This window comes from Streptococcus sp. 68, assembly GCF_013277415.1.
Taxonomy (GTDB): Bacteria; Bacillota; Bacilli; order Lactobacillales; family Streptococcaceae; genus Streptococcus.
In genome coordinates, this window is sequence record NZ_VMMX01000001.1 from 1 (window position 1) to 57,671 (window position 57,671).

General features: G+C 37.3%; 53 protein-coding genes and 7 pseudogenes (1 of these 60 running past the window's edge). 42 read left to right on the forward strand and 18 right to left on the reverse strand.

What is annotated here, in order from left to right; all coding sequences use genetic code 11:
* The first annotated feature begins 199 nt into the window (after positions 1 to 199).
* From folP to folB, 4 genes are all read left to right on the forward strand, one after another.
* Positions 200 to 1,174 (forward strand): dihydropteroate synthase, encoded by a 975-nt coding sequence (gene folP / locus HT720_RS00005; RefSeq protein ID WP_173274342.1) that lies wholly within the window; start codon positions 200 to 202, stop codon positions 1,172 to 1,174.
* A 1-nt stretch (position 1,175) separates the two neighbouring features.
* Positions 1,176 to 2,498 (forward strand): folylpolyglutamate synthase/dihydrofolate synthase family protein, encoded by a 1,323-nt coding sequence (locus HT720_RS00010; protein ID WP_173274343.1) that lies wholly within the window; start codon positions 1,176 to 1,178, stop codon positions 2,496 to 2,498.
* Positions 2,479 to 3,033 carry a GTP cyclohydrolase I FolE gene (folE, locus tag HT720_RS00015; RefSeq protein WP_000380916.1) on the forward strand — a complete coding sequence of 185 codons (555 nt, stop codon included), beginning with the start codon at positions 2,479 to 2,481 and terminating at the stop codon, positions 3,031 to 3,033. The genes HT720_RS00010 and folE overlap by 20 nt, the downstream gene beginning before the upstream one ends.
* 142 nt (positions 3,034 to 3,175) lie before the next feature.
* Entirely contained in the window at positions 3,176 to 3,988 is an 813-nt protein-coding gene (folB, locus tag HT720_RS00020; protein WP_173274344.1) for a dihydroneopterin aldolase, read from the forward strand.
* Between the two features lie 160 nt (positions 3,989 to 4,148).
* Here folB and HT720_RS00025 read toward each other — a convergent pair whose 3' ends face one another.
* Positions 4,149 to 4,466 (reverse strand): DUF960 domain-containing protein, encoded by a 318-nt coding sequence (locus HT720_RS00025; RefSeq protein ID WP_000886037.1) that lies wholly within the window; start codon positions 4,464 to 4,466, stop codon positions 4,149 to 4,151.
* Positions 4,467 to 4,824: 358 nt separating this feature from the next.
* Here HT720_RS00025 and rplM point away from each other — a divergent pair, with 358 nt between their 5' ends.
* From rplM to tnpA (HT720_RS00040), 3 genes and pseudogenes are all read left to right on the forward strand, one after another.
* A complete protein-coding gene (gene rplM, locus HT720_RS00030; RefSeq protein ID WP_001044624.1) occupies positions 4,825 to 5,271 on the forward strand; it encodes a 50S ribosomal protein L13 in 447 nt (148 codons plus the stop codon).
* An 18-nt stretch (positions 5,272 to 5,289) separates the two neighbouring features.
* The gene (gene rpsI, locus HT720_RS00035) at positions 5,290 to 5,682 is read left to right on the forward strand and encodes a 30S ribosomal protein S9 (RefSeq protein WP_000075973.1); all 393 of its coding nucleotides are present in this window, start codon (positions 5,290 to 5,292) and stop codon (positions 5,680 to 5,682) included.
* 402 nt (positions 5,683 to 6,084) lie between these two features.
* A pseudogene (gene tnpA / locus HT720_RS00040) lies at positions 6,085 to 6,392 on the forward strand (IS200/IS605 family transposase); the annotation flags it as partial.
* Positions 6,393 to 6,519: 127 nt separating this feature from the next.
* On the opposite strand, the gene HT720_RS00045 reads toward tnpA (HT720_RS00040), so the two are convergent.
* Together HT720_RS00045 and HT720_RS00050 are read right to left on the reverse strand one after the other, a co-directional pair.
* Positions 6,520 to 7,683, reverse strand: a complete 1,164-nt coding sequence (locus HT720_RS00045) for an NADP-dependent malic enzyme (RefSeq protein ID WP_173274345.1) — start codon at positions 7,681 to 7,683, stop codon at positions 6,520 to 6,522.
* A gap of 40 nt (positions 7,684 to 7,723) precedes the next feature.
* Positions 7,724 to 8,989: pseudogene (locus HT720_RS00050) on the reverse strand (2-hydroxycarboxylate transporter family protein); the annotation flags it as partial.
* Positions 8,990 to 9,206: 217 nt separating this feature from the next.
* On the opposite strand from HT720_RS00050, the gene HT720_RS00055 reads away from it, so the two are divergent.
* Together HT720_RS00055 and HT720_RS00060 are read left to right on the forward strand one after the other, a co-directional pair.
* Positions 9,207 to 10,718: a sensor histidine kinase gene (locus HT720_RS00055; protein WP_173274347.1), complete on the forward strand. Its 1,512-nt coding sequence runs from the start codon at positions 9,207 to 9,209 to the stop codon at positions 10,716 to 10,718.
* Positions 10,719 to 10,728: 10 nt separating this feature from the next.
* Positions 10,729 to 11,409, forward strand: coding sequence for a response regulator (locus tag HT720_RS00060; RefSeq protein WP_173274348.1), 681 nt, complete (start codon positions 10,729 to 10,731; stop codon positions 11,407 to 11,409).
* A 192-nt stretch (positions 11,410 to 11,601) separates the two neighbouring features.
* Here HT720_RS00060 and tnpA (HT720_RS00065) read toward each other — a convergent pair.
* The 4 genes and pseudogenes from tnpA (HT720_RS00065) to HT720_RS00080 form a co-directional block, all read right to left on the reverse strand.
* Positions 11,602 to 12,066: pseudogene (gene tnpA, locus HT720_RS00065) on the reverse strand (IS200/IS605 family transposase).
* A 237-nt stretch (positions 12,067 to 12,303) separates the two neighbouring features.
* A pseudogene (locus HT720_RS00070) lies at positions 12,304 to 12,906 on the reverse strand (histidine phosphatase family protein).
* A gap of 9 nt (positions 12,907 to 12,915) precedes the next feature.
* On the reverse strand, positions 12,916 to 13,755 hold the full coding sequence (locus tag HT720_RS00075) for an HAD family hydrolase (RefSeq protein ID WP_173274349.1): 840 nt from the start codon (positions 13,753 to 13,755) through the stop codon (positions 12,916 to 12,918).
* Between the two features lie 96 nt (positions 13,756 to 13,851).
* Positions 13,852 to 14,733, reverse strand: coding sequence for a helix-turn-helix domain-containing protein (locus HT720_RS00080; RefSeq protein ID WP_173274350.1), 882 nt, complete (start codon positions 14,731 to 14,733; stop codon positions 13,852 to 13,854).
* 107 nt (positions 14,734 to 14,840) lie between these two features.
* Here HT720_RS00080 and HT720_RS00085 point away from each other — a divergent pair, with 107 nt between their 5' ends.
* The 14 genes and pseudogenes from HT720_RS00085 to HT720_RS10130 form a co-directional block, all read left to right on the forward strand.
* Positions 14,841 to 16,277 (forward strand): glycoside hydrolase family 1 protein, encoded by a 1,437-nt coding sequence (locus HT720_RS00085; RefSeq protein ID WP_173274351.1) that lies wholly within the window; start codon positions 14,841 to 14,843, stop codon positions 16,275 to 16,277.
* A 75-nt stretch (positions 16,278 to 16,352) separates the two neighbouring features.
* Entirely contained in the window at positions 16,353 to 16,691 is a 339-nt protein-coding gene (locus tag HT720_RS00090) for a putative quinol monooxygenase (RefSeq protein WP_173274352.1), read from the forward strand.
* A gap of 189 nt (positions 16,692 to 16,880) precedes the next feature.
* The gene (locus tag HT720_RS00095; protein ID WP_173274353.1) at positions 16,881 to 18,317 is read left to right on the forward strand and encodes a 6-phospho-beta-glucosidase; all 1,437 of its coding nucleotides are present in this window, start codon (positions 16,881 to 16,883) and stop codon (positions 18,315 to 18,317) included.
* A 51-nt stretch (positions 18,318 to 18,368) separates the two neighbouring features.
* Complete coding sequence (locus HT720_RS00100; RefSeq protein ID WP_000580381.1) at positions 18,369 to 18,608, forward strand: SemiSWEET transporter; 240 nt, start codon at positions 18,369 to 18,371, stop codon at positions 18,606 to 18,608.
* Positions 18,609 to 18,737: 129 nt separating this feature from the next.
* A complete protein-coding gene (locus tag HT720_RS00105) occupies positions 18,738 to 19,052 on the forward strand; it encodes a PTS cellobiose transporter subunit IIB (RefSeq protein WP_173274354.1) in 315 nt (104 codons plus the stop codon).
* Positions 19,053 to 19,175: 123 nt separating this feature from the next.
* Entirely contained in the window at positions 19,176 to 21,149 is a 1,974-nt protein-coding gene (locus HT720_RS00110; RefSeq protein WP_173274355.1) for a PRD domain-containing protein, read from the forward strand.
* Positions 21,150 to 21,158: 9 nt separating this feature from the next.
* Positions 21,159 to 21,473 carry a PTS cellobiose transporter subunit IIA gene (locus HT720_RS00115; RefSeq protein ID WP_001070943.1) on the forward strand — a complete coding sequence of 105 codons (315 nt, stop codon included), beginning with the start codon at positions 21,159 to 21,161 and terminating at the stop codon, positions 21,471 to 21,473.
* Positions 21,474 to 21,491: 18 nt separating this feature from the next.
* Positions 21,492 to 21,998 (forward strand): hypothetical protein, encoded by a 507-nt coding sequence (locus HT720_RS00120; protein WP_173274356.1) that lies wholly within the window; start codon positions 21,492 to 21,494, stop codon positions 21,996 to 21,998.
* Positions 21,999 to 22,077: 79 nt separating this feature from the next.
* Entirely contained in the window at positions 22,078 to 23,424 is a 1,347-nt protein-coding gene (gene celB, locus HT720_RS00125; RefSeq protein WP_173274357.1) for a PTS cellobiose transporter subunit IIC, read from the forward strand.
* Positions 23,425 to 23,806: 382 nt separating this feature from the next.
* Positions 23,807 to 23,983 (forward strand): hypothetical protein, encoded by a 177-nt coding sequence (locus HT720_RS00130; RefSeq protein ID WP_000050754.1) that lies wholly within the window; start codon positions 23,807 to 23,809, stop codon positions 23,981 to 23,983.
* Positions 23,983 to 24,354, forward strand: coding sequence for a Fic family protein (locus tag HT720_RS00135; RefSeq protein ID WP_240156306.1), 372 nt, complete (start codon positions 23,983 to 23,985; stop codon positions 24,352 to 24,354). Before HT720_RS00130 ends, HT720_RS00135 begins: the two co-directional genes overlap by 1 nt.
* Positions 24,355 to 24,380: 26 nt before the next feature.
* The gene (gene pezA / locus HT720_RS00140) at positions 24,381 to 24,857 is read left to right on the forward strand and encodes a type II toxin-antitoxin system antitoxin PezA (RefSeq protein ID WP_173274358.1); all 477 of its coding nucleotides are present in this window, start codon (positions 24,381 to 24,383) and stop codon (positions 24,855 to 24,857) included.
* Positions 24,857 to 25,618: a type II toxin-antitoxin system toxin PezT gene (gene pezT, locus HT720_RS00145; RefSeq protein WP_173274359.1), complete on the forward strand. Its 762-nt coding sequence runs from the start codon at positions 24,857 to 24,859 to the stop codon at positions 25,616 to 25,618. The genes pezA and pezT overlap by 1 nt, the downstream gene beginning before the upstream one ends.
* Before the next feature lie 74 nt (positions 25,619 to 25,692).
* Positions 25,693 to 25,839, forward strand: a pseudogene (locus tag HT720_RS10130) (AAA family ATPase); the annotation flags it as partial.
* Between the two features lie 280 nt (positions 25,840 to 26,119).
* On the opposite strand, the pseudogene HT720_RS00150 reads toward HT720_RS10130, so the two are convergent.
* The 3 genes and pseudogenes from HT720_RS00150 to HT720_RS00160 form a co-directional block, all read right to left on the reverse strand.
* A pseudogene (locus tag HT720_RS00150) lies at positions 26,120 to 26,443 on the reverse strand (site-specific integrase); the annotation flags it as partial.
* A gap of 345 nt (positions 26,444 to 26,788) precedes the next feature.
* A complete protein-coding gene (locus HT720_RS00155; RefSeq protein ID WP_173274360.1) occupies positions 26,789 to 28,327 on the reverse strand; it encodes a response regulator in 1,539 nt (512 codons plus the stop codon).
* Complete coding sequence (locus tag HT720_RS00160; protein WP_173274361.1) at positions 28,308 to 29,978, reverse strand: histidine kinase; 1,671 nt, start codon at positions 29,976 to 29,978, stop codon at positions 28,308 to 28,310. The genes HT720_RS00155 and HT720_RS00160 overlap by 20 nt, the downstream gene beginning before the upstream one ends.
* A gap of 202 nt (positions 29,979 to 30,180) precedes the next feature.
* On the opposite strand from HT720_RS00160, the gene HT720_RS00165 reads away from it, so the two are divergent.
* From HT720_RS00165 to HT720_RS00210, 10 genes are all read left to right on the forward strand, one after another.
* On the forward strand, positions 30,181 to 31,098 hold the full coding sequence (locus HT720_RS00165; protein WP_000861540.1) for an ABC transporter permease subunit: 918 nt from the start codon (positions 30,181 to 30,183) through the stop codon (positions 31,096 to 31,098).
* Between the two features lie 17 nt (positions 31,099 to 31,115).
* Positions 31,116 to 32,012 (forward strand): ABC transporter permease subunit, encoded by an 897-nt coding sequence (locus HT720_RS00170; protein ID WP_173274362.1) that lies wholly within the window; start codon positions 31,116 to 31,118, stop codon positions 32,010 to 32,012.
* A gap of 9 nt (positions 32,013 to 32,021) precedes the next feature.
* The gene (locus tag HT720_RS00175) at positions 32,022 to 33,587 is read left to right on the forward strand and encodes an extracellular solute-binding protein (protein WP_049521062.1); all 1,566 of its coding nucleotides are present in this window, start codon (positions 32,022 to 32,024) and stop codon (positions 33,585 to 33,587) included.
* A 205-nt stretch (positions 33,588 to 33,792) separates the two neighbouring features.
* Positions 33,793 to 34,437: a YesL family protein gene (locus HT720_RS00180; protein WP_173274363.1), complete on the forward strand. Its 645-nt coding sequence runs from the start codon at positions 33,793 to 33,795 to the stop codon at positions 34,435 to 34,437.
* Complete coding sequence (locus tag HT720_RS00185) at positions 34,434 to 36,647, forward strand: TIM-barrel domain-containing protein (RefSeq protein ID WP_173274364.1); 2,214 nt, start codon at positions 34,434 to 34,436, stop codon at positions 36,645 to 36,647. Before HT720_RS00180 ends, HT720_RS00185 begins: the two co-directional genes overlap by 4 nt.
* A gap of 374 nt (positions 36,648 to 37,021) precedes the next feature.
* Positions 37,022 to 38,494, forward strand: a complete 1,473-nt coding sequence (locus HT720_RS00190) for a peptide MFS transporter (protein WP_173274365.1) — start codon at positions 37,022 to 37,024, stop codon at positions 38,492 to 38,494.
* A gap of 371 nt (positions 38,495 to 38,865) precedes the next feature.
* Positions 38,866 to 39,552 carry an XRE family transcriptional regulator gene (locus tag HT720_RS00195; protein WP_173274366.1) on the forward strand — a complete coding sequence of 229 codons (687 nt, stop codon included), beginning with the start codon at positions 38,866 to 38,868 and terminating at the stop codon, positions 39,550 to 39,552.
* Positions 39,553 to 39,555: 3 nt separating this feature from the next.
* Complete coding sequence (locus tag HT720_RS00200; protein ID WP_173274367.1) at positions 39,556 to 40,971, forward strand: Y-family DNA polymerase; 1,416 nt, start codon at positions 39,556 to 39,558, stop codon at positions 40,969 to 40,971.
* Positions 40,968 to 41,330 (forward strand): hypothetical protein, encoded by a 363-nt coding sequence (locus tag HT720_RS00205; RefSeq protein WP_173274368.1) that lies wholly within the window; start codon positions 40,968 to 40,970, stop codon positions 41,328 to 41,330. The genes HT720_RS00200 and HT720_RS00205 overlap by 4 nt, the downstream gene beginning before the upstream one ends.
* Positions 41,323 to 41,613, forward strand: coding sequence for a DUF5960 family protein (locus HT720_RS00210; RefSeq protein WP_173274369.1), 291 nt, complete (start codon positions 41,323 to 41,325; stop codon positions 41,611 to 41,613). Before HT720_RS00205 ends, HT720_RS00210 begins: the two co-directional genes overlap by 8 nt.
* Positions 41,614 to 41,758: 145 nt before the next feature.
* Here the strand turns inward: HT720_RS00210 and HT720_RS00215 are convergent, their stop codons facing one another.
* A complete protein-coding gene (locus tag HT720_RS00215; protein ID WP_173274370.1) occupies positions 41,759 to 42,235 on the reverse strand; it encodes a glutathione peroxidase in 477 nt (158 codons plus the stop codon).
* 181 nt (positions 42,236 to 42,416) lie between these two features.
* Between HT720_RS00215 and HT720_RS00220 the strand changes: the two are divergent.
* Positions 42,417 to 45,616, forward strand: a pseudogene (locus HT720_RS00220) (LPXTG-anchored hyaluronate lyase).
* Between the two features lie 263 nt (positions 45,617 to 45,879).
* Here HT720_RS00220 and HT720_RS00225 read toward each other — a convergent pair.
* From HT720_RS00225 to HT720_RS00240, 4 genes are read right to left on the reverse strand one after another with little or no spacing between them, the layout of a single operon-like run.
* Positions 45,880 to 46,509, reverse strand: coding sequence for a bifunctional 4-hydroxy-2-oxoglutarate aldolase/2-dehydro-3-deoxy-phosphogluconate aldolase (locus tag HT720_RS00225; protein ID WP_049513598.1), 630 nt, complete (start codon positions 46,507 to 46,509; stop codon positions 45,880 to 45,882).
* A gap of 9 nt (positions 46,510 to 46,518) precedes the next feature.
* Complete coding sequence (locus HT720_RS00230) at positions 46,519 to 47,520, reverse strand: sugar kinase (protein WP_173274371.1); 1,002 nt, start codon at positions 47,518 to 47,520, stop codon at positions 46,519 to 46,521.
* A 30-nt stretch (positions 47,521 to 47,550) separates the two neighbouring features.
* Positions 47,551 to 48,192 (reverse strand): RpiB/LacA/LacB family sugar-phosphate isomerase, encoded by a 642-nt coding sequence (locus tag HT720_RS00235; RefSeq protein ID WP_054363060.1) that lies wholly within the window; start codon positions 48,190 to 48,192, stop codon positions 47,551 to 47,553.
* 18 nt (positions 48,193 to 48,210) lie between these two features.
* Positions 48,211 to 49,026 carry a gluconate 5-dehydrogenase gene (locus tag HT720_RS00240; protein ID WP_050313396.1) on the reverse strand — a complete coding sequence of 272 codons (816 nt, stop codon included), beginning with the start codon at positions 49,024 to 49,026 and terminating at the stop codon, positions 48,211 to 48,213.
* 271 nt (positions 49,027 to 49,297) lie between these two features.
* Between HT720_RS00240 and HT720_RS00245 the strand changes: the two genes are divergently transcribed.
* Genes HT720_RS00245 through HT720_RS00280 form a run of 8 tightly spaced genes read left to right on the forward strand, consistent with a single transcriptional unit; the run spans position 49,298 to position 56,312 of the window.
* Complete coding sequence (locus tag HT720_RS00245) at positions 49,298 to 49,732, forward strand: PTS sugar transporter subunit IIA (protein ID WP_000706828.1); 435 nt, start codon at positions 49,298 to 49,300, stop codon at positions 49,730 to 49,732.
* A gap of 11 nt (positions 49,733 to 49,743) precedes the next feature.
* The gene (locus HT720_RS00250) at positions 49,744 to 50,934 is read left to right on the forward strand and encodes a glycoside hydrolase family 88 protein (RefSeq protein WP_000592923.1); all 1,191 of its coding nucleotides are present in this window, start codon (positions 49,744 to 49,746) and stop codon (positions 50,932 to 50,934) included.
* A 10-nt stretch (positions 50,935 to 50,944) separates the two neighbouring features.
* The gene (locus HT720_RS00255; RefSeq protein WP_000178619.1) at positions 50,945 to 51,436 is read left to right on the forward strand and encodes a PTS system mannose/fructose/N-acetylgalactosamine-transporter subunit IIB; all 492 of its coding nucleotides are present in this window, start codon (positions 50,945 to 50,947) and stop codon (positions 51,434 to 51,436) included.
* 14 nt (positions 51,437 to 51,450) lie between these two features.
* Entirely contained in the window at positions 51,451 to 52,230 is a 780-nt protein-coding gene (locus HT720_RS00260) for a PTS mannose/fructose/sorbose/N-acetylgalactosamine transporter subunit IIC (RefSeq protein ID WP_000026611.1), read from the forward strand.
* On the forward strand, positions 52,217 to 53,035 hold the full coding sequence (locus HT720_RS00265; RefSeq protein WP_000148013.1) for a PTS system mannose/fructose/sorbose family transporter subunit IID: 819 nt from the start codon (positions 52,217 to 52,219) through the stop codon (positions 53,033 to 53,035). Before HT720_RS00260 ends, HT720_RS00265 begins: the two co-directional genes overlap by 14 nt.
* A complete protein-coding gene (yajC, locus tag HT720_RS00270; RefSeq protein ID WP_000381733.1) occupies positions 53,035 to 53,328 on the forward strand; it encodes a preprotein translocase subunit YajC in 294 nt (97 codons plus the stop codon). Before HT720_RS00265 ends, yajC begins: the two co-directional genes overlap by 1 nt.
* 21 nt (positions 53,329 to 53,349) lie before the next feature.
* Positions 53,350 to 55,251, forward strand: a complete 1,902-nt coding sequence (locus tag HT720_RS00275) for an alginate lyase family protein (protein WP_173274372.1) — start codon at positions 53,350 to 53,352, stop codon at positions 55,249 to 55,251.
* Positions 55,252 to 55,310: 59 nt separating this feature from the next.
* Positions 55,311 to 56,312 carry a LacI family DNA-binding transcriptional regulator gene (locus HT720_RS00280; RefSeq protein WP_000412461.1) on the forward strand — a complete coding sequence of 334 codons (1,002 nt, stop codon included), beginning with the start codon at positions 55,311 to 55,313 and terminating at the stop codon, positions 56,310 to 56,312.
* A 270-nt stretch (positions 56,313 to 56,582) separates the two neighbouring features.
* On the opposite strand, the gene HT720_RS00285 is transcribed toward HT720_RS00280, so the two are convergent.
* The 3 genes in view from HT720_RS00285 to HT720_RS00295 are tightly spaced (at most 26 nt apart) and all read right to left on the reverse strand, a layout consistent with a single transcriptional unit that may run on beyond the window.
* Positions 56,583 to 57,161, reverse strand: coding sequence for a DUF3278 domain-containing protein (locus tag HT720_RS00285; RefSeq protein ID WP_050167213.1), 579 nt, complete (start codon positions 57,159 to 57,161; stop codon positions 56,583 to 56,585).
* Positions 57,162 to 57,187: 26 nt separating this feature from the next.
* Positions 57,188 to 57,514, reverse strand: coding sequence for a hypothetical protein (locus HT720_RS00290; RefSeq protein ID WP_000838783.1), 327 nt, complete (start codon positions 57,512 to 57,514; stop codon positions 57,188 to 57,190).
* 10 nt (positions 57,515 to 57,524) lie between these two features.
* Positions 57,525 to 57,671 carry the 3' portion of a hypothetical protein gene (locus HT720_RS00295; RefSeq protein ID WP_000712157.1) on the reverse strand. The gene runs 96 nt beyond the window's last position, so only the last 147 of its 243 coding nucleotides appear in the window; its start codon lies beyond the right edge, outside the window — the gene reads right to left on this strand; its stop codon occupies positions 57,525 to 57,527.

Below are 57,671 nucleotides of genomic sequence, written 5' to 3' on the forward strand. Positions count from 1 at the left end.
TGCTCAAAACACTGTTTTGAGGTTGTAGATAAGACTGACGAAGTCAGTCACATATATACGGCAAGGCGACGTTGACGCGGTTTGAAGAGATTTTCGAAGAGTATAAGATTATTGACAATTGCTTACTTGTTTCTACTGGGAAAAAGATGAATGCAATCGTGTCCATCTTTTTCTTTTTATGGTAAAATAGAGAAATAATATGGTGAAAAGCCTTGAGGGAGTGACCGATATGTCAAGTAAAGCCAATCATGCAAAGACAGCTATTTGCGGAATTATCAATGTAACCCCAGACTCTTTTTCGGACGGTGGTCAATTTTTTGCTCTTGAGCAAGCGCTCCAGCAGGCTCGTAAATTGATAGCCGAAGGGGCTAGTATGCTAGATATCGGCGGAGAATCGACTCGGCCGGGAAGTAGCTATGTTGAGATAGAAGAGGAAATCCAGCGTGTTGTTCCAGTGATTAAAGCGATTCGCAAGGAAAGTGATGTCCTCATTTCTATTGATACTTGGAAGAGTCAGGTGGCAGAGGCTGCTTTGGCTGCTGGTGCCAATCTAGTCAATGATATTACTGGTCTCATGGGTGATGAAAAAATGGCCCATGTGGTAGCTAAAGCGAGAGCGAAAGTGGTCATCATGTTTAATCCAGTCATGGCACGACCTCAGCACCCTAGCTCGCTCATCTTTCCTCATTTTGGTTTTGGTCAAACCTTTACAGAAAAAGAGTTAGCTGACTTTGAAACAAGGTCAATCGAAGGCTTGATGGAGGCTTTCTTTGAACGAGCACTAGCGAGAGCGGACGAAGCTGGTATTGCACAAGAAAATATCCTGTTGGATCCGGGAATCGGCTTTGGTCTGACCAAGAAAGAAAATCTGCTTCTTTTACGGGAACTGGATAAACTACATCAGAAAGGCTATCCAATCTTTCTTGGAGTGTCGCGCAAGCGATTTGTCATCAATATCCTTGAAGAAAGTGGGTTTGAAGTCAATCCTGAGACAGAGCTTGGTTTCCGAAATCGGGACACGGCTTCTGCTCATGTAACCAGTATCGCTGCGAGGCAGGGAGTAGAAGTGGTGCGCGTGCATGACGTAGTTAGTCACAGGATGGCAGTTGAAATTGCCTCCGCTATTCGTCTGGCTGATGAAGCGGAAAATTTAGATTTAAAACAATATAAATAAGATGAAAGAATTTGAAAATAATCAGTGGATTGCTAATTATCGGACGGACCAACCGCATTTTGGCTTGGAACGAATGGTGGAACTGTTAGCATTGCGTGGCAATCCCCATCTCAAACTCAAGGTCATCCATATCGGAGGAACCAATGGCAAGGGTTCGACCATTGCTTTTTTGAAAAATCTGCTGGAAAAGCTAGGGCTGAGAGTTGGCGTTTTCAGCTCTCCCTATCTCATTCATTACACAGACCAGATTAGCATCAATGGGGAATCTATCCCGGAAGCGAGACTAGAAACCCTCATGGCAGACTATCAGTCTTTGCTGGAGGGGGGAGCGGCCGCCAATTTACAGGGCACAACTGAGTTTGAAATTATCACAGCCATAGCCTATGACTACTTTGCCTCAGAGCAAGTAGATGTGGCTATCATGGAAGTGGGCATGGGTGGACTCTTGGATAGTACCAATGTCTGCCAGCCTATTCTAACAGGCATCACGACTATTGGACTGGACCATGTAGCCCTACTTGGTGATACCTTGGAAGCCATAGCAGAGCAGAAAGCTGGTATTATCAAACAAGGTATTCCCTTGGTAACAGGTCGTATCACTCCAGAAGCTTTGGCTGTGATTGACCGCATTGCGGAAGGGAAAGATGTGCCGAGACTTGCCTACGGAACAGATTATCAGGTCAGCTATCAAAAGAGTGTGGTTACAGGGGAAGTCTTTGACTATACCAGTTCTGTCAGACAAGGTCGCTTCCAGACTGGCCTGCTTGGTTTGCACCAGATAGAGAATGCTGGGATGGCCATAGCTTTACTTGATACTTTTTGTCAAGAAGATGGGCGAGAACTAGCAAGCAATGACCTGCTTGCTCAAGCTTTGGAAGAAACAAGTTGGCCGGGACGTTTGGAAATCGTGTCAAGAGATCCCTTGATGATTTTGGATGGAGCCCACAATCCCCATGCTATCAAGGCTTTATTAGCAACCTTGCAAGAACGCTTTGCGGATTATCATAAGGAAATCCTCTTTACTTGTATCAAAACCAAGGCCTTGGAGGATATGTTGGATTTGTTGGAGCAAATCCCAGATACCGAGCTTACTCTGACACATTTTGACGATAGTCGGGCGACTGATGAAAGTGTGCTGGAAGAGGCAGCTAAGTCTAGAAATCTCAGCTACAGAGATTGGCAGGATTTTCTAGAGAAAAAATTAACAGATAAAAAAGAAGAGAAAAAAACAGTTAGGATTGTCACAGGTTCCTTGTATTTCTTGAGCCAAGTGAGAGCCTATCTGATGGAGAGGAAGAATGAGAATGGATACACAAAAGATTGAAGCAGCTGTGAAAATGATTATCGAGGCTGTCGGAGAGGACGCTAACCGCGAAGGCTTGCAGGAAACACCTGCTCGTGTAGCCCGTATGTACCAAGAGATTTTTTCAGGTCTTGGTCAAACAGCGGAGGAGCATTTGTCAAAATCCTTTGAGATTATTGATGACAACATGGTGGTAGAAAAGGATATTTTTTTCCATACCATGTGTGAACACCACTTTCTACCATTTTATGGGAGAGCACATATTGCCTACATTCCAGATGGTCGTGTGGCAGGTTTGTCTAAGCTAGCCCGTACGGTTGAAGTTTATTCGAAAAAACCACAAATTCAAGAACGTTTGAATATCGAAGTGGCCGATGCCTTGATGGACTATCTAGGTGCTAAGGGAGCCTTTGTTGTCATTGAGGCAGAACATATGTGTATGAGTATGCGTGGTGTCAGAAAACCAGGCACTGCAACCTTGACGACAGTAGCTCGTGGTCTATTTGAAACAGATAAGGACCTTAGAGATCAGGCTTATCGTTTAATGGGACTATAATACTCTTCGAAAATCAAATTCAAACCACGTCAGCTTCTATCTGCAACCTCAAANNTGCGGCTAGCTTCTTAGTTTGCACTTTGATTTTCATTGAGTATAAAAAGAATCCGCTTTGGGCGGATTTTTCTAGAAAGGAATCATTATGGATCAACTGCAGATTAAGGATTTGGAAATTTTTGCCTATCATGGTCTTTTTCCTAGTGAGAAGGAATTGGGGCAGAAGTTTGTCGTTTCAGCCATCCTATCCTATGATATGACCAAGGCGGCTACAGACTTGGATTTGACAGCCTCTGTCCATTATGGAGAACTGTGTCAGCAGTGGACGGCTTGGTTTCAGGAAACAACTGAGGACTTGATTGAAACGGTAGCCTACAAACTGGTAGAACGTACTTTTGAGGTCTATCCTCTTGTCCAAGAAATAAAGCTAGAACTCAAAAAACCTTGGGCACCGGTTCATTTGCCATTAGACACTTGCTCAGTGACTATTCATCGCCGCAAGCAACGGGCCTTTATCGCCCTAGGAAGCAATATGGGAGACAAACAAGCGAATTTGGAGCAAGCCATTGAGAACATGCGAAATCGAGGTATCCATATTCTCAAAGAGTCCAGTGTATTGACGACGGAGCCTTGGGGTGGTGTTGAGCAGGATATCTTTGCTAATCAAGTGGTTGAAGTAGAAACCTGGTTGCCTGCCCCAGTGCTATTAGAAACCTTGTTAACCATTGAAGTAGAGATGGGACGGGTGAGAGAAGTGCATTGGGGACCTCGTTTGATTGATTTGGACTTGCTCTTTGTGGAGGACCAGGTCCTTTATACAGACGACCTCATCCTGCCTCATCCTTACATAGCGGAACGCCTTTTTGTCCTTGAGTCCTTACAGGAAATTGCGCCTCATTTTATCCATCCGACATTAAAGCAACCGATCCGTAACTTGTATAATGCTTTGAAAAAATAGAAAAAACTCTAGTTTTCAGTCGTTTGCAACTGAAGGCTAGAGTTTTTATACTCTTCGAAAATCTCTTCAAACCACGTCAGCTTCCATCTGCAACCTCAAAACAGTGTTTTGGGCAGCCTGCGGCTAGCTTCCTAGTTTGCTCTTTGATTTTCATTGAGTATTAAAATAGGTCATTTTCTTCTGGGAGGAGGATAGTTTCTCTACCGTCCATGTCTAAAACCAGTACTCTAGGGGGATAAAGAGGGTCGAAAGGGTGGTTAAAGTCAAAATCAATGGCTGTAGGGAGGTGTTGACTTGAGAAGTGGAAGGTAATTTTTCCTTGGTTATTAAGCAATTGAAACTCGAGTTCCTCCTCTAATTCAAAGACATTTTTTAAGAAGTGGTCGATGATATACCAAAAAGAGTCAATAACGTCATCAGGCAAGCTGGTAACAATGCCAAAACTAGCAGACCGCATCTGGGTATTGGTAAAAGCCATATTTCTGCCCCCTTTCTTTTCCCTTATCATACAGCAAATAGGATTAAAAATCAAGAAAAGGTGATTTTTTGAAAAGGATTTTAGCTACATGGAAAAATAAGGAAAAAATCCCAAAAATCTACCGAAGTTAATAGGTAAATTCTCAAATTAACTTGATTATATAACTTTCAGTTACTTTGAGAAGTTACGTTTAGAAAAATATTTTTCATATCTATTGACTTTTAGGGGTGAAATTTGGTATTATAGTAGGCGGTATTGTTTACCCCATTTGAAAGGCCCCGGAACCTTCCAAATACTTTTCGATGGGAAGGAACACCCATCACCGTAAACAAAAATCGAACTATATATAGGAGAAATCATGAACAAAACAACATTTATGGCTAAACCAGGCCAAGTTGAACGTAAATGGTACGTAGTTGACGCAACTGATGTACCACTTGGACGTCTTTCTGCAGTAGTTGCTAGCGTACTTCGCGGAAAAAACAAACCAACATTTACACCACACACTGATACAGGTGACTTTGTGATTGTTATCAATGCTGAAAAAGTTAAATTGACTGGTAAAAAAGCAACTGATAAAATCTACTACACTCACTCAAACCACCCAGGTGGATTGAAACAAATCTCTGCAGGTGAACTTCGTTCTAAAAATGCAGTACGTTTGATTGAGAAATCAGTTAAAGGTATGCTTCCACACAATACACTTGGACGCGCTCAAGGTATGAAGTTGAAAGTATTTGTTGGAGCTGAGCACACTCACGCTGCACAACAACCAGAAGTTCTTGACATTTCAGGACTTATCTAAGGAAAGGAACAATAAAGTATGTCACAAGCACAATATGCAGGTACTGGACGTCGTAAAAACGCTGTTGCACGCGTTCGCCTTGTTCCAGGAACTGGTAAAATCACTGTTAACAAAAAAGATGTTGAAGAGTACATCCCACACGCTGACCTTCGTCTTGTCATCAACCAACCATTTGCAGTTACTTCAACTGTAGGTTCATACGACGTTTTCGTTAACGTTGTAGGTGGTGGATACGCTGGTCAATCAGGAGCTATCCGTCACGGTATCGCTCGTGCCCTTCTTCAAGTAGACCCAGACTTCCGCGATTCATTGAAACGCGCAGGACTTCTTACACGTGACTCACGTAAAGTTGAACGTAAGAAACCAGGTCTTAAGAAAGCTCGTAAAGCATCACAATTTAGTAAACGTTAATTCGAAAGAATTACTATACTTATACAGAGCACCTTTCGGGGTGTTCTTTTTTTATACTTTCTTACTAAATTGGTGCAATTGACACAGTTGTTGCGACTTTAGTCGCTTACAAATGTGGCTACAACCTGACAAGGTCAGTTGCCTCAAAACGTTAATCAATACGATTATATCAACGTTTCAAAGCACTCAAAAGTTTATCTTATGGGTGCTTTTTTCGTGTTTTTTTGAAAAGTTTACCTTAAAGTTTACATTATTATGTGACTTTCAGTCCGTCTCGCTCCGTTAGGTGCGAGACAAAAAAACCACCCGCTATGCGGGTGCGCGTCGAAGGTTATACCAAAAAACTCCAAACGCGATACAATAAAGGTGTTCAAGCCAATTGTAAAGCGAAAGGAGAAAAATATGGCACAAAAGGCACATAGTTTATCACACACAAAGTGGATGTGTTCTATCACATTGTGCTCACTCCTAAGTATAGATGAAAAGTCATTTATAATCACTATCGAAGCAGTTTGGGAGAAATATTCCGCCACTTATGTAGTTATAAAGGTGTTGAAATTATCGAGGGTCACTTAATGCCTGATCATGTACATATGTTAGTAAGTATTCCGTCGAGGATAAGTGTTTCAAGTTTTATGGGGTATTTAAAAGGTAAAAGTGCACTCATGATATTTGACAAACATGCCAATCTCAAATACAAGTTTGGGAATCTGAGATGCAAGACTATTATACACCAAGATGATTTTTCTATGGCTGTCCCTGCTTTTTGCGTTTTATCTCTTGAACTTTTTCTTAAAAAAATCCCTTATCAGGAATTGGACAAGGGATAGGATTCTTTTAGGCTTTAACAGCAGCGCTGACACTCTTTGCGACGACTTTTGCGACACCTTCTTGGAATGGGTCTGGAATGACATTGGTAGGACTTAATTCTGAATCAGGAATGAGGCTGGCTATACCTTTAGCAGCGGCAATCTGCATTTCTACTGTAATCTTCTTCGCACGCGCATCTAAAGCACCACGGAAGATACCAGGGAAGGCTAATACATTATTGATTTGATTCGGAAAATCGCTTCGTCCTGTCCCGACAATATAGGCACCTGCGGCCAGAGCCTCATCAGGGAAAATTTCAGGAATTGGATTTGCCATAGCAAAAATAATGGGCTTGTCATTCATCTTGGCAATCCACTCAGGATGGAGGGCGCCTGGGGCAGAAACACCGATAAAGACATCTGCTCCCACTAAAGCATCTGCCAAGCTACCACTAGCTAAGCGTCGATTGGTCACCTTGGCAATATCTTGGTGATGTGGAGCTAGCTTGTCATGGTCTCCTTCGCTGATGATACCAAAGCGATCGACAACTGTCACATCTGTAGCGCCTGCAGCTAAGAGTTTGCGAGTGATAGATAAGCCGGCTGAACCACCACCATTTACTACAATTTTTGCCTTGTCCAACTCTTTTTGAGATAGCTTCAGACTGTTGAAGAGGGCAGCCAAAACAACGATTGCTGTTCCATGCTGATCATCATGGAAAATTGGAATGTCGCATTCTTCAATGAGTCGCTGCTCAATTTCAAAACAACGCGGTGCAGAAATATCTTCCAAGTTTACCCCACCAAAGGTAGGTGCCATTGCTTTGACGATACGAATAATCTCTTCTGGATCTTTTGTATCCAAAACAATCGGCACTGCATCAACATCCGCAAATCGTTTAAAGAGCGCAGCTTTTCCCTCCATAACAGGCATGGCTGCAGCTGGACCTATATCACCCAAGCCTAATACAGCTGTCCCGTCGCTGACTACAGCCACTGTGTTTTTCTTTGTAGTCAGCGTATAAGCTAAATCTGCATTTTCTGCGATTGCAGAAGATACGGAAGCAACACCGGGTGTATAGGCAATACTCAGATCATGGCGATTATCAACCGTAACTTTTGAGACTACTTCTAGTTTTCCGCCATTCGCTTTTGCTTGTTCAATGGCCAATTGACCTACATTTTCTACCATTTTGATAACTCCTTTTTATTATTTTATTCTTATTTTATTCTTATTTAAAAATCATTCGTAAGATAGCGGTCATGATAATGACTGTAATTGCCCCACCTAGTCGAGTAGCAACTTGGGCAAATGGCATCAAGTTCATCCGATTTGCTGTACTCAGGATGGCAACATCTCCTGTCCCTCCCATGCCACTTTGACAAGATGAAATAATAGCAGCTTCGACAGGATGCATGTTCAAGAAACGGGAGACAAAGAAACCGACTGAAACGACAGTAAAGACAACACTGATGACCACAATAAAGTACGGTAAGCTTAAGGTGGCTACTACATCCTTCAAAGGAATATAGAGCAAGCCAAGTCCTGCCATAAGCGGGAAGGTAAAGTTTCCTGAAATAAATTTATAGAGTTGCTTTGCACCGTTTTGTGTTTCTTGTGGGATGACATTGACATACTTCATCAAGGCTGCAATGACAATCATAAGGACTGGTCCTGGGAATCCAGTCAGGTGCTGCATGAGGTGGCCTGAGATAAAAAGGGTACATGCGGTTAAGACCCCTGCTCCCATCATTTTGACATCAAGCGGACCAGACTTATCTTCTAAAATATCTGATAAATCTTCCTTGTCGCTAACCTTAACCAACTGCCCCTGTCCTGACAGTTCAGGCTTTTTCTCACCAAGTCGGCTGAGGAGAGCTGTACAAAGAATGGCAAAGAAGTTTCCGATGATAGTAGCCGGAATCAGCTGAGCAACCAATTGTTCACTCGATACACCCGTAATAGCACTGTAGCCAATGGAAAGCGGAAGGATTCCTTCACCAATTCCTCCAGCAAGGACTGGGGTTACAATGTAGAAGAGGGTATGTTGCCAATCCAGCCCCAGAAGGACACCAACAAGGGTTCCAACTGCCATAGCACAAATCATTCCTAGAAGCATCGGAATAATCATACGAAAAAGACCCTGAATGAGCATTTTACGGTTCATCCCAAGGATACTACCAGAGACCAAACAAGCAATATAGAAATACAGAAAATTCGCTTGTTTCATCAATACATTCGTAGCTTCCAAAACATTGGGGTTAATCAAATTGAAAAAGACGAGAATAGAAGGCACCAAAAGCGAGAGAATCGCTGGGCCACCAAAGTTTTTCAAGCCAGGAATACTAGCTCCTATTGTCCCTAGCAACCAACCTATGGTAAGGATTACTGCGAATCCGCCTAACATATTGACAGGTAGCTGCTGTAAAAGCCCTGCCGCTAAGATAAGGGCTGACAGACAAAGGTATACCGGCAAGGGAACGGACCCGACCTTAACATCTGAAATGGATTGTTTTGTTGCATCCAAAGTTGGCTGCTGTTTTGCTTTCATGCTAGCCATGAAAGTACCTCCTTTTAAGTTCTTGGTTTTAGTATAAAAGAAGTCTGTTGTTCTGTGAAGATTATTTAATTAATTGAAGTATTTCAATTTATTTAATTAATTTAAGCTAGATTCTCTAAAAAAATATGTGGTATACTAAAAGTGGAGGCATTATATGAAGAAAAATTTATCCCTTTGGGCCTTTCTTTCCTTGTTTTTAATCGGGGTGTTAACCCTGATACTATCTATCTTTTACTATGAAACAACTCATGAATCCTATCAGATTATTCGCACTCAGGAAGAGCGTTTTTTAAAAACAGCTGGTCGGATGATTGCTAAGAATCAGCAGATTATCGCTATGCTAAAGCAGGGCGAATCAGATCAACAGGTGCAGGACTACACCCTTGCATTGGCCGAGGATTCTCATCTGGATTATATTGTAGTGATGGACTTATCTGGGACGCGATTAACTCATCCGAATCCTTCAAAAATTGGAGAATCCTTTCAAGGAGGAGACGAAAAAGCTGTCCTCAATGGGCAGGAAATCCTTTCTGTCGCTGAAGGAAGCTTAGGGGAGTCTCTACGCTACATTGTTCCTGTCTATGATGGTAAGCAGCAGATAGGTGCCGTTGCTGTTGGGTTAAAATTGACGACATTAAGCGATATTTCCCAGCAGAATATCCAACAGTATACACGTGCATTGGTCATTAGCATTCTCCTTAGTTTACTGGTAACCAGTAGCATTTCCTATTTTCTTAAAAAACGGCTCCATAATCTAGAGCCAAATGAGATTTTTCAAAATCTTGAAGAGCGCAATGCCATGTTGGAGCAGACTCATGCCGCTGTCTTTGTCCTTGACCAACAACACTATATCCAGCGTCACAATCCGGCTGCCACCCGTTTATTAGGAGCTTATTCTGATAATAAAAAGTTAATCGGGGAACGCTTGGATGATCTCCTTCCTATGCTCAATGAGAAGCATTTTGCAACCCAGAACGAACAAATTGTTTCATTCAGAAACCAGGATTATCTCTTGTCTATATCTCCAATAGTTGTGCAAAATCAAAATCGTGGCTATGTTGTCTTTATGCGCAACGCAACAGAGACCCTATTGCAGATGGAACAACTGGCTTATACCACCACATATGCCTCCGCCCTGCAAGCCCAGACCCACTCTTTTATGAATCAATTGCATGTTATCTATGGTCTCGTTGACATTGCATATTATGATGAGCTTAAAGTCTATTTAAAGGAGCTCTTGGAGCCACGGAATGAATTTTTGACCAGTCTATCCATGTTGATCAAAGACCCCCAGCTGGCTAGTTTTCTTGTCGGAGAAAAAGAAAAGTTTTCTGAAAAACACACCCAACTGCAGTTTGAAATACGAGAAGAAGTCGGACTGCCACAGATGGCAGATCAGCTTCATCACTACATTTTTATTCATCGGTATATCAACACCTCATTGCTCCATTTTACATTGCCAGAGACCATCCAAATACAGTTGTCTTATCAGGATAAACTGTTGCAGACAGAATATCGATTTTCTGCTCCAACATTTTTGAGCGATAATTTTCTAGCTTCTCTTCAAGAACCCTATTTTCAGCAACTACTTGCAGATGCAGATGGAGAGTATGAGTTTAATACGCAAGAAGATATGATTGTTATTTCTACACGCATTGCCTATTAAGGAGACGGAAATGAACGTTTTAATTATCGAAGATGATCCAATGGTGGAATTTATTCACCGTAACTACTTAGAAAAAATGGCTATTTTTCGTGAAATCTACTCTACCAACAGTCAGATCGAAACACATCACTTTCTTGAAAAATACCCGATTGACCTCATCCTGCTAGATATCCATATCAAGGATGGCAATGGTCTGACTCTGCTCGAGGAGTTACGAGCCAATCATATTAATGTAGAGGTTATTGCCATAACTGCTGCTAGTGAGGCTCAAATAGTCAAATCTAGTTTTCACCTTGGAGTGATTGACTACCTCATCAAACCCTTTACGTTTGACCGTTTTGAAGTAGCTATTCAGAGATTTTTACAACACTATAAGGCCTTTGATAAAGCTACCGTGGGACAAGAAACCATTGACCACTACCATCATAAATTTTCCGTTGCCAACCCTGCTAGCCATCAAGAATTGGATGAAAAAGGTTTGTCAGAAGCCACTTACCAACATATCCTTCAAGCAATTTCTCGTCTAAAGCAACCTTTTACCATTCAAGAATTGGCTGATGCTAGTCAATTCTCCCATGTGTCTGTCCGAAAATACGTCGCCTACATGGAAGAGCAGGGGAAGCTGATAAGTGAACAAATTTATACGAAAGTTGGGCGCCCCTTCAAGGCCTATCGTAAAGCTATTCAATAGCTTGAATCAATTAGATAAGTATATACATATTCCGCAAAATCATGACCACCCGTCTAACGGGTGGTTTGTCCCAGGGCTATAAGCCCAAATTATCAGCCAGCTTACCAGCCAGCGCCTAAAGACGCTGGCTTTCACTTTGTTTAAGCCTTATTGCTCTTGACTCGTCACTTGCCTCTCAAAAAGGCTTGGGTATTACTTACCACTATCCCTAAAGGAATCCTCATATTCTTTTACACTTAATTTATCTAGTGCTATATCATGCTTTTCTTGTTCTTGAATATATTTCTTAATTGTGGCTTCATTGAGTTCTACTGTACTCACATAATAACCTTCCGCCCAGAAATGCCGATTCCCAAACTTATATTTGAGATTGGCGTGTTTGTCAAACATCATGAGTGCACTTTTCCCTTTTAAATACCCCATGAAGTTTGAAACACTTATCCTTGGTGGAATACTGACTAACATATGTACATGGTCTGGCATCAAGTGTCCTTCGATAATTTCAACTCCTTTATAACTACACAATCGATGAAATATCTCGCCTAAACTACTTCAATATTGATTATAGATGACTTTTCGTCTATACTTAGGGGTGAACACAATGTGATACTTACAGTGCCACTTTGTGTGCGATAAACTACGAGCCTTTTGTGCCATATTTTTCTCCTTTCGCTTTACAATTGGCTTGAACACCTTTATTGTACCGTTTAGTATAACCTTCGACGCACACCCGCATAGCGGGTGGTTTATTTGTCTCGTACCTAACGGAGCGAGACGGACTAATAGTCACATAATAAAAAAAGTCATGGAGATTTTTAAATTTCCATGGCTTTTTGTTATTGCAGATGATAATTGTTAAAACTAACGGTTCTAATAAATTAATTTATCTAATTTTTATTGATTAGAATTATTATTCCAATTGCTAAAATCATGATTGATAACTTCTTCTAAATAAAAAATATCGTTAGAGTATGTGAACTTGAGAATTCAACAATTTGTCATTCTATTTTGAATAGTTGTTTGTTCTTACTTTTCCCAGACTCTGGCAAAATTTCGAATAGCTGCTCCATGGGACACAATAAGAATAGAGTTTCCTGTATCTTCCTTCATAAGTGAACAAATAGTGTTATTTATGCGCTCTTGTAAATCTAATTGAGATTCTCCACCATAATAGACGAAGAAATCGTTATAAGGGATAGAGGGATTTAGATTTTCGCTTTCTCCTTCAAAAATACCAAAATTCCATTCTTTGAGACCTTTAATTCGTGTATAAGGTATTTTTCCATCAGTTACAATTTCCAAAGTATCGCACGCGCGCTCAGATTTTGAACTAAAAGCACTGTCAAAGATAATTCCATGTTCTTTGAAATATTCACTTGCTACTTGAGCTTGGTATATCCCAAAGTCTGTTAGCGGAGAATCACACCAACCTTGTATAAGATGACGTTTGTTGAAAAGAGTTTGTCCATGACGCATTAAATAGAGAGTTTTTTTCATTTTACTATCCTACAGTAGATTAAATTTTTTAAAGGCATTATAAAGTCCATCTTGTCGAACATCATCTGTTATAATATCAGCCATAGCTAGTATTTCAGGACCGCCATTACCCATAGCAACACCAATATGGCAGGTTTCGAGCATTGGAATATCAACTTTAGCATCACCAAAAGCAATTGTATCAATATGATTTGCTCCTAAATGCTTAAGAATGATGTTAACAGCGTGTGCTTTATTAATATCCTTTACCCCTAAATCACCAAATAGAGCTGATTCTCCTCGACCTCCCCAAGTACCAGCTTTTAGGTGTGGGAAAGCTTTTTTAGAATCTAAGTGATCTTGGTAGGAATTGAGAATAAAACTAATTTTATTAAGATCGTCTCGGTACAGTTCTCCACCATAAACTAATCCATGTAGCGCATCTTCTGGCTCCATGTTTAAAATTTGGTCTTCACTAGCTCCTTTACCTAAGGCATAGATGCAGAGTATCTGTCTTGCAGCATCACGAAAATTACGGCTCGCAAATAATCCGTTATTACTTTCAAGATAGAACTCTAATCCTCTTGATTCAAGCCAATCAACAACTTGTTTGGCAGTCTCATACGGAATCAGTTGATGCATGAGAACTTGATTTTTGTACTCAATGTAGGAACCATTTCCTCCAATGATACCATCGAAGCCAATATCTAAAATTTTGTTTGGCATCTCAGCTTTACTTCGTCCAGTGCAAAGGAATACTAAGTGTCCATTTTTTCGGGATTGTTGGATAGCTATTTTAGCTGAATCGGGTATGTGGTTATCGTAGTCAACAATGGTCCCGTCAACATCAAGGAAGATAATTTTTTTCATACTTTTACTCCATTCTTTAGCTTGATTTTACAGTATGATAATAAATGTTTCTACTGATATTCTAGCCAATTGTAATACTTTTCTAAGGTAAAATATCTATTTATCTATTTCTTCTCTATATTTTCGGGGAGTAGTTTTGTAAACTTTTTTGAATTGGCGATTAAAGTTTGATAAGTTTTTAAAACCTACCTCTGAGGAAATTTCTAGAACAGATAGAGTAGAGTGTTGAAGAAGTTCAGTAGCTTTACGTAAACGATAGTGGATAAGATAGTCCATACAACTAACTCCTAAATTTTTTTTAAAGAAATTCATAAAGTGTGTTGGACTATAGCCACATAGTTTTGCTAGAAGATTAATTGATAAATCTTCCTGATAGTGTTCGCTTATATAATCGATAATTGTTCTAATTTTTTCTTCTCTACGATAACCATCTATTGATTGTTTACTTGAATACACATAATTATATTGAAAGAGAAGGTGAAGCAGTTTTAGTAACTCACTTTTTAATTCTAGTTCAAAAAATGTTTTTCTATGGTATCCTATTTCCATTGAATTGATTAGTGTTTGTCGAATTTTTGTATAACCAGGTTGATTGGGCTTAATCACACGTTTAAAGTCTAGTTGTCCATTATATAGGGGGTGTAAGTAATGAATTGATGCAAAATCCTTTGTAGAATAACCAATTAAGTCTAATTGAAAGTTTATTGCATCCATGCAGTGATAAGTATCTTCAATTGGGTGTATAGAATGTAAAGCGTTAGGACGTATTAAAATAATATCTCCTTTTTCACTGTTAAAATAGTCTGTATCTATATGGAATCTTGCTTGTCCTTCATGTACGTATATGATTTCCATATCTGTATGCCAGTGAAACAGGATATCAGGTAGGCCATCTTCCATAATAGTCCGGGTAAGAGAATAGGGAATTAATTCATTTTTATAAGGCGTGTTTTTATGTAGTTGTCCAAGATCAATCATAGGTTTCCTCTTAATAGGATAGTATCGTTTTTTGCTATTATTGTGCAAGATTTGTCACTTTTATTTAATTATAATATAAGTATAGAAAAAAACAAAGGAGAAAATAAATGAGTAAATTTTCTGAAGAATTTTTATGGGGTGGAGCTACAGCAGCTAATCAGTATGAGGGTGCTTATAATGTAGGTGGTAAAGGTTTATCTGTTCAGGATGTGACACCTAGGGGTGGAATTCCAGTAAGTGATAATGATCTAAATCCATTCATTACAGAACTACCTACAGAAGATAATCTTAAATTGGAAGGAATCGATTTTTATCACCGTTATAAAGAAGATGTTGCTTTATTTGCAGAAATGGGATTTAAGGTATTTAGAACATCGATTGCATGGTCACGCATTTTTCCAAATGGTGACGAATTGGAACCAAATGAAGAAGGATTACAGTTTTATGATAATCTTTTTGACGAACTAGCTAAATACGGAATAGAACCTTTAGTAACATTATCCCATTATGAAACCCCACTGCACTTGGCTAGAAAATATAATGGATGGGTTAATCGTGATTTGATTGGTTTTTATGAGCGTTATGTTAGAACTGTTTTCAATCGTTATAAAAATAAAGTCAAATATTGGTTGACTTTTAACGAAATCAACTCTGTTTTACATGTTCCTTTTATGAGTGGCGGTATTGCAACTCCAGTCGAGAAATTATCTAAACAAGATCTTTATCAAGCGGTTCATCATGAGTTAGTTGCATCCGCTTTGGCAACGAAAGTTGGACATGAAATTAATCCAGAATTTAAAATTGGATGTATGGTTTTGGCTATGCCAACATATCCTATGACACCGAAGCCAGAAGATGTGTTGGCTGCGCGTGAATTTGAGAATCAGAATTATCTATTTTCAGATATTCATGCTCGCGGTAAATATCCTAAATATATTCAAAGATTCTTTAAAGAAAATGATATCAATATCAAATTTGAATCAGGGGATAAGGAGTTATTAGCTGAAAATACTGTGGATTTTATTTCTTTCTCTTATTATATGAGTTCGGTTCAAGCACATGATCCTGAAAATTATCAATCAGGCATTGGAAATTTATTGGGAGGAATTGCTAATCCTTATTTGGAAAGTTCAGAATGGGGTTGGCAAGTTGACCCTATTGGTTTACGTATAGTGTTGAATAATCTTTATGATCGTTATCAGTTGCCGTTGTTTATTGTTGAAAATGGTTTGGGTGCTAAAGACGTTCTAATTGAAGGTGCGGATGGACCTACTGTTGATGATGACTATAGAATCGATTATCTCAAAAAACATCTACAACAAGTAGGTGAAGCTATTGAGGATGGAGTAGAATTGTTAGGTTATACTACATGGGGATGTATTGATTTAGTATCAGCTTCAACGGCCCAGATGAGTAAGCGTTATGGCTTTATTTACGTAGACAGAAATGATGATGGATCTGGAACATTAAATCGCCATAAGAAAAAATCATTTTATTGGTATAAAGAAGTGATTGAAAGTAATGGCGAAACGTTAGATAATTAGTTCATAAAAAACAAGTTTAGATTCTCATCTAAGCTTGTTTTTGAAAATTTGAAGGATAATTTTGGAGGATATGAGATGACATTGATTATTCATGTATATTATAAGGGTGATGGAGATAGTGCAATAAAGTTTGCAAGAGAAATGCTTGATAGGGGCCTTGTTGAAGAAATTAGAAATCAAAAAGGTAACTTGAAATACGAATATTTTTTACCAATTGAAAAAGAGGGAACTATTCTCCTTATTGATCAGTGGACAAATCAAGAAGCTTTAGATAAACATCATCAATCAAAGACAATGCAGAAAATCTTAGATTTAAGAAAAAAATATCACTTGCAGATGCAAGTTGAACGTTATATAGAAGATGATTCTGGGATACCAGAAAGCGATAAGTCGTTTATAGACACAGGAAATTAGAATTATTGTGAGAGTTTTTGTAGTTTAAAAGTATTGAAAATCGTAAAGATATCATTACGAGAATACAAGAAGATATTGTTCTATTTCCGTTAAAAATTACTTCTTTCCTTAACAATAAGGAAAAAGAATGCGTTTTCATATTTTGGTTTGAGGTTTATAATAAGAGTATCAAAGTCAGGAGGAAAAAAGATGACTACTTTTAAAGATAGATTTTTATGGGGTGGAGCTGTTGCTGCTCATCAACTTGAAGGCGGATGGCAAGAAGGTGGCAAGGGAATTAGTGTTGCTGATGTTATGACTGCTGGTCGCCATGGAGTAGCTCGTGAAATTACTTCGGGAGTTTTAGAGGGTAAATATTATCCAAATCATGAGGCGATAGATTTTTATCATCGTTATAAAGAAGACATAGCACTTTTTGCTGAAATGGGATTTAAGTGCTTCCGTACCTCTATTGCATGGACACGTATCTTTCCAAAAGGTGATGAGTTAGAACCTAATGAAGAGGGATTACAGTTTTATGATAATCTTTTTGATGAATGCTTAAAGAATGGTATTGAACCTGTCATCACTCTATCTCATTTTGAAATGCCTTATCACTTAGTGACCGAATATGGCGGTTGGAAAAATAGGAAATTGATTGATTTCTTTGTTCGTTTTGCAGAAGTCGTATTTAAACGTTACAAAGATAAGGTTAAATATTGGATGACTTTCAATGAAATCAATAATCAAGCGAATTATCAGGAAGATTTTGCACCATTTACTAACTCAGGTATTGTATATGAGGAAGGTGATAATAGAGAAGCAATTATGTATCAAGCAGCACATTACGAATTAGTTGCTTCTGCACGAGCTGTAAAAATTGGTCATGAGATTAATCCAGATTTTCAAATAGGTTGTATGATTGCGATGTGTCCAATTTATCCAGCTACTTGCAATCCTAAGGATATCTTAATGGCAATGAAAGCTATGCAGAAACGTTATTATTTTGCTGATGTGCATGTTTTAGGTAAATATCCTGAACATATTTTTAAGTATTGGGAACGAAAAGGTATTTCAGTTGATTTTACAGAGCAGGATAAAGAAGATTTACTTGGTGGGACTGTAGATTACATTGGTTTCAGTTACTACATGTCCTTTGCTATCGATTCTCATCGTGAAAATAATCCTTATTTTGATTATCTTGAAACAGAGGATTTAGTAAAAAATAATTATGTTAAGGCTTCTGAATGGGAGTGGCAAATTGATCCAGAAGGTTTGCGTTATGCGTTAAATTGGTTTACAGACCACTATCACTTACCACTCTTTATTGTTGAAAATGGTTTTGGAGCTATAGATCAAGTTGCAGCAGATGGTATGGTACATGATGATTATAGAATTGAATATCTAGGTGCCCATATTCGTGAAATGAAAAAGGCTGTAGTTGAAGATGGTGTTGATTTAATGGGTTATACTCCATGGGGATGTATTGATTTGGTTTCAGCTGGTACCGGTGAAATGCGGAAACGTTATGGCTTTATTTATGTAGATAAAGATGATAATGGGAAGGGAAGTTATAATCGTTCCCCGAAAAAATCTTTTGGCTGGTATAAGGAAGTTATTTCATCTAATGGCGAATCAGTAGAATAGTGTAAACAAACTGAGGTTATTCTCAGTTTGTTTAGTAAATTGGGGTAACATATGATTGGAAGTATTGCAGCAATTTTAACAACATTTGCATTTTTACCACAAGTTTTTCGTGTAGTTAAGACAAAGGATACGGAATCTATTGCTCTAGGTATGTATGTTATGCAAGTTATTGGTATTGCATTGTGGCTTGCTCATGGTATTCGTATAGGTGACTTACCTTTGATTTTAGCAAATAGTGTTTCATTTCTATTTTCAGGAATAATTTTATTTTATAAATTGAAGTATAAATAATTTTTTTCCATATCATTTAGGAAAATGAGGGAATTGTCATTGAAAACGCTTTATCTTATAATGAGATTAGATAACAAATAAGCCAACTTAGCACAGCTTTGATTGGATTTAAGAAAAGGAGAAAATATTATGGCAAAAGCTTTAATTATTTGTGCAGCAGGAATGTCTTCATCACTTATGGCAAAGAAAACAACAGAGTTTCTAAAAGGAAAAGGGAAAGATATTGTAGTTGATGCTGTTAGTGCTACTGAAGGAGGGAAAGCTATCGCAGCAGCAGATTTTGATTTATATCTCGTCAGTCCTCAAACAAAAATGTACTTTAAGCAATTTGAAGAGGCTGGTTCTAAAGCAGGAAAACCAGTTGTACAAATACCTCCTCAAGCATATATTCCTATTCCAATGGGTATTGAAAAAATGGCCAATTTGATTCTTGAGAATATTTAATAAACATATAAAATGCCATTAAATATTTAAGTTAAGCTAAATTGTTTTGAGTTTGATATAAACTGATTTAAGTGTATAATATGCTTTAATATATGAAAACCTACGTTTTAGGAGGGAATAAATGTGTTAAACATTAAAGAGAAAGATATCCTTCAATTTTTAATAAAAAATAAGGAACGTTTTGTTACAAGCAAAGAACTGGCAGAATATTTATCCTGTTCAGATAGAACTGTTCGTAATGCACTGAAACTAATTGAGAAGACCATGATAATTCAAGGCGTCCAGTTGATTTCAAAACAAGGTCAAGGGTATCAAATATTTTTTGAAAATCAAGGTGCTTACCAGGAGTTTAGACAAACTTATGAACTGGAAGAAGACTATACGAAAACTGCGGTTTCAAAAGGTGATGATCGTTTAGTATTTATCTTAAATAAATTATTATTTGAGCAAGTTCCAGTTCTTTTTGATGATTTAGCTGATGAACTTTACGTTAGTCGTTCAACATTATCTCATGATTTCAAAAAGATACGAGTGATGTTATCAGAGTATAATTTGTCTATTGAGAGTAGGGCGAATAAAGGAGTCTATGTCTCAGGTGAGGAACGTGATAAACGACGTTTTATCATGCATTATTTCCTAGAGAATCAATTTTTAAAAACATTACATTGTTATGTGAAATTTAACTTTTTTGATCAAACTGTACCATTAGAAGAATTTGCTAGAATTGTTTTGGATGAATGCCAAGAGGCCAACCTAAAACTATCTGATTTTGTACTACAGAACTTAGTAGTTCACATAGCATTGTCTATGATTCGTTTAAAATCCGGATTTGAAATAAAAAATATAGACTGTCAGATGACTGATGATGCAATAGAGAGAAAGGTTGCCCAAAGAATTCTTTCTAAAGTAAGTCAAGTAACAAATCAGGAATTTCCAGTTCAGGAAATAGACTACATTACTTTGCATTTGTTAGCTAAGAGTCAACAATGTCAAAAAAATCAGAAGAATATTTCTGAAGAAGTTTTAAAAAAATCTTTATTTAAAACATTTCAGGATTTAGGATTAGATGATATGTATCACTTTTCTTCAGATTTCCAACTAATTGAAGGATTGATAACTCATCTAATGACACTACAAGTACGTTTAGAAAGTCGGATTACCTTAAATAACCCTTTGGTAGAGGAAATTAAACAGAATTATAGTGATATTTTCTTTATGACTAGAGAAATTCTTGCAAATATGGATATGTTCATGGAGTGGTCAATATCAGATGATGAAATAGCATATGTAAGTCTTCACTTTTTAGCTGCTATGGAACGTAGCAAAGAGAGTACTAAGTTTAATATTCTTGCTATTTGTGCAACGGGATTTGGTGCAGCCCAAATGTTAAGAAATCGTTTGGAAACGGAGTTTGGGAAGCGAGTAGAAGTTGTTGACGTAATAGGCTATTATGAATTGAATCAAGAAAAACTTAAAGGAATAGATTTTATAGTATCAGCTGTTGATTTATCGAATCTATATTTTCAAATTCCAGTTTTTAAAGTTAGTGTATTTCTTAAGAGTGATGAGATGGAAATGATTCGAAAAGCTATGGATCAGATGCAAGTTTCTAGTCATGTACAATCATCAAAGATTAGCAAATTTGAAAACAACAGCTTCAGACAGTATTTCAGTAAAGAAAATTTTTTAATAAGTACTGAATCAGACAAGGTAAATTTACTTGAAAAGATGATTGAGGGTTTATCTATTGGCGAATCAAATGAGTTTGAACAATCTTTACTTTATGGAATTAAACAGCGCGAAGAATTAAGTTCAGTTGTTTTTTCTGAAAAAATTGCAGTTCCGCATCCTATTCAGCCCTTTGGTACAGAGGGAAAGGTTTCGGTTGCAATTTGTAAAGATTCGTTATTCTGGGATAATCAAAGCTCACATGTTCAGCTAGTATTTCTTCTATCTCCATCAATATATGGGAACGAAGGTTTGGCAACTGTGACTAAAAAGATAGTCTCTCTGACAGAGAATGCTGAATTGCAAAATCAGCTAATATCTTGCAATAACTTTGAAGATTTTATTAACATATTTGAGAAGATAAAATAGGAGGTTCATATGAATCAAGAGGAACTGCAGGTTGCAGCATTTGAAATTATCCTGCATTCGGGAAATGCAAGGTCAGAAATACATGAAGCATTTGCAAAAATGAGAGAAGGTAGTTTTGATGATGCAGAAAGTAAATTAAATCAATCAAATGAGATAATTCTTGAAGCGCATCATGCACAAACCAAACTCTTGCAAGAATACGCAAGTGGAGTGGAAATTAAAATTGAAATTATCATGGTACATGCTCAAGATCATTTAATGACCACTATGACATTATTAGAAGTAGCAAAGGAAATGTTAGCTCTTTATAAGAAAGTTAACTAAATATAAGGAGGGAATGATATGGATAGAAAAGAACGACAAAAAATTGAACAACAACGTCGAGAGATGGCTCTAACTAATACTTTTTTCAATCGATATCTTCTTCTACGTTATTCAATAGCACTCTTCTTTTTTGGAAATGTTTATTGGCTTTTGAATCAGTTTATTAGTCCCTCGCTTATTATTATTTTCCCCATTATGCTCATAGTATTTTCTATTTTGGCAACTGTTGAACAATTTAAACTTTATGGAGATAGGAAAGAAAAGTTGGGAATAACACTAATGTTTGTTAGAATACAAATGCTTATTTCAATAGGATTACTTGTTTTAACTTGGACAAGTTGGTTTACGAATCTTTTTCCGATTTTTGAAAATAACCAAGTAGCACGTTTATTTGTTTTTGTAGTTCTTCTATTAGGTTTAGTTCTGAGTTTGTTAGACATTAGAAGAATTAAAAAAATTTATAAACGAACAGATAAGGCTTATCAACAATTTGTCCAATTGGAAAAGAACTCACTTAGTTTATAATCCTGATCTAGTATCATTTGTATTTGAAACTAGTCTTTAAAAAGTAAAAATTATTATGTTTTATTAAGGAGGTCTATTTATGGATCAACAAAACGGGTTGTTTGGTTTCCTTGAAAACCATGTTATGGGACCAATGGGCAAACTTGCTCAGTTTAAAGTAGTGCGTGCTATCACGGCTGCAGGTATGGCTGCTGTACCATTTACTATTGTAGGATCAATGTTTTTGGTATTCAGTATTTTGCCACAAGCTTTCTCATTTTGGCCAATTGTGGCAGATATTTTCTCTGCTTCATTTGATAAATTCACATCACTTTACATGGTTGCAAACTATGCGACTATGGGTTCTCTATCTCTTTATTTCGTTCTATCACTTGCATATGAATTGACAAAAATTTATGCAGAGGAAGAAGAACTCAATATGAATCCTCTTAATGGTGCCTTGCTTGCCTTGATGGCTTTTGTCATGACAGTACCGCAAATCATTTTTGATGGTGGAATGATGAAGGCTGTGACAAGTCTAAAAGAAGGCGCAGTAATTGCAGATGGATGGGCAATGGGAAATGGAGTCGCACGTTTTGGGACAACGGGGATTTTTACCGCAATCATTATGGCAATTGTGACAGTTCTTATTTATCGTATGTGTGTTAAAAATAATTGGGTTATTAAAATGCCTGAAGCTGTTCCAGAAGGAGTTTCTCGTGGATTTACCGCTTTGATTCCAGGATTTGTTGTTGCATTCGTTGTTATCTTTATCAACGGTCTTCTTGTAGCAATGGGAACAGATATTTTTAAAGTCATTGCAATTCCATTTGGTTTTGTATCCAATCTGACTAATTCATGGATTGGTTTAATGATTATTTATCTGTTGACTCAATTACTTTGGATTGTAGGTATCCACGGTGCTAACATTGTTTTTGCATTTGTTAATCCGATTGCTCTTGCTAATATGGCTGAAAATGCTGCTGGCGGGCACTTCGCTGTTGCAGGTGAATTTTCTAATATGTTTGTAATTGCAGGTGGTTCTGGTGCAACTTTAGGCCTATGTTTATATATTGCTTTTGCCTCTAAATCTGAACAGCTTAAAGCAATAGGACGAGCATCTGTAGTTCCAGCCTTATTTAATATTAATGAACCATTAATTTTTGGATTACCTATTATCTATAATCCAGCCTTGGCTATACCATTTATTTTAGCACCAATGGTTACTGCTACTATTTATTACGTAGCGAATTCTCTAAACTTTATTAAGCCAATTATCGCACAGGTTCCATGGCCAACTCCAGTAGGGATTGGAGCTTTCTTAGGGACAGCAGATCTTCGAGCTGTATTAGTTGCTCTCGTTTGTGCATTTGCAGCATTCTTAGTTTATCTCCCATTCATCCGTGTATATGATCAAAAACTAGTGAAAGAAGAGCAAGGCATTTAATAAGAAAAAAAGTATATTCGATGATAGAATCCATATAGTTTAAATAATGAATGTTAACATTAGCAGTGAAGAGATCTTTTTAAGTTATTCTTCTCTGCTTTTTCATTTTATTTTTTTGCTATGTAGGGTATGAAGCAAAATAGAAAGTAGTTCGAATAGTTGATAAACAGGGAACTGCTGTTACTTTAAAAAAACAATACAGTAAAGTATGTTATCGTAGAATACGATACAATAGTAAAAAAGCAAAAAGAACGCGTTTTCATCTTTGAGTTTGAAGTTTATAAAATAGGCTAAATGTGCTGAAATTTAGAGATTACAGACAAAATAAAATATTTAAAAGCTACAGAGAAACATGGTATAATGTAACTATAGGAGGTAGTATATGTCCTTAGATATAGATAAAGAAAAGATGACAATCATGGGAGTAGCTTTTGAAAACCGCTCCGTTTTTAAGAGTGTTTGGTATGCTTTAAGTACAAATATGATTGAAGGATGGCGACCTACGGTTAGTGATGTTGAAAAATTACGAGATGAAGCTCTTGCTCTGGGGATGGCTTAATGAAGCGTAAATGTTATGATTCTTATGACTATATTGATCCGAATAATTTATATACCTATCCAGATTCTTCAGTTCTAAGAAATAAGCAGGAAGAACGAGATGAGCAAAAAGCACGCGATCTTGAATATCGTATGGTTGCTAGTAAGAGTTTGAAATTATTTATCAATTCTATCCCAGTTTATAGTGTAGAAGATATATTGAAAATTCATCAATTTTTGTTTGAAGATATGTATCATTGGGCAGGTGAATTTAGAAAAGTCAATATTTCAAAAAGTGGTAATGCTTTTATGCCGATTCAGTCTTTCGATACAGCAATAAAGTTTGTGTTTTTTGACGCATCAAAAATGGTGCGTTTCTTTTTTGTGCTATAATAGAAATAAATAGAAGGAGGGATCTTATGATTGGAGAAAATATAAAAACATTACGTAAAACACATGATCTCACCCAACCTGAATTCGCAAAGATTATTGGTATCTCTCGAAATAGCCTCAGCCGTTATGAGAATGGGACAAGTTCAGTTTCGACAGAATTAGTAGATCGTATCTGCAAAAAATTTAATGTTTCCTATCTCGATATTGTAGGGGAGGAAAAAATGCTCACACCAGTAGAAGATTATCACTTAACATTAAAAATAGAATTGATAAAGGAACGAGGAGCGAATATCTTAGCGCAACTTTATCGTTTTCAAGATGAACAAGGAATTGAATTTGATGATAGTTCTAATCCTTGGGTTCTAATGAGCGATGATCTTTCTGATTTGATTAACACGAAGATTTATCTTGTTGCTACTTTTGAGGAAGTAGAGCGATATAATGGCTATTTGGATGGCATTGAACGTGTGCTAGAACAAGCTAGTCATCTGGTGGTGGTTTAATGAAATTAGATAAATTTAGCCAGGATGACTTTATTAAAGTCTCTAATCGACTCGTTCGTTCTTTAACTCGTGGAAAAACAACTTCATCTCAGCCCAAGGCTATTTTGCTTGGTGGACAGAGTGGTGCTGGTAAAACAACGATTCATCGAATTAAACAAAGGGAATTTCAAGGAAATATTATTATCATTGATGGAGATAGTTATCGCTCTTTTCATCCGAACTACCTTGGTCTACAGGAAAAGTATGGTAAAGATAATGTGGATTATACCAAAGTATTCGCGGGACAAATGGTTGAATATCTTGTAGATGAGTTGAGTAAGCAAGGTTATCATTTATTAATCGAGGGTACCTTGAGAACAACCGAAGTTCCTCGAAAAACAGCACAATTATTGACAACTAGAGGCTATCAAGTCTCACTTGTACTAATTGCGACTAAGCCAGAATTGTCCTATCTCAGTACTTTGATACGTTATGAGGAGCTCTACGCCATAGATCCTAGTCAGGCTAGAGCGACTCCTAAAGCACACCATGATGGAATTGTAGAACATTTGGTTGATAACTTACGGGAGTTAGAAAAGGATGAATTTTTTAAACAGATTCAAATTTATCAAAGAGATCAATCGTGTGTTTATGATTCGCAAGTAGACGAAACCTCAGCAGCAGAAGTTTTACACGAATGCCTATTTGGAAAATGGAACACGGTGGAAGAAGAGATGTTGAAGATAGGACAGGAAAGGTTGAGGGAGTTAGGTGATAATTGATAAGTGACGCAGGGGTAATTTATGAGTACACTAAAAAGTAATTTATTTCCATAAATCTACAGCAATAGTTTTTTACAGAAGCTAATGATTTATTGTCTAGAAAAATCAAAATTGTATTAATTGATGAATGTGATAAAGTAAATGCTGCCTTATAAAATGTTTTTTATCAAATGTTTGATGAGGGAGAGTTGGAAGATATAAATTACTTGGTAGATGTTTCTATAGGGCAAAATTCACACCATTTAACTGAAACTTATTCAAATTAGTTGTAAATTTATTTTCAGGAAACACGGGAAAACGTTGATTTTAAAGGAATGACGAAATTTGTTGAAATAAAAATGTATCAAACCAGGCTTGAAAAAGGCTCGTAAAGCATCACAGTTCTCAAAACGTTAATCAATCCGATTATATCAACGTTTCAACGCACTCAAGAGTTTACCTTATGGGTGCTTTTTTATGCTTTTTGAAAAAGTTCACCTCAAAATTTACCTTATTTTCACCTCATTGTTTTAGAGACTTTAAAGCAAATTCACCAACTGCCATAGGAACTACATGAGAAGTATTGACATAAATCTGAGTTGTACCTGTATCGCGTAATTTATGAGGTGTAGCATGTGTCAGCTCTTTATGTCGCTTTCTAATACTTTTCATTTTGTTGTTTAGATAGTCAGCATGTAAAGGCTTATTGATGTTTCCTTTTGTGTCGATATATGTAAAAACAAATTGTTCTGGATTACTGATGATGCCAAACTTTGCCAGTTCATATTTTTGTTGTTCTTTCTAAGAGGTAAGAAGCTGAAGTAAGTCATTAGAAATAGAGAAAATGAAGCAAATATTTCCATAATAAAACGCATATTATCAGGTTTCTTTGAACTGCATCCCAAAAGTTAGATTTTTTCTGTCTAACTTTTGGGGTGCAGTTCAGTAAAAGCTTGATAGTATACGTTTTATCCTAGAAATATTTGCTGGCTGTTTTTCTCAAACTGACTTTTTAAGAAGTTGCCTTATCAACAATTTTAAAGAAATTTTTGGAGATATGTTAGACTGAAAGATATTGTCCTGATGATAATCTAAAAAATTATCATTTAACTTATCTTTGGAAAAACTGTAGAATGTCAAAAATTACTACAGACCTTGAATTTTACTTATCATTTCAATGATTTAGATTGCTTACATTTTGTTTTGATAAGTTTTACGGTAATCTCCAGGAGAAAGTCCAGTCCTTTGTTTAAAAATTTTAGTAAAGTAAGAATAATTATCATACCCTACTTGACAAGATACTTGTGATATCGAGATATTTGTTTGAGATAGGAGAGATTTAGCAGCATTAATGCGTTTATCCGTTATATATTTAACAAGAGTTTCTCCAGTTTCTTTTTTAAAAATTCTAGCTAAATGATCTGCGCTGAGATAAACCATATCTGCTAATATAGAACGATTTATATCTTCATAGTAGTGATGATCTATGTATTCGACGATGCGTTGAATACTATTTTTTTGGTTTTCAATGTTTGTTGCAAATTTCTTAGCATGTGACCAGTAATAATCAAAGTAATCCTGAAAAGATTCAATTGAATGAAAGCGTCGTTGGAATAAGAAATCATGAGTGCTGTTTTGGAATAATTTATGAGCTGAAATTCCATTTTGATCTAGATATATTCCTATTTGTTGAGTCCAATCTAGTAAAATTTGTTGTAGCGTGAAAGTAGGAATTTGAGAATTATAGGCAAGTGAATTAATTTTTTCTCTTAATTCGTATTCACTTAGGGTATCTAAAAAAGTAATTGAAAGAGTTTCTGTTTTAAAGGAAGTTGGAAAACTATGTGGAACACATGTAATAGTATTCCAATAAGAAACATATTGTTCATTATAAGTGTAGAGTTCTTTGGTATGAAATAAAATATCGGATATTTTATGGCAACTCTTATATATAATGTTGGAGTATTTACTAAAGTTATTAGAAATTTGAGAATGAATCTCATATGCCAATTTGTCACTACGTTTTGATGAGTCTACTCTAAAAAGACAAACATATTGATCAACCTGGCTTTCCATCTTGAATAGACTTATCAGCTTATAAGAAGGTTGTGAAATTCTTTGAAGTTCTCTTTTTAGTTGAGAAGTCCATGATGGAGTTTCTGCAGAATAATCTTCTTCATTAAGATTGATTGTTAAAACTGCAAGAAAAAAATACTGGTGTTTTTGAAGAATAAAATCTTGTTTGCTTGCTATATTTTCTAGCTCATCAATGCGAGAAATTTGAGGTTTTCTAAGGTAATCATACCAGAAGTTATCTTCTATTTGTAAAAGTACATCATTTTTTCCATTTAAGTTATGATTCTCAATTTTACTAATGGCTTTTTGAATAATAAATTCTAATTTTTCAAAGTTAATGGGTTTTAGATAGTATTCAAAGCTTTGCAATTCAATTGCTTTTTGAGCATAGTTGAAGTCGGCGTAATTGGTTAAAAAAATTGTTTTTATATCATATTTTTCATTTCTAATCCACGATAAGAGTTCGAGACCGCTACCTTGAGGCATTTCTATATCACTTATCATGAGATCAATAGGATGCTCTCTAATAATATTTTGAGCTTGAGTGAGGCTATAGGCAACATAAACAATGTCAATGTGTAGTTTAGCCCAATTTATTTTCTCTCGTAAAGCTTCAATGATAAAACGATCGTCATCAACCAATAAGATGTTCATTATAACCTCCGTCTATAATCTTGTATGGAATAAGTAAAAGAATTTTAGCCCCACCTTCTTCATTATTTTCAAATGTAATAGTATAGTCGTTGGGATAGAGAAGATTTAAACGTTCGATGGTGTTTGTGATCCCAATATGATGTCCATCTTCTGTTATTAGAGACTGTTTCTGATTTAGTTTTGATAAAATTTCTTCAGAGAAACCTGGACCATTATCCTCGATACAAATCTGAATATAATCTGAGTTCTCAGTTTTTACTTTTTTTATTGATAGTAAAATTGTAAATAAATCCTGAAATGAAAAACCGTGTTTGATTGTGTTTTCAATAAATGTTTGTAAAAGTAACGATGGGACAAGAGTATTTTGTAGATCAGAATTGTAGTCTAGTGAAAAGTGGATATTATTTCCATATCGAATTCGTTGTATTTCTAAATAATCTTTAATATGCTGAACTTCATCTTTAAGTTCGGAAAAATCTTGATTAGCCATAAATAAATGACGGAGATAATTTGAAGTTAGTATAGTTAAGTCTTCAATTTCCTTGTAGTTTTTTGTTTGAAGCATACTATGAATCATTGATAACATATTTAAGTAGAAATGCGGCCGGATTTGATTCTTAAGATAATTAAGTTCGATCTTCTTAAGTTCTAGTTGTGAATGGTATTCCCGTATTTTTAATTCTTGCATGTCAAATATTACTTTATTAAGTTTATCATTTGCCTTATCAATTTCTAGTATACTTTCAGATATAAAAAATTCAGAGGGGGGGATGGAGTCCCCGAGTTGAGAGAGTCGTTCAGTGAGTCTTGTTATTGGTTTAATCATCCACTGACGAATATACAGGATAATGATGATTGATAAAATGGTGATAATGATAGGAACAGCTGATAAAAATACTTCTAAGAGTGTGATATTTCTAAAGACTTCGGCATAATCGACTAAAACATAAATATCGAAAGGTAAATGCGTTTTTTCATTTTGAGCATGAATTAGGTAGTTTTCGGAGGGTATATTGTTAGGCTCTTTTAGGGAAAGTTTACCATTATTTCCAATATTGAGTTTTCTTAGAGGTTTTAGGATATCTTCTGAAGATATGACGGCATAAATGATTTTTCCTTCGTAATGAACAGATTTAACTAAGTATTCGCTGTTTTTAGTAGTTACATTTTTCCATTTACGGTCACTTATATCACTACGCAATGATTTTAGATTTGATTTTAATAGTAGATAATCTTCATATGGAATATAAAGATTGGAGACGTTTATAAAATGTTCAGTACTATCGGTTTCTAATAAGAATGTCATATGAGTTTCATTTTGATATTCAAACTCTATAAAGCTAGTTTGAACTTTTTTAAGATTTTCTTGATACTCAAGAAACGTTTGTACATGATTTAAGTTCTCTAAAGATTCATTATGTGTTATTGTTGAGTACATAAAGCGTTCTACAGAATGCAATTTCTCATTAACAGAATCAGCATAAATTTCAATTGAACTACGTAGGTGTACTATATTTTGGTTTTTAATAAAATTTCTGGTTATGTTACTCATAGCAATATTGATTAAAATATTTATCAATAGTAGTACAAGTAGGAGTTTAAAGAAAAAATGAATGGAATGTTTTTTTGATAAGTCGTGATTTAATTTCATATACTATTCTCCTCTTAAAATTATAGCACTTTGAAAATACGATATCATGTAACAAAACAGATATGTTTTATCAAGATGTCGGAAAAGTAATAGTTTTTAAAATTAAAAAACTGAAAAATTGATAAACCTAGTCCAAAAAGTTCTATTAAGGGAATTCTATATGGTATAAAATAATCGTAGAAAATCAGATGGGAGGAAAAACATGAAAGTAGCATCTCAACTTCATAAAATAAAATTAAAGCATAGTATTCCGTTATATATATTACTTTTTCCTTCAATATTGCTATTAATTTTATTTTCCTATATTCCCATGTTGGGACTTATTATTGCATTTAAAGACTATTCACCAGCCAATGGTATATTTGCTAGTCAGTGGGTAGGATTTAAGTACTTTACTCAATTTTTCTCATCATTCCAATTCGGGACAACTATGTTCAATACATTAAAAATTTCACTTTATAGTATTGTAGTAGGATTCCCCTTACCTATTATACTAGCTATCATTAGTAATCAGTTAAGAGTTGGGAAATTTAGAAAAATATTTCAAGTGACAACTTACTTACCCCATTTTATCTCTACAATGGTTATGTGTGGGATGATTATCTTATTTTTATCTCCTACTAGTGGTTTGTTAGCGAATGTATTTAAGTCTGTTGGAATTACTATTCCAGATTTTTTATCAAAACCTAGTCATTTTGCAGGTGTTTATGTTTGGAGTGATGTATGGCAACATATTGGTTGGGATAGTATTATTTATCTGGCGGCGCTTTCTGCAATTGATCCTACATATTATGAGGCTGCAACTATGGATGGCGCTTCTAGGTTACAAAAAATTAGGCATATAGAATTACCATTACTTTTGCCAACTGCTATGATTTTGCTAATATTAAGAGCAGGTAGTTTATTAAGTGTAGGTTTTGAGAAAGTGTTACTATTACAGAATCCTCTTAATTTAGCAGGAAGTGAGATAATTTCGACCTATGTTTATAAAGTTGGTATGGTGAATTTTCAGTATAGTTATTCGACAGCTATAGGGTTATTTAACACCGTAGTCAATCTAATAATTTTGTTATCTGTTAACTGGTTCTCAAAAAGATATACTAGAACGGGTCTTTTTTAAAGGAAGGAGTGCTTCAAGTGAGATGGTTTCATAAATCAAGAAAAACAAACTCTGAATTATTATTTGATATAGTTACCTATGGTTTAGCAATTTTCCTTATCCTGTTAATTGTTTATCCGTTATGGTTTGTAGTGATTGCATCTTTTAGTAATCCTTCAGATGTTGCAAACGGGAAGGTATGGTTTATTCCAAGAGAATGGAAATTAGATGGATATTTACGTCTTATTCAACAACCTTTATTCTTACGTAGCTATCTAAATACCATTTTATATACTGTTGTTGGTACCTTAGTTGCTTTAGTAGTCAATATTCCAGCTGGTTATGCTTTATCTAGAAAAGAATTAGTTGGTAGAAAATGGATGAGTATTCTATACATAATCCCTATGTTCGTATCAGGTGGCTTGATTCCTACCTACTTAACAGTAAAGAATGTTGTCCTAATTGATACATTTTGGGTAATGGTAATACCTTTTGCGGTTTCATCATACAATATTATTGTTGCTAGAACTTTCTTTAATAATAGTATTCCAGACGGGATGTGGGAGGCTGCGCAAATTGATGGATGTGGTACAATTCGTTATTTTATTAAAATAGTTGTTCCGTTATCAAAAGCTATTATAGCAGTTATTGGACTTTGGACTGCAGTTGGTATTTGGAATTCGTGGTTTAATGCTTTAATTTATTTAACGAATGAAAATTTACAGCCATTGCAATTAATTTTACGACGTTTACTAATTAGTAATCAAATGTTACAATCGCAAGCAACAGGAGAAGTTGCATCAGATCTTCGTATTAAAGCCGATATGATGAAATATGCAGCAATTGTTATTTCAACCGCTCCGATTATGTTGCTATATCCCTTTGTTCAAAAATATTTTAATCAAGGCGTAATGATTGGCGCCTTGAAAGAATAGGAGAAAAACATGAAAAATAAATCATTTACATATTTGTTCTTAGGAACAGTTACACTTGCTGGCTTAACAGCCTGTGCAAATTCTAATAATGCGAATAAGGACGATAAGTCTGGAGAAGATTCTTATAAAATCACAACTGTTCGTTGGTCTGACTGGGGAGAAGATTATCATAAAGGTTTTCTAACTGATTCTGCCAAAGAATCAGGTATCGATGTTAAATGGGACACACTTGTAGCTGCAGATTGGGCAGATAAGAAATCTGTGTTGGTTGCTAGTGGAGATTTACCAGATGCATTTTTAGGTTCAAATGCTTTTACAGATTCAGAAATTGCTCAGAACCAATCTTTATTTATTCCATTGGAAGATTTAATCAAAGAAAACATGCCAAATTTAACTAAGGCTATGGAGAAAGAACCTAAGATTAAAGCTATGATTACTTCACCAGATGGTCATATCTACAGTCTACCTAAAAAATTACCGATGCGTCCTACTGTAGCTAATCAGCTATTTATTAATAAAAAGTGGCTGGATAATTTAGGATTAAAGGTTCCAGAAACTTATGATGATTTAGTAAAAGTACTACAAGAATTTAAGGATAAAGATGCGAACGGAAATGGAGACGCTTCTGATGAAATCCCATTTGGAGCAGGAAACTTTGATCCAACATTCTCATATATTCTTCCGTTCAATAATCGTTTAGGGGCAGATAATACATATGAAATGTCTGTAAAAGATGGGAAACCAGTCTACCTTCGTACAGAGGAAAGTTATAAACAAGGGATTGCAGCAATGCACGAATCTTATAAAAAAGGTTTGATTGATCCGGAAATCTTTACAGAAGATACCTCTATGAGTGTAGCAAAACGTATGGATAAGGGAGTATCTAGAGTAGGTGTTTCTAGTGGTTGGACAGCAGATGCAACGTTTGGCTTACATTCAAGTGAGTATATTGCTCTACCTGCTTTAAAAGGTATGGATGGTAAACAATATGTCTTTTCTGATCCAGATCATTACAACTACGGTCGAAATGAAATTTTGATTACAAATAAGAGCAAAAATCCTGCTAAATTATTGAAATGGTTGGATAAATTATATACAGATGAAGCAAGTATTCAGAATTTCTATGGATCATTTGGAATAGCTACTGAAAAGAATGGTGATAAGTTTAAAGTGTTACCTCCTAAAGATGGTAAATCAGCCGATGAGTATGCATGGATTAATTCACTTCGAGATTTTGGTCCTAAATACGTAAGCGATGATATCAATAGTCGCGTAGAAATCGATCAAACACAAGGTGATGGATTGAAATTGAAGATGGACCAAGATTTGAAACAATTTGCGTTGCCAGCTTACCCTAATGTGATTTATTCACAAGAAGAGCTTAACAAATTATCATCAATCTATGTGAGTATTGAATCTTATGTCAAACAACAAGCATCTAAATGGGTAGTTGAAGGTGGCATAGAAAAAGAATGGGACTCATACAAAGAAACTCTTAAGAATATGGGATTGGACGAATTTATGAAGATTCAACAGGAAGCATATAATCGTTACCAAAAAGAAGTCAAAGAGTAATACTTTATATGAACTCTTGGTTGTATAAACAAGGGACTAGCTAATTACAGGAAGCGAGACTGATAACATCAAATTATCTCGCTTCCTTTATTCTAATTTTTAAAGAAATTTGGAAATGTTTTTTAAATAATTTAGGTAATATTTTTGTGCAACTGACATTCTAAAATATAGAGTTAAGGCAATCGATTTTATGGAGATATCTATTATGCAAAAATTATTTTCATTAGATGGAAAAGTGGTTAGAATTTTAACTTTTTTGACAGATTTAATTATTTTAAATACTCTATTTATTGTTAGTTGTATTCCAATAGTTACAATTGGGGCATCACTAACTTCTCTTACGACAATGTGGTATCGTATTTTAAAAGGTAAAGATACCGATATTGCTTATCATTATTTTCGGATCTTTAGACAAAATTTTAAACAATCAACTTTTATTTGGTTGTTTATCCTCCTAATAGAATTACTTTTATATGTGAACTATTGTCTTTGGGGCTATTCAAGTTTACTTTCAGAGTATAGTTTATTGTTAGTGTTGCCCTTTTTATTTGTTATAATACTTTTGATGAGTGTTATTTTTCCCTATATTGGTCTATTTAAAGATAATCTAAAAAATAGTATTGTAAATAGCGTATTAATTTGTATGTTAAATCCAATACAAGCTATCATGTTGGTTTTATTTAATATTTCTGTACTATATATGAGTTTTAGTAGTCCAGAACGCGTTTTAACAGCTATTTACGTATTTACATTTGGGGGATTTGCTTTTTGTGGATTGATGAATGTAACGATAACAAATAAAATGTTTGATAAGGTAAAGAAATTTACTAAAAGGAGGACAACAAATTGAAAATTTTTAAGGGAGAGTTTTATCGAATCTCTGTATTAACAGACAAGCTAGTAAGGTTAGAATACTCTCAAACTGGAAGTTTTGAGGATAGGACTACACAACTTATCTATAATAGAGATTTTGGCCAAGTTTCGTTAGATTATATCGAGACATCAAACGTACTAGATATTATGACGGACTATTTTCATCTGCACTTTAATAAAGGAGAATTTAACGCCGAAAATTTATTTATAGAATTAAAAGGAAATTTTGCCGTATATGGTAGTCGCTGGTATTTTGGTGAATCTATTGAAACGTTAAAAGGAACAGCTCGGACTCTGGATGAGGCAGATGGAGCAATCTCGTTAGAAGATGGAATTATTAGCAGAAATGGTATAGCCTTATTGGATGATTCTCAAGGATTTATTTGGGATGAACAGTCTGGTTATATTGAGAGAGAAAATCAAATTGACCTCTATTTCTTTGCCTATGGGCATGATTATAGAGGAGCAATCAGAGACTTTTACCATTTGACTGGTTCAACACCCTTGTTGCCAAGATATGCTTTAGGCAATTGGTGGAGTAGATATTGGCCTTATACGTCGGATGAATACTTGGATTTAATAGACAGATTTGAAACAGAGAACATTCCATTATCTATCGGTGTTTTAGATATGGATTGGCATATAACTGAAATTCCAACCCGTTTTGGAAGTGGCTGGACAGGATATAGTTGGAATAGAAACTTAATACCTAATCCAGAACAGTTATTGCAACAACTTCATGATAGAAAGTTAAAACTCTCCTTAAATGTCCATCCTGCTGATGGTATACGGGCTTATGAAGAAGCTTATCCTCAAGTCGCAAAACGATTGGGGTTAAATGTAGAATTAGAAGAACCTGCTATTTTTGATTTTTTTAATCCCTCTTTTAGGGAAGCCTACTTTAAAGATGTTCATTATAAGCTAGAAAAGCAGGGAGTAGATTTTTGGTGGATTGACTGGCAACAGGGGACTCAAGGCATGTTGGATCCACTGTGGCTTTTAAACCATTATCATTATCAGGATAGTTGTAAAAATGCAGAAGGTGGCTTAATTTTATCAAGGTATGCAGGTCCTGGTAGCCACCGCTACCCTGTTGGTTTTTCAGGAGATACCATTATTAGTTGGAATTCCTTAAGATTTCAACCTTATTTTACAGCGACAGCATCAAATATCGGTTATAGTTGGTGGAGCCATGATATCGGTGGGCACATGCTGGGGGATTATGACGAGGAGCTACAAACTAGATGGCTACAGTTTGGTGTTTTTAGTCCGATCACTCGATTACATAGTTCTAGAAGTCCCTTCAATAGTAAAGAACCTTGGTTTTTTTCAGAAACAACATCTAAGATTATGAAGAAATACCTTCGTTTGAGACATCAGATGATTCCATATCTATATACCATGAATGTAAAGACACACGAGGAAGGTGCCCCATTAATTAGCCCAATGTATTATTTCTACCCAGAGAATGATGAGAGTTATAATGTCCCAAACCAATACTTTTTTGGAACAGAACTGATGGTGGCTCCCATTGTAGAAAAGATGGATTTGGAATTCCAATCTGCAAAAGTAGATGTATGGTTCCCTGAAGGTGAATGGTATGACTTCTTTTCAGAGAAAAAATATACAGGTGGTGTGAAGTTGAGTGTTTATAGAGACATTTCGACGATGCCTGTGTTTGCAAAAAGTGGTGCAATCATTCCCTTGGTTGGTTCTGAGATAGATATGGGTGTTGATTTACCTGAAGTTGTAGATTGGTATGTATTCCCAGGAAAACAACATTCTTTTGAAATGATTGAAGATCAAAATGGTCAAAGATATAAAACAAGATTATCAATCGATTGGGAAATGGGGATGGTAGAGTTAACATTACAAGGAGATTCTAGTATCGTTCCAAGTAATAGAAGGCATAGAATTCATTTTAAAGGAACGAATGTGTCTATCATTGAATTGCCAAATAAGAATGATACAGCTAGATTTGAATTGAAAGATAATAAAACGACATCTCTAAATGATGAAGTTTTTAGACTACTAAAGACGGCTTCTCTTCCATATGAATTAAAAGATAGATTGTTAAATCAATTCATCAATGCCAAAAATTCTCATGAGTTAATGAATATCTTACATCATCAGGATAAGGAATTGAGAGGGCGTTTGTTGGAAATGATATTTACTAATGAAAACTAATTGAGAAATTTCGTACACAATTTCTATTATTTAATGTGTAATAGTTTTACATCTCTATGCTTATTGACTTGTATTTTAGTAATTACAAGTTTTGCATAGGGATGTTTTTGTTTACTGAAGAGGAAAAGATAAGTATGTTTCAAGGTTTGGAACATTTTTAAACGAAACAAGAGCAAATTTTTAAAGGTGATTTTTCAAAGTAACTTCCATTTGCCTGACCGAAGTGGAAGTTAGTCTGAAATGGATTTTTATGGTGGAATTAAGTATGAGACGTTAGATTTTTTCAGAAAATTTTCTAAAACAAACAGGATTTGTTTGACATTTATTTGAAAATTCTGTAAAATGAATTATTATATCGTTCAAGGAGAATATATATGGAAAAACAGAAAACATTTTTTGGACATCCTATGGGCTTGTCCACCCTCTTCTTTACAGAGATGTGGGAACGCTTTTCTTACTATGGGATGCGAGCTATCCTACTTTACTATATGTACTATAGTGTGCAAGATGGTGGGTTGGGGATGGATAAGACCACGGCTGCATCGGTTATGGCGATTTATGGCTCACTGGTATTTTTGTCCTCGGTTGTCGGTGGTTTTGTCAGTGACCGTATTTTAGGAAGCCGTAAGACTGTCTTTTACGGTGGGATTCTGATTATGCTAGGGCATATTGCTTTGGCAACACCTTTTGGACAAGTGGCTCTCTATCTTTCTATTGCCTTGATTATCTTTGGAACTGGATTTTTAAAACCCAATATCTCAGATATGGTTGGGGGAATTTATGAGAAAGAGGATGATAGACGGGATGCAGGTTTTAGTATCTTTGTCTTTGGTATTAACTTAGGTGCCTTCGTTGCCCCTTATTTAGTAGGTTATCTAGGTCAGGAAGTCAATTTCCATCTAGGTTTCTCATTAGCTGCCATTGGGATGTTCTTTGGTCTGGTGAAGTATGTTTTAGATGGGAAGAAATATCTTCCTGAATCAAGTCTTTACCCCACTGATCCACTTTCACAGAAGGACCAGCAGACCTTGATTAAACGCTTGCTACTTACACTTGTCATGGTTATTCTGGTGATTATAGGCTTAGTCTTTACTCACCAATTTAACGTGGATATGATTGTTAATATCTTTACAGTGATTGCGGTAATCATTCCAATCTACTATTTCTTCAAAATTTTATCTAGTCAGAAAATAACTGCTACTGAGAGATCCCGAGTATTTGCCTACATTCCTTTATTTATCGCTGGAGTACTCTTCTGGTCTATTGAGGAGCAGGGGTCTGTTGTTCTCGCTCTATTTGCGGATGATCAAACTCGACTTTACTTTAATGTATTTGGGAATCAGATTCATTTCCCATCTAGCTTTTTCCAAAGTATCAATCCACTTTTCATTATGATTTATGTGCCGATTTTTGCATGGTTGTGGGGGAAAATGGGTAAAAAGCAACCGTCCTCTTCTAAGAAATTTGCTTACGGTTTATTAGCAGCAGGTTTATCCTTCTTGTGGATGATGTTACCAGGGATGCTCTTTGGGACAGATGTTAAGGTCAGTCCTTTCTGGTTGATTATGAGTTGGGCTATTGTGATTGTGGGGGAGATGTTGATTTCGCCTATTGGTCTATCAGTCACTACTAAGCTAGCACCAAAATCCTTCCAAGCACAAATGATGTCTATCTGGTTCTTGAGTAACGCTGCTGCCCAAGCTATCAATGCTCAAATTGTAAAATTTTATACAAGCGAAACTGAAGTGGCTTACTATGGAATTGTTGGAGGAATTACGATTGTATTCGGTATTATCTTACTCTTCTACGTTCCACGTATTGAAAAACTAATGTCTGGTATCAAATAGAGAAAAACTGGAATTTCTGTAAGAATTCTAAAAGTTAGAGCAATTATTCATTCAAAGGATTTAGTTCTGTATTGTATAGGGCTAGGTCCTTTTAGTTTGATTAATACTCTTCGAAAATCAAATTCAAACCGCGTCAACGTCGCCTTGCCGTACTCAAGTACAGCCTGCGGCTAGTTTCCTAGTTTGCTCTTTGATTTTCATTGAGTATAAAACTCACGATGTTTCTGCTTTTCCTAGTGGACATTTGTCTACTTTTTTTATACAATAAAACTAAACCATGTTGGTTGAGTCCTAAAAATCTGGATTCAAGCATCGATTAGTCTTTCTAAGGGAGATAATGTCCATTAAATCATCATAATAGGAGGTGAAGTATGTATCAGCCAGAAAAATTAAAGGCTCGGAGGAAAGAGTTAAAACTAACACAAAAGGAAATTGCAGAGCAACTTGGGATTAGCTTTCAGGCTTACTCAGCTTGGGAACGTGGAGTCAAGGAACCGTCCAAGGAGAAGGTATTCCAGCTAGAGAATATTTTAAAAGTACCAAAAGGATATTTTACTCAGATCGAGATTGTCCGTCTCTACCATAGCCTCTCCAAGCAAGGGCAGGAGAAGGTTGTTCTCTATGCTCGCAACCTATCTCAAGAGGAGCAAGCCCAAAAAGTAACAGCTATTCCAGAGCGTCTCTACGAGTACCGTGTTTATGAACGCATGTCAGCAGGGATTGGGGCTTCGGTCTACGATGATCAGAATTTTGATACGGTTTACTTTAATGAGGAGTTGGCCCATGATTTTGCGTCATGGGTGTCTGGGGACTCCATGGAACCTAAATACCAAAATGGTTCAGTAGCTCTGATTCGAGAGACAGGATTTGACTATGACGGGGCGGTTTATGCAGTGGTTTGCAACAACCAGACCTATATCAAACGGGTCTATCGAGAGGAGAATGGATTGCGTCTGGTCTCTATCAATCCTAAATACAAGGATATTTTCATCTCCTATGAGGAAGATCATCGGATTGTGGGGATTATCGTTGGGAACTTTGTGCCGATGGAGGGCTAGCCAATGGGCTACTTTGATTATTCTAGAGAGCCCAAAAGTGATATTGCCTTTGTCGATATGAAATCCTTTTATGCCAGTGTTGAGTGCGTGAAAAGGGGCTTACATCCGCTGAAAACCTCGCTTTGTGTCATGAGTCGCGCGGATAATTCAACTGGTCTTATTCTAGCCTCCTCTCCCCTGTTTAAGAAGATTTTTGGCAAGTCAAATGTTGGTCGGGCCTATGATCTGCCCTTTGATATCAAAACGCGAAAATTTTCTTATTACAATGCTCGAAAGCAAGGGTTACCGACCGACTCAGACTATGTTCGCTACATCGAAGATTGGGCTCAAGTGACCTTGATTGTGCCACCTAGGATGGATGAATATATAGCAGTCAATATGGAAATCCAGCGAATCTTTCAAAACTATGGCAGTCCAGATGATATTTATCCCTACTCTATCGATGAGGGCTTTATTGACCTGACTAGTTCGCTAAACTATTTCATCCCAGATAAGAGTCTCTCTCGTAAAGACAAGTTGGATTTGCTATCTGCTCGTATTCAGAGGGATATTTGGAGGCAGACAGGGATCTACTCTACAGTGGGCATGTCAAATGCCAATCCTTTAATGGCCAAGTTGGCTCTGGATAATGAGGCCAAGCACACTCCGACCATGAGGGCCAACTGGTCTTACCAGGATGTGGAAGAGAAGGTCTGGGCAATCCCTAAGATGACGGATTTTTGGGGGATTGGCAGGCGGATGGAGAAACGCTTGCATGCTCTGGGGATTTTTTCCATCAAGGAATTGGCAACCAGCAATCCTGACCAGCTAAAGAAAGTTCTGGGTCAGTCTGGCTTGCGTTTGTGGTTTCATGCTAACGGGATTGATGAGAGCAATGTTCATAAGCCCTATAAAGCCAAATCCAAGGGCTTGGGGAATTCTCAAATCTTGCCGAGAGACTACGTGAAGCTACGGGATATTGAAATTATTCTCCGAGAAATGGCAGAGCAGGTAGCTATTAGACTGAGAAGGTCTGGCAAGAAAACAACCCTTGTCTCTATCTATGTCGGTTTCTCTAAACAGGAAGTTAGGCCGTCTATTCACACACAAATAAAGATCGAACCGACCAATAATACAGCTGTCTTAACGAATTATGTTTTGAAGTTATTTCATAACAAATACACTTCTGGAGCAGTCAGAAGTGTCGGAGTTAACTATTCAGGCTTTGTAGACGAGTCCTTTGGATTGATTTCCCTCTTTAATGATGTTGACAAGTTAGAAAAAGAAGAAAGGCTCCAGACGGCCATTGACTCGATTCGGGAACAATTTGGTTTCACTTCCCTTTTAAGAGCCAATGCACTGGAAGAAGCCTCTAGGAGTCTTGCCAGAAGCAAGCTGATTGGGGGACATTCTGCTGGAGGATTAGATGGATTAAAATGATTGATCGTTTTTACTTACCCTTTCAATCCGCGCGAGATTATCAAGATCCAGGTATGCAGAAGTGGATGGGATTTTACCTTTCAGAACACACCGGTTCGCTCAGTGAAGAAAAAAATCGGGTTGATTTTTCGACGGATTTGAACCCAGTTGAGAAGTTGCACTTGCTGTCTCAGCTTTATGTTGGCCAACTGAAGGGAAGTTTTGTAGTCAAGGAAAAGAGGCAGAAGGCGACTATCATCGGTGAGGTGAGGGAGTTATCACATCAGACTCTATCTATTAGGACAAATGAGGGATATAGATCGATAGAGCTAGAAGATATCCTAGAAATTCGGCTGTGGGAGGAGGGAGTTTATGACTAGAAAAGAGCTGTATGAAAACAAACTACAGATGGATTATTTTTCAGATGACTATATTCGTTTTGAAGAGGATTTTCAAAAATACTCCGCCATGAACGTGCCCTTGACTTTTTTGATTGATGACATCCTACGAACCATGGCGATGAATCAGAAAAACTACTTTGTCTTAAATAAGGAAAATGCCAAGGATGGTCGGGAGCATAGCTTTTATTTTAGGGTGGTAACGGAAAAAGAGTGTCCTAGAAATAGGACCTATGTATATGCTGGGGTTAAAAATAGTGTTTAGTAGTGAATTGTCTGCTATGAATGTATCATTTTTACAACACTTCATGTTTCATATCATGGAGTGTTTTTCTATTTAAGTCAAAGCCAATCAAAAAATCCCACTATTCTTAGGCTAAAAGAAACCTAATCATAGTGAAATTGTGAAATTATAGTAGGGTTTGTATGGCCTCTTCAATTTGTTTTGGGTTTGTTTTTGAAGAGAAGCGTTCAAAGACCTGCCCATCACGACCGATGAGAAATTTAGTGAAATTCCATTCGATTCGTTTACCTAGTGGGCCAGATTTCTGGTCTTTCAACCAAACATAGAGGGGATCTGCCTCCTTACCGTTGACCTTGATCTTGGCAAAACGTGGGAAGGTGGTCTGATAATGTAGGCTACAGAAGGTGTTGATTTCCTCTGCGCTGCCTGGTGCTTGTCCCATAAACTGATTGCAAGGGAAGTCTAAAATCTCAAAACCTTGTTCTTGATAGCGATCATAGAGTTCTTGGAGACCTTGGTACTGGGGCGTTAAACCGCATCCAGTAGCAGTGTTGACAACCAAGAGAACTTTCTCACTATAGCTCTCCAAGGGAGTTGATTGGTTGTTTTGGTCTAAAACGGAAAAATCATAAAGTGAAGTCATGAGGGTCTCTTTTCTTTTTCTACATTGTAACAGTTTTTACTTTTTTCGTCGAGTCGGATGGAAGATGTTGTTGAAAAATAGGTTCTTGATATAATAGAAACCGTTTACAAATAGCTTAAAAAATGGTGTGGTTTAATTAAACCGATTTACTTAGTTCCTATTGATTTATTGGAGTGTATACATGCAAACAAAAACAAAGAAACTCATTGTGAGTTTGTCTTCACTTGTTTTATCAGGATTTTTATTATACCATTATCTGACAGTTGGAGCGGAAGAAACGACTACGAATACCATTCAGAAAAGCCAGAAGTTCAGTATCAGCAAAGGGATACAAAAAATTTAGTTGAAAATGGTGATTTTGGTCAGACGGAGGACGGAAGCAGTCCGTGGACAGGAAGCAAAGCTAAGGGGTGGTCAGCTTGGGTAGACCAGAAGAATAGTTCTGCAGATGCCTCAACTCGAGTTATTGAGGCTAAGGATGGGGCTATCACTATCTCAAGCCATGAGAAATTAAGGGCAGTGATTCACCGTATGGTCCCTATTGAAGCTAAGAAAAAGTACAAACTGCGTTTCAAGATTAAAACAGATAATAAAGTCGGGATTGCTAAGGTTCGTATCATTGAGGAAAGTGGTAAGGACAAGCAATTGTGGAATTTTGCAACGACGTCAGGAACAAAGGACTGGCAGACCATTGAAGCAGACTATAGCCCGACTTTAGATGTTGATAAAATCAAGCTGGAGTTATTCTATGAAACGGGAACTGGGACTATTTCTTTTAAGGATATTGAGCTGGTAGAGGTAGCAGACCAGCCTTCTGAGGATTCTCAAACAGATAAACAGCTCGAGGAAAAGATTGATTTACCAATTGGGAAAAAACATGTCTTCGCTCTTGCAGACTATACTTATAAGGTAGAAAATCCTGATTTTGCTTCAGTCAAAAATGGAATTTTAGAACCTCTTAAGGAAGGGACAACCAATGTCATTGTCAGTAAAGATGGCAAGGAGGTGAAAAAGATTCCTTTGAAGATTCTAGCCTCTGTTAAGGATGCATACACAGCCCGTTTGGATGACTGGAATGGTATCATCGCTGGGAATCAATACTATGATTCTAAAAATGAACAGATGGCCAAATTAAACCAGGAACTGGAAGGAAAGGTGGCTGATAGCCTATCCAGTATTTCAAGTCAGGCGGGCTGCACCTATTTGTGGGAAAAATTTTCAAATTATAAAACGTCTGCGAATCTAACTGCTACTTATCGGAAATTGGAGGAGATGGCCAAGCAAGTGACCAATCCTTCTTCTCGTTATTATCAGGATGAAACCGTTATTCGAACAGTTAGGGATTCCATGGAATGGATGCATAAACATGTCTACAGTAGTGAAAAAAGCATTGTTGGAAATTGGTGGGATTATGAAATCGGTACACCTCGTGCCATCAACAATACCTTGTCTCTGATGAAAGAATACTTCTCTGATGAGGACATTAAAAAATATACAGATGTGATTGAAAAATTTGCGCCAGATCCCGAACATTTCCGAAAGACGATTGATAACCCATTTAAGGCCCTAGGTGGAAACTTAGTGGATATGGGAAGGGTAAAAGTAATAGCTGGTTTACTGCGTAAGGATGACCAAGAAATTTCTTCTACCATTCGTTCGATTGAGCAAGTGTTCAAGTTGGTAGACCAAGGTGAAGGTTTTTATCAAGATGGATTCTATATTGACCACACCAATGTTGCCTATACGGGTGCTTATGGGGATGTCTTGATTGATGGCCTGTCTCAACTGTTGCCAGTCATTCAAAAGACCAAGAGCCCAATCAATAAAGATAAAATGCAAACTATGTACCACTGGATTGATAAATCGTTTGCCCCTTTGCTGGTGAATGGAGAGCTGATGGATATGAGTCGTGGACGCTCGATCAGTCGTGCAAATTGCGAGGGGCACGTGGCCGTAGTAGAAGTGCTAAGAGGGATTCACCGGATAGCGGATATGTCTGAAGGAGAAACCAAACAACGTTTGCAGAGTTTTGTGAAGACCATTGTCCAATCGGATAGTTATTATGATGTCTTTAAGAATTTGAAGACTTATAAGGATATCAGTTTGATGCAATCTTTGTTAAGCGATGCTGGAGTCGCAAGTGTTCCAAGAACCAGTTACCTATCTGCCTTTAATAAGATGGATAAAACAGCTATGTACAATGCGGAGAAAGGGTTTGGATTTGGCTTGTCACTCTTTTCCAGTCGTATCTTGAATTACGAACACATGAACAAGGAAAACAAACGTGGTTGGTATACGAGTGATGGGATGTTCTATCTTTACAATGGCGATTTGAGTCACTATAGCGATGGCTACTGGCCAACAGTTAATTCATATAAGATGCCTGGTGCGACAGGAACAGATGCTAAGAGATCGGATAGTGATACAGGTAAAGTTCTACCGTCTGCTTTCGTTGGAACGAGCAAACTAGATGAGGCCAATGCGACAGCAACCATGGATCTCACTAACTGGAATCAAACACTGACTGCTCATAAGAGCTGGTTTATGCTGAAGGATAAGATCGCCTTTTTAGGAAGCAATATCCAAAACACTTCAACAGATACTGCTGCAACTACAATTGACCAGAGAAAACTGGAATCAAGTGATCCATATAAAGTCTATGTCAATGATAAAGAAGCCTCCCTCACGGAACAAGAAAAGGATTATCCTGAAACCCAAAGTGTCTTCTTAGAATCGTCCGATTCGAAAAAGAATATTGGTTACTTTTTCTTTAAGAAGAGTTCAATCAGTATGAGTAAGGCTGTCCAAAAGGGATCTTGGAAGGATATCAATGAAGGACAGTCAGACAAGGAAGTTGAAAATGAATTTCTTACGATTAGTCAGGCTCATAAGTAAAATGGGGATTCTTATGGCTATATGCTCATCCCTAACGTGGATCGTGCCACCTTCAATCAAATGGTAAAAGAGTTAGAAAGTAGTCTCATCGATAACAATGAGATCCTTCAGTCTGTTTATGATGCCAAACAAGGAGTTTGGGGCATTGTGAAATATGATGATTCTGTCTCTACTATTTCCAACCAATTCCAAGTCTTGAAACGTGGGGTCTATACGATTCGAAAAGAAGGGGATGACTATAAGGTTGCCTACTACAATCCTGAAACCCAGGAATCAGCTCCAGATCAGGAAGTCTTTAAAAAGTTAGAACAAGCAGCTCAACCACAAACTCAGGATTCAAAAGAAAAGGAAAAATCTGAAGAAGAAAAGAACCATTCGGATCAAAAGAATTTCCCTCAGACAGGAGAAGGTCAGTCAATCTTGGCAAGTCTAGGGCTCTTGCTACTTGGGGCGACTTATCTATTCCGTAGAGGAAAGAATAACTGATTTGTTCATCATCTAAGATGAATCACATGAAACTGTGGAAAATAGAAAAAATCCGAAGAAAGTCAAACATCTTCGGATTTTTCTTTTAAAAAGAGTTTGGAACAAAAAGATTTTGATTTTAGAAATTCTTTATTATAAATTTTAAAAATCGATAGATTAGACAAAAAAGCGAACAATACAGAATTCTGAGTGTCAGATAACTCGTTTTGTTCGCTTTTTATATTTAAGGTTAGACTTTTGTCCCAGACTATTTTCACTTCATTTTATCTGAGTGTAACATACTGTTGGGCAATCTCGCTAATGCGGTCAAAGTCGCCTTGGGAAGCGAGTTTATTGAGTTCGCCACCAATTCCAACGGCGTCTGCACCAGCAGCGAACCATTGAGGAATGTTGTTTAGGCCGACTCCTCCGGTTACCATTACGGAAACTTGTGGGATCGGTGCCTTGACTGCAGAGATATATGCTGGACTGAGAGCACTACCTGGGAAGAGTTTAATGATTTCACTACCGGCTTCAAGTGCAGTCGTTATCTCTGTGAGAGTAATACAGCCTGGAATGTACGGAGTGCTATAGAGATTGCACATTTTTGCAGTTTCAGCATGGAAAGATGGAGAAACAACGTAATTTGCTCCGGCTAGAATAGCATCTCTAGCAGTTACGGCATCAATCACAGTACCTGCACCGATACAAACACTTTGATCGTCCTGATACAAGTCTACAAGTTCCTTGATGATTTGCCCTGCATACTGATTGGTATAGGCGATTTCAATAGCTTTGATACCTCCCTTGATACAAGCAATCGAGGCTTGCAGTCCTTCTTCCTTTGTATTTCCTCGAATAACAGCGACAATTTTTTGTTTTTTTAGTTCAATAATCGTATCTGATTTGGTCATGTAATTCTCCTAACGAATGATATCTTGTGCATTTGCCAGTAATTTTTCAATACTAGTTTCGGAAGTGGAGAGATGGTCTCCTGGAAGAGTACATTTGAGAGTTGCGCTCGCAACTGCAAAGTCAATGGTAGTTTTTAAGGAGGAATGATGGAGTAGTTGATAAAGGGCACCAGATATAAAGGCATCCCCGCTACCAACTCGTTGATAGACTGCAGTTTTTAGTTGGACAGACTCTTCAAATCGTTCTCCCAGAGCATAGGCCTGATAGACATTTTTGTCTTGTTCATCACTAGAGCGGAGGGTATGGAAAATGGCCTTGAAACCATAGGCTTCTTTTAATTGTCGCATGCGATTTTCCACCTCTTTTAGGCTGGCTCTGTCTCTTGGGAACATCTCTAGATTTTGGTCATCAATCATGAGAGGATCAATACCAAAGCAATAGTCAGCGAAACGTGCAAACTTAGAAAATTCATACTTGGCTTCTAGGACTGAAATCATCTTTGTTCTCAGATTGAGATCCATTGAAACGATAATCCCTCGGCGCTTGGCTTCTTCCAAGAGTAGGAGAAGGAGCGTACGAACCTCTTGACCGATAGCTACAGTGATTCCACTAAAATGAAAATGGCTAATCCCCTGAAAGAGAGAATCCATATCTAGCATGTTTGGCCGAATCTGGCTGATACTCGTATGCTTACGATCGTAGAAAACTTCACTTTGACGACAACCAAAGCCGTTCTCCAAAAAGTAGAGGCCGATTCGATTGCCAAGCCGACAGATTGAACTGGTATCGATTTGGTGCTGTTTCAAGAATGTGAGAAAACGATCTCCAATCTCGTTGTCAGGTAGTGCGGTAAAGACTTTCGTTGAGATACCCAGGGCCTGCAAATTACAAGCGATGTTAATTTCTGATCCGCCAAAATAAGTCGAACTGGCAACATGATCGCCGATACTGGTGGCATCTAATGGTGAGATTCGAATTAATGGTTCGCCAAACAGTAATATTTTCATCATCCATTAGTTCCTTTCTGGTTTAGAATAGCTTTACTTGGCTAATACTTCTTTTAAATAAGCAGCGACTTCATCATCTTGGCAGTTTTCAAAGAAGTATTCTTGGAAGTATTTGCCAGAGATGGTGTCTTTGAGGAAGTCTTGGTCGATTGTTTTAAGGATGGTCATCAAATCATTGTGGGTGATTTGTTTCACCTCGTTTAAGATACGAGCGTTGCGTTGTTCAGGGACTACACGTTCTCTTGGGTAGCCACCGCCCATTTCTTCAGCAAATAAGCGTTCAAACATTAATTTGAGGGTCAGTTCTGCCCCCCAGCCAAATCCTTTGGCATAAGGGATAGACAAGGCGTTACCACCATTGATTTGAGAATAAAGGTAAGCGTCAGTTGGGTCCACTGCTAGACCACAGACAACACCAGGGAAGCTGTTTAAAGCAAGCATAGCTCCTACACCCGTACCACAGCCGGTAACAACAAAGTCGACTGCTTTTGTATTTAAAAGGATGGCAGCCATTAGGCCGTTTTGTACGTATGTTAATGGGGTTTCACCTTCTTCTCCACGCATACCATAGTTAAATAATTGGTAGCCTTTTTTATTTGTCGCTTCTTTTAGACTATCATAAATAATGTGATTCTTACTAGCTTGACTATTTTCATTGATTAATGCGATTTTCATAAGATCCTCTTTCTATTTTTACTCAGGTTGTTTTCCGATGTAGGCTAAGATACCGCCATCTACATATAGGATGTGGCCATTGACAAAGTCGCTAGCGTCACTAGCGAGAAAGACAGCAGGGCCCATTAAATCTTCAGGATTTCCCCAACGTGCAGCAGGTGTTTTTGAAATGATGAACTGGTCGAATGGATGACGAGAACCATCTTCTTGCAACTCACGAAGAGGTGCTGTTTGAGGAGTGGCAATATAACCCGGTCCGATTCCGTTACATTGGATATTGGCTCCACCGTATTCAGACGCAATGTTGCGGGTCAACATTTTCAAGCCGCCTTTAGCGGCAGCATAAGCGCTAACCGTTTCACGTCCCAGTTCGCTCATCATCGAGCAAATATTGATAATCTTTCCATGCCCTTTCTTTATCATAGAAGGAATGACTGCTTTTGAAACGATAAATGGTGCGTTTAAGTCAATATCGATGACCTTACGGAAATCAGCGGCGCTCATTTCGCACATTGGAACGCGGCGGATAATACCAGCGTTATTAACGAGGATGTCAATGACACCAACCTCTTGTTCGATTTGCTTGACCATGGCTTGGATACCGTCCTCGTCTGTCACGTCACAGACATACCCATGGGCTTCGATGCCAACTTCACGATAAGCTTCAATCCCTTTATTGACCAGGTCTTGATTGATATCATTAAAGACAATAGTAGCGCCGACCTCAGCGTAGGATTTGGCAATAGCAAATCCAATTCCATAAGAAGCGCCGGTGATGAGAGCAATTTTTCCTTTTAAAGAAAACTGCTCAATTGAGAATGATGTATTTGTCATTTGATACTTCCTTTCAAATTTGTTAAGACTTCTCTATAACCAAATTATATTCTAGTAAACCGGTTTTGTCAATAATTAAATATTTTTATTTCTGAAAATCTTTGTTTTCCTAAAAAAACGGAAGATTTTGAAGTTTCTGTCTATTGTAATGGTTAAATAAGCAATGAAAGCGCTAATATTTTTTTGAAAAAACTATTGACAAGATAAAAATAAAGGTCTACAATGTAAAATATAGAGTAAACCGGTAAACTCAAAAAAGAAAGGAGAAAAGATGAAAATTGTACTTGTAGGGCATGGACATTTTGCCACAGGGATTTATAGTTCTTTACAATTGATTGCAGGCAATCAAGAAAATGTGGAGGCGATTGACTTTGTGGAAGGAATGTCAGCAGATGAACTCAAGCAAAAAATCTTACTTGCAATTTCAAATGAAGAAGAAGTTTTAATCCTAAGTGATCTCTTGGGAGGATCGCCATTCAAGGTTTCTTCTACCATAATGGGAGAAAATCCAGCCAAAACAATGAATGTTCTCTCGGGTTTGAACTTAGCTATGTTAATGGAAGCAGTCTTTGCTAGAATGACTCATAGCTTTGATGAGGTTGTTAATAAATCAGTAGTGGCGGCTCAGGGCGGAGTCGTAAATGGTAAAGAATTGTTTTCAACGGATGCAGAGGAAGAGGAAGAAGATTTCGAATCGGGTATTTAAAGGGTAAAAGAATGATAAAAAAGGTTACGATTGAAGAAATAAAATCGCCTGAGCGCTTCTTAGAAGTACCACTTCTGACGAAAGAAGAAGTCGGCCAGGCAATCGATAAGGTTATTCGGCAGTTAGAACTCAACCTTGACTATTTCAAGGAAGATTTCCCGACGCCAGCTACCTTTGATAATGTCTATCCAATCATGGATAATACGGAATGGACCAATGGTTTCTGGACAGGAGAACTGTGGTTGGCTTATGAATACAGTCAACAGGATGAATTTAAAAACATCGCTCATAAAAATGTTCTTTCTTTCCTGGATCGTGTCAATAAGAGAGTAGAATTGGATCACCATGATCTCGGCTTCTTGTACACACCGTCTTGTATGGCTGAATATAAGATAAATGGAGATGGAGAGGCCAGAGAGGCAGCCTTGAAAGCTGCAGATAAGTTGATTGAACGCTATCAAGAAAAAGGTGGTTTTATTCAAGCTTGGGGAGACTTGGGCAAGAAAGAGCATTACCGTTTGATTATCGACTGCTTGCTCAACATCCAACTCTTATTCTTTGCTTATCAAGAAACAGGCGATCAAAAATACTACGATATTGCAGAAAGCCATTTCTATGTTTCAGCTAATAATGTAATCCGTGATGACGCTTCGTCCTTCCACACCTTCTACTTTGATCCTGAGACAGGTCAACCCCTTAAAGGTGTAACGAGACAAGGGTATAGTGATGATTCATGCTGGGCACGTGGTCAATCATGGGGAGTCTATGGTATTCCTTTGACTTATCGTCACCTGAAAGACGAGTCCTGCTTTGACTTGTTTAAGGGTGTAACCAATTATTTCTTGAATCGTCTGCCAAAAGATCATGTTTCTTATTGGGATTTGATTTTTAATGATGGTAGTGATCAATCACGAGATTCTTCAGCAACAGCTATCGCTGTCTGTGGGATTCATGAAATGCTAAAACATCTCCCAGAGGTGGATGCTGACAAAGATATTTATAAACATGCTATGCATGCCATGCTTCGTTCTTTGATCGAACATTATGCAAATGATCAATTTACCCCTGGTGGGACAAGTCTCCTCCACGGTGTGTACTCATGGCATTCAGGTAAAGGAGTGGACGAAGGCAATATCTGGGGTGACTACTATTACCTAGAAGCCCTTATCCGTTTCTACAAGGATTGGAACCTATATTGGTAGGAGGAGAAATATGACAATGCCAAATATTATTATGACCCGTATCGATGAACGGTTGATTCATGGACAAGGACAACTTTGGGTAAAATACCTAGGTTGTAATACGGTCATTGTTGCCAATGATGAAGTAAGCACGGACAAGATGCAACAAACTCTGATGAAAACAGTTGTGCCAGACTCAGTTGCCATGCGTTTCTTCCCTTTGCAAAAGGTGATTGATATCATTCACAAGGCCAATCCTGCTCAAACGATCTTTATCGTTGTAAAGGATGTAAAGGACGCTTTAACCTTGGTAGAAGGTGGTGTCCCTATCAAAGAAATCAATATTGGGAACATTCACAATGCCCCTGGTAAAGAGCAAGTGACACGCTCCATCTTCCTGGGTGAAGAGGACAAGGCAGCCCTCAAGGAATTGAACCAAACTTATCAAGTAACATTTAATACGAAAACAACTCCAACAGGAAATGATGGAGCTGTTGAAGTCAACATTATGGACTATATTTAAAAGAGGAGATCGTTATGTCGATTAATGTATTTCAAGCGATTTTAATTGGATTATGGACAGCTTTCTGTTTTAGTGGAATGCTGTTAGGAATTTACACCAATAGATGCATTGTTCTGTCATTTGGTGTCGGAATTATTCTAGGTGATTTGCCTACTGCTCTTGCAATGGGAGCTATTGGTGAATTGGCTTATATGGGATTCGGTGTTGGTGCTGGAGGTACTGTTCCACCAAACCCAATCGGACCTGGTATCTTTGGTACCTTGATGGCTATCACTAGTGCTGGTAAAGTCAGTCCAGAAGCGGCTCTTGCCCTCTCTACTCCGATTGCTGTGGCGATTCAATTCTTACAAACTTTTGCCTACACTGTACGTGCTGGTGCGCCTGAAACGGCGATGAAGCACTTGAAAAACCATAATTTGAAGAAATTCAAGTTCACTCTAAATGCAACAATTTGGTTGTTTGCCTTTATTGGATTTACCTTGGGTTGCTTGGGTGCCCTTTCAATGGATACCTTGTTGAAACTCGTAGACTACATTCCACCAGTATTGCTTACAGGTTTGACAGTTGCTGGTAAAATGCTCCCAGCTATCGGTTTTGCGATGATCTTGTCAGTGATGGCTAAGAAAGAGTTGATTCCCTTTGTCTTGTTGGGATATGTTTGTGCAGCTTATCTAAACATCCCAACAATTGGTATTGCAATTGTAGGTACTATCTTTGCTTTGATTGAATTTTATAACAAGCCAAAAACAGCGAATCATGTGGTAGAGGAGGAAGCACACGATGACTGGATCTAACAAATTAACAAAACGTGATTATCTTAAAACGTCTTTGCGGGCATTCTTTTGTCAAAATGGATTTAACTATAGTAACTATCAAGGGTTGGGATATGCCAATGTGATGTATCCTGCTTTGAAAAAACACTATGGAGAGGATCAGGAAGGTTTCTACCAAGCCTTGGAAGAAAACTGTGAATTCTATAATACCAACCCACACTTCCTACCTTTTATTACCAGTTTGCACCTTGTAATGTTGGAAAATGGCCGTCCGGCAAAAGAGACACGTAGCATCAAGATGGCCTTGATGGGGCCATTGGCAGGTATTGGGGATTCTCTCTCACAATTTTGTTTAGCTCCATTGTTCTCAACCATCGCAGCTTCTTTTGCTCAAGAAGGCCTGGTTGTCGGTCCAATCTTGTTCTTCCTAGCGATGAATACGATTTTGACAGCGATTAAATTGTCAACTGGTCTCTATGGATACAAACTAGGAACAACTGTGATTGATAAGCTGAGCGAACAGATGGCAACGATTTCTCGTATTGCTAATATTATCGGTGTAACCGTAATTGCTGGTTTGGCAGCGACATCTGTTAAGATTATGGTGCCAATCACCTTTGCTGCAGGGGAGGTTAAAGCAGACGCTAAACAAAGTATCGTAAGTATTCAGGGAATGCTTGATAAGGTTGCTCCAGCTCTTCTACCAGCCCTATTTACACTTTTAGTTTACTACTTGATCAAAGAAAAGAAATGGACAACATATAAACTCGTTATTTTAACAGTTATCATCGGAATTATCGGAAGCTGGCTTAAGATTCTAGCTTAATGGATACAACATTGTTTTATGGAATAGTGATTGTCTTGGCAGTGAGCCCCCTTTTACTGTCAAGCTTTCATTCTATTCGTCAGCAAAAGTTGCTTCGCAAACAGATGGAGCAACGAAAAGAGTATTTAGCTTCTTTAACATCTGGTGATGAAGTGTTGTTATTGTCTGGAATTCATGGAAAAATCATTTCTATCAAAGATGACTTGGTCTCCTTGCAGATTGCAAAAGGTGTGGTCATCTATGTAGAAAAGGAAAGTGTAATGGGAAAGACAAAAGAACTGCTTTTTAAGTAGTTCTTTTTCTGGTAATAGATAATGAAAGAAGAAAGAAGACAATTTTTTGAAAGAATTGATGGGGACCAATATCGTGATTATATCTTGTCCCACTGTTCAAAAGACTATGAGAAAGTCAAGAGTTCCCTTGAGCGCTTGATGGACAATCGTTTTATGTTTGATAGTCCTTGGGATATGGAACCTTGTTCAAAAATCCATCAAATCCAGCCGATGGTATGGGATCAAGTATTTGAAGATGATCCAGAATGGGCTTATATGCTCAATCGACAAGAATATCTCTTGCAGTTTATGATAGGGTATCTGGTAGAAGGAGATAAGGGCTATATTCAAAAGTGCAAGTTCTTTCTATTTGACTGGATTGATCAGGTGAGAGAATTTCGTCCTCAATCTTTGATGACTAGAACCTTGGATACGGGTATTCGTTCCTTTACTTGGTTGAAACTACTCTTGCTCCTCTTGAAATTTGACTTGCTAGAGGAGGAAGAACTAGAGAAAATTTTGGTCAGTCTAGAAAAGCAGATTGACTTTATGAAAAGCCATTATCGTGCCAAGTATACCCTTAGTAACTGGGGGATTTTACAAACGATTCCGATACTTGCAACCTATCATTTCTTTTCAGATAAGATGGACCTAGAAGAAGCTTACCATTTTGCTTCAAAGGAGTTGAAACAGCAGATCGAGACGCAGATTTTAGAAGATGGAAGCCAGTTTGAACAGTCGATTCTCTATCATGTAGAGGTTTATAAAGCCTTGCTGGACTTGTGTCTCTTGCTTCCGGACTTGCAAGATAGCTTTCAAGAGCTGCTGGAAAAGATGGCGACTTACATTCAAATGATGACAGGTCTAGATGGACGGACCTTGGCTTTTGGTGATAGCGATTCTACAGAAACGACAGAGATTTTGAGCCTGTCTGCTATGGTTTTGAACAAGGAAGACCTTCTTAACGGTCTGGATGTTAAAGTCGATTTACTTAGCCTCCTGTTCCTGGGGCGAGAAAAGGTCAAGCGACTGCAGGAATTTGAAAAGAGAGCTTGGCAGCCTAAGTTCAGGAACTTTGAAGATTCTGGGCATGTTTGCATTAAGGATGAACATCGTTATCTATTTTTTAAAAACGGTCCGCTGGGAAGTGCCCATAGCCATAGTGACGAGAATAGTTTTTGCTTACAGTATCAAGGCCAACCGATTTTCATAGATGCTGGGCGTTATTCTTATCGGGAGGTAGATGAACGTTATCTCTTAAAGAGTGCTTGGAGTCATTCGACCTGTATAGTAGATGGGAAAGCTCCAGAAAGGATCGTGGGATCCTGGGAATATGAATACTATCCTCACTCCCTGTTTTGTCACCACAAAGAAAGAGAGGGAGTGCATTATATTGAGGGGGCGTATTTGTCAGCAGAACCTGATTTGCCTTATCTTCACAGGAGAAAAATCCTCATGTTGGCAGAGGATGTATGGCTCTTGGTAGATGATATCAGGTGTCAAGGTCAGCATGAGGCGTTGACTCAGTTTATCCTTGACAAGGATGTGACCTATCAAGATGGGAAAATCAATCAGTTGAAACTATGGAGTGAAGTTGATTTTGATTTGGAAGCTACGATCATTTCTCCTAAATACAACGAGCTTGAAAAAAGTAGCAAACTCATCAAACACCAATTCTTTGAGAATCAGATGCTGGATTATACAATCATTGCGCATGAGAGTTTTGAAATCATCCGTCATTCTGTCTACCAGACAGATGGTCATCAAGTAGAAAATGCTCTGGCTTTTGAAGTGAAAAATGACGAAACAGACAAGCTGATTCTGTTATTAAGCGAGGATATTTGTGTAGGTGAAAAATTATGCCTTGTTGACGGAACAAAAATGCGTGGAAAATGTCTAGTATATGATAAAATAAATGAGAGAATGATTCGCTTGCAGTGCTAGAAATAGACGTTTTGAATAGTGAATATGTTATAATGGGTATTAGTAGGAGGTGTTTTAGATTGGAGAAGAAACTGACCATAAAAGATATTGCAGAAATGGCTCAGACCTCGAAAACAACCGTGTCATTTTACCTAAACGGGAAATATGAAAAAATGTCCCGAGAGACACGTGAAAAGATTAAAAAAGTTATTCATGAAACAAATTACAAACCGAGCATTGTTGCGCGTAGCTTAAACTCCAAACGAACAAAATTAATTGGTGTTTTGATTGGTGATATTACCAACAGTTTCTCAACCCAAATTGTTAAGGGAATTGAGGATATCGCCAGCCAGAATGGCTACCAGGTAATGATAGGAAATAGTAACTACAGCCAAGAGAGTGAGGACAGGTATATTGAAAGCATGCTTCTCTTGGGAGTAGACGGCTTTATTATTCAGCCTACCTCTAATTTCCGAAAATATTCTCGTATCATCGATGAGAAAAAGAAGAAAATGGTCTTTTTTGATAGTCGGCTCTATGAACACCGGACTAGCTGGGTCAAAACCAATAACTATGATGCCGTTTATGATATGACCCAGTCCTGTATCGAAAAAGGTTATGAGCATTTTCTCTTGATTACAGCGGATACGAGTCGTTTGAGTACTCGGATTGAGCGGGCAAGTGGTTTTGTGGATGCTTTAACAGATGCTAATATGCGCCACGCTAGGATAACCATTGAAGATAAGCATACGAATTTGGAACAAATTAAGGAATTTTTACAAAAAGAAATCAATCCCGATGAAAAAACTCTGGTATTTGTTCCTAACTGTTGGGCCCTACCTCCAGTCTTTACCGTTATCAAAGAGTTGAATTATAACTTGCCACAAGTTGGGTTGATTGGTTTTGACAATACGGAGTGGACTTGCTTTTCTTCTCCAAGTGTTTCGACGTTGGTTCAGCCCGCCTTTGAAGAAGGACAACAGGCTACAAAGATTTTGATTGACCAGATTGAAGGCCTCAATCAAGAAGAAAGGCAACAAGTCTTGGATTGTAGTGTGAGTTGGAAAGAGTCGACTTTCTAAGATGAAAGGGAAATAACTGGCAACCTCTGTTAAGAAATAAAATAATCCCATCTAGCATGAGCTGGATGGGATTATTTGTCTATAAAATGAGAAATTATGGGAGTAATCTCCTAAATCAACTGTTTTTGATTTACTTCTTTAACTACTTGATAAAAGTTATAGAAGTAGACCAAACTCGAGATGATGGTTACGACTAGGAATATTGGAAATTTCCATTGGATGGGGTTTCTTGATTGTCTTGATTTAAGACTGAAAAATCGTATAGTGAAGTCATTGATTGCTTTTCTCTTTCTGTTTGGTATTTTTAGGAGTTTTTTCCTCCTGTAGGGATAGAAAGCCGTAGGTCAGGGTTCCAAAAATGCTACCGATAATCAGGCCGTACATTAGGAAAGGACCACTTTTATCAAATTGCATGAGCAACTTCATAAAATCTGGAAGGGACATCTGCTGAACGAAGACTTTATGAAAGATGAGTAGGGTAAAGAGGCCAATCTGAAGGCCGATAAACACAATCCAGCTTCGAAATTTGATTTGGGCTTTGCTGTAGGTTTTGAGGATGATTTCTGACTTGTCATCTTTTTCCAGATGGAGTTCTTTGACGGCTTTCTGAGTTTTTAAAGTAATGAAAAAGATGAGTCCAGAGTAAACGTAGGGCATAGCATAGCGAACGGTTTCTATGAAGCGTCCAAATAACAGATAAAATAAGAAGAGGAAGAAGGAAGAATAAACGATTTGAACCATAGAACGGGCACAAGCCTTGTAGATAATCTCTTGTCGGCATTCATCAAAAGGGCCTTGGATATGAAAGAGATTTCGAAGTAGGCGAGTGGTGAAGTCTTCTTTTTTCATACTAGTAACCTCCTAAATGAGCGGTTTTACTGATTTTCTTTTACGAATTGATAGAGATAATAAAGATAAGTGATAGAAGAAAGGCTAGCAATAGTCAGCAGTAAATAATATTTCCAACCGCTTGAGATGAGCATCAGTTGTGGAAAAGATAGAATCATAAAGCACAGTGCTAAGTTGAGTATGCGTGTTTTTTGGGAGTCAATCTTTAGATAAGTCAGTCCTTTGTTGAGGGCTGGAATAAAGACTAGAAGGAGGAATATCTCGCTGAATGGCAAGTCCCCTGAAACGATGATGAAGATGAGAAGAGAACTGAACAAAAGATGATAGGTAAGTAAAGTTAGTAGTGATTTCATAGGGCACCTCCTAATCCTGGTCTTTTTTAGCTCTTGCAATACGAAGTGAGTCGACAATATGTATCATCACTCCGAAAAAGAAAGCTCCCAGTATAGTTTTAAAAATATGTTTTGTATTTAGAAGAGAAGTGATAAAGTTTGGATTTTCACTTGTTAG

Coding starts and splice junctions, on each gene's coding strand:
- folP (WP_173274342.1), top strand. CDS start 200: ATGGTGAAAAGCCTTGAGGGAGTGACCGATATGTCAAGTAAAGCCAAT.
- HT720_RS00010 (WP_173274343.1), top strand. CDS start 1,176: ATGAAAGAATTTGAAAATAATCAGTGGATTGCTAATTATCGGACGGAC.
- folE (WP_000380916.1), top strand. CDS start 2,479: ATGGATACACAAAAGATTGAAGCAGCTGTGAAAATGATTATCGAGGCT.
- folB (WP_173274344.1), top strand. CDS start 3,176: ATGGATCAACTGCAGATTAAGGATTTGGAAATTTTTGCCTATCATGGT.
- HT720_RS00025 (WP_000886037.1), bottom strand. CDS start 4,466: ATGGCTTTTACCAATACCCAGATGCGGTCTGCTAGTTTTGGCATTGTT.
- rplM (WP_001044624.1), top strand. CDS start 4,825: ATGAACAAAACAACATTTATGGCTAAACCAGGCCAAGTTGAACGTAAA.
- rpsI (WP_000075973.1), top strand. CDS start 5,290: ATGTCACAAGCACAATATGCAGGTACTGGACGTCGTAAAAACGCTGTT.
- HT720_RS00045 (WP_173274345.1), bottom strand. CDS start 7,683: ATGGTAGAAAATGTAGGTCAATTGGCCATTGAACAAGCAAAAGCGAAT.
- HT720_RS00055 (WP_173274347.1), top strand. CDS start 9,207: ATGAAGAAAAATTTATCCCTTTGGGCCTTTCTTTCCTTGTTTTTAATC.
- HT720_RS00060 (WP_173274348.1), top strand. CDS start 10,729: ATGAACGTTTTAATTATCGAAGATGATCCAATGGTGGAATTTATTCAC.
- HT720_RS00075 (WP_173274349.1), bottom strand. CDS start 13,755: ATGAAAAAAATTATCTTCCTTGATGTTGACGGGACCATTGTTGACTAC.
- HT720_RS00080 (WP_173274350.1), bottom strand. CDS start 14,733: ATGATTGATCTTGGACAACTACATAAAAACACGCCTTATAAAAATGAA.
- HT720_RS00085 (WP_173274351.1), top strand. CDS start 14,841: ATGAGTAAATTTTCTGAAGAATTTTTATGGGGTGGAGCTACAGCAGCT.
- HT720_RS00090 (WP_173274352.1), top strand. CDS start 16,353: ATGACATTGATTATTCATGTATATTATAAGGGTGATGGAGATAGTGCA.
- HT720_RS00095 (WP_173274353.1), top strand. CDS start 16,881: ATGACTACTTTTAAAGATAGATTTTTATGGGGTGGAGCTGTTGCTGCT.
- HT720_RS00100 (WP_000580381.1), top strand. CDS start 18,369: ATGATTGGAAGTATTGCAGCAATTTTAACAACATTTGCATTTTTACCA.
- HT720_RS00105 (WP_173274354.1), top strand. CDS start 18,738: ATGGCAAAAGCTTTAATTATTTGTGCAGCAGGAATGTCTTCATCACTT.
- HT720_RS00115 (WP_001070943.1), top strand. CDS start 21,159: ATGAATCAAGAGGAACTGCAGGTTGCAGCATTTGAAATTATCCTGCAT.
- HT720_RS00120 (WP_173274356.1), top strand. CDS start 21,492: ATGGATAGAAAAGAACGACAAAAAATTGAACAACAACGTCGAGAGATG.
- celB (WP_173274357.1), top strand. CDS start 22,078: ATGGATCAACAAAACGGGTTGTTTGGTTTCCTTGAAAACCATGTTATG.
- HT720_RS00130 (WP_000050754.1), top strand. CDS start 23,807: ATGTCCTTAGATATAGATAAAGAAAAGATGACAATCATGGGAGTAGCT.
- HT720_RS00135 (WP_240156306.1), top strand. CDS start 23,983: ATGAAGCGTAAATGTTATGATTCTTATGACTATATTGATCCGAATAAT.
- pezA (WP_173274358.1), top strand. CDS start 24,381: ATGATTGGAGAAAATATAAAAACATTACGTAAAACACATGATCTCACC.
- pezT (WP_173274359.1), top strand. CDS start 24,857: ATGAAATTAGATAAATTTAGCCAGGATGACTTTATTAAAGTCTCTAAT.
- HT720_RS00155 (WP_173274360.1), bottom strand. CDS start 28,327: ATGAACATCTTATTGGTTGATGACGATCGTTTTATCATTGAAGCTTTA.
- HT720_RS00160 (WP_173274361.1), bottom strand. CDS start 29,978: ATGAAATTAAATCACGACTTATCAAAAAAACATTCCATTCATTTTTTC.
- HT720_RS00165 (WP_000861540.1), top strand. CDS start 30,181: ATGAAAGTAGCATCTCAACTTCATAAAATAAAATTAAAGCATAGTATT.
- HT720_RS00175 (WP_049521062.1), top strand. CDS start 32,022: ATGAAAAATAAATCATTTACATATTTGTTCTTAGGAACAGTTACACTT.
- HT720_RS00180 (WP_173274363.1), top strand. CDS start 33,793: ATGCAAAAATTATTTTCATTAGATGGAAAAGTGGTTAGAATTTTAACT.
- HT720_RS00190 (WP_173274365.1), top strand. CDS start 37,022: ATGGAAAAACAGAAAACATTTTTTGGACATCCTATGGGCTTGTCCACC.
- HT720_RS00195 (WP_173274366.1), top strand. CDS start 38,866: ATGTATCAGCCAGAAAAATTAAAGGCTCGGAGGAAAGAGTTAAAACTA.
- HT720_RS00200 (WP_173274367.1), top strand. CDS start 39,556: ATGGGCTACTTTGATTATTCTAGAGAGCCCAAAAGTGATATTGCCTTT.
- HT720_RS00205 (WP_173274368.1), top strand. CDS start 40,968: ATGATTGATCGTTTTTACTTACCCTTTCAATCCGCGCGAGATTATCAA.
- HT720_RS00210 (WP_173274369.1), top strand. CDS start 41,323: ATGACTAGAAAAGAGCTGTATGAAAACAAACTACAGATGGATTATTTT.
- HT720_RS00215 (WP_173274370.1), bottom strand. CDS start 42,235: ATGACTTCACTTTATGATTTTTCCGTTTTAGACCAAAACAACCAATCA.
- HT720_RS00225 (WP_049513598.1), bottom strand. CDS start 46,509: ATGACCAAATCAGATACGATTATTGAACTAAAAAAACAAAAAATTGTC.
- HT720_RS00230 (WP_173274371.1), bottom strand. CDS start 47,520: ATGATGAAAATATTACTGTTTGGCGAACCATTAATTCGAATCTCACCA.
- HT720_RS00235 (WP_054363060.1), bottom strand. CDS start 48,192: ATGAAAATCGCATTAATCAATGAAAATAGTCAAGCTAGTAAGAATCAC.
- HT720_RS00240 (WP_050313396.1), bottom strand. CDS start 49,026: ATGACAAATACATCATTCTCAATTGAGCAGTTTTCTTTAAAAGGAAAA.
- HT720_RS00245 (WP_000706828.1), top strand. CDS start 49,298: ATGAAAATTGTACTTGTAGGGCATGGACATTTTGCCACAGGGATTTAT.
- HT720_RS00250 (WP_000592923.1), top strand. CDS start 49,744: ATGATAAAAAAGGTTACGATTGAAGAAATAAAATCGCCTGAGCGCTTC.
- HT720_RS00255 (WP_000178619.1), top strand. CDS start 50,945: ATGACAATGCCAAATATTATTATGACCCGTATCGATGAACGGTTGATT.
- HT720_RS00260 (WP_000026611.1), top strand. CDS start 51,451: ATGTCGATTAATGTATTTCAAGCGATTTTAATTGGATTATGGACAGCT.
- HT720_RS00265 (WP_000148013.1), top strand. CDS start 52,217: ATGACTGGATCTAACAAATTAACAAAACGTGATTATCTTAAAACGTCT.
- yajC (WP_000381733.1), top strand. CDS start 53,035: ATGGATACAACATTGTTTTATGGAATAGTGATTGTCTTGGCAGTGAGC.
- HT720_RS00275 (WP_173274372.1), top strand. CDS start 53,350: ATGAAAGAAGAAAGAAGACAATTTTTTGAAAGAATTGATGGGGACCAA.
- HT720_RS00285 (WP_050167213.1), bottom strand. CDS start 57,161: ATGAAAAAAGAAGACTTCACCACTCGCCTACTTCGAAATCTCTTTCAT.
- HT720_RS00290 (WP_000838783.1), bottom strand. CDS start 57,514: ATGAAATCACTACTAACTTTACTTACCTATCATCTTTTGTTCAGTTCT.